Raw genomic sequence first — 57024 nt, 5'->3', positions numbered from 1 at the left:
ACAGAGGGGGGTGAGTACCATGCCGTCACATACACCTGTTCCCCGCAAAATTCGGAGCAATGCCAAGGCAATGCGCCGGGCATTGACGGATGCGGAACTGAAGCTCTGGAATGCGGTTCGTGCGCACCGGCTGATGGGGCTAAGCTTTAAAAGGCAGATGCCCGTTGCCGGTTACATCGTTGATTTTGCTTGTCCTTCACATCGTGTGATTGTTGAGCTTGATGGCGCGCAGCATGCTGAAGATGATCATTTGATCTATGATCTGGGCAGAACCCACCGGCTGGAAGCCGATGGCTGGGTCGTCCTGCGTTTCTGGAATGACGATGTCTTGCGGGATATCGAGGGCGTGTGTCAGCACATTGTCCGTGTTGCGCTGAAGGGGAGTGACAGCCATGAGTCTTGATAACAGGCCCGTCTATAGCGGCGGCTGTCAGTGCGGCGCGGTGCGGTTCCGCGTTGAAGGTGCGCTGACCGATACCTCCATCTGTCATTGCCGCATGTGCCAGAAGGCTTTCGGCAATTTCTATGCGCCGCTGGTTTCCACCAGGACGGCGCACCTGGAGTGGACGCGCGGCGCGCCAAAACGCTTCCGCTCGTCCAATCACGTCCAGCGCGGCTTCTGCGCCGCTTGCGGCACGCCCCTGACCTACGAGGCGCCCGACGGCGTCGCGCTGGCCATCGGCGCCTTCGACCACCCGGAGGAACTGGCGCCGATTGTGCAATGGGGTATCGAGGACAAGCTGCCCTATGTCGATGATCTCAGCCGGTTGCCAGGCCACAGGTCCGATGGCGATCCGGAATCGATCGAATTCCTGAAAACAATGGTTTCCAACCAGCATCCCGATCATGATACGGATGCATGGCCGCTGGGGCCGCTGGGGGAGGCGGGCAAGTGACAAAAGAACGCGTTTATCTCTTCGACACGACGTTGCGCGACGGGCAGCAGACGCCGGGCATCGATTTTTCGGTCGAGGACAAGAAGGTCATTGCCGATATGCTCGATGAGTTCGGCCTCGACTATGTCGAGGGCGGCTATCCCGGCGCCAATCCGACCGACACGGCCTTCCTTGCGGAAAAGCGGACCAAGCGGGCAAAGTTTGCCGCTTTCGGCATGACCAAGCGCGCCGGTGTCTCCGTGTCCAACGATCCGGGGCTGGCGGCGCTGATCCGCTCTTCGGCCGATGTCGTCTGTTTTGTCGGCAAGAGCTGGGACTACCATGTCCGTGTCGCGCTCGGCTGTACCAACGAGGAGAACCTCGAATCCATCGATACCTCCGTCCGGGCGGCGGTCGCGGCGGGCAAGGAAGCCATCGTTGATTGCGAGCATTTTTTCGACGGCTACAAGGCCAACCCGGACTATGCCATGGCCTGCGCCAAAACCGCCTATGAGGCCGGGGCGCGCTGGGTGGTGCTGTGCGATACCAATGGCGGCACGCAGCCGAATGAAGTTGGCGCGATCGTCCGCGCCGTCACCAAAGCCATACCCGGCGACCACCTCGGCATTCATGCCCACAACGACACAGAGCAGGCGGTTGCCAATTCGCTCGCTGCCGTCGATGCGGGCGTGCGTCATATCCAGGGCACGCTCAATGGCATCGGCGAGCGTTGCGGTAATGCCAATCTGATCACGATCATCCCGACGCTGGCGCTCAAGCCCGCCTGGTCGGACCGCTTCGAAACCGGCATCAGCGCCGAAAAGCTCAAGGGCCTGTCGCGCCTGTCGCGCAGTTTCGATGAACTGCTCAACCGCGCGCCCAATGCGCAGGGCGCCTTTGTCGGCGCTTCGGCTTTCGCCACCAAGGCGGGCATTCACGCCTCCGCGCTGATCAAGGAACCCGCGACCTACGAACACATACCGCCGGAGACTGTCGGTAACCGCCGCAAGGTCATGGTGTCCGATCAGGGTGGAAAATCCAACTTTATCAATGAGCTGGAGCGGCGCGGCATTCCCGTTGCAAAAAACGATCCGCGCCTCGATACGCTGATCGCGCTGGTCAAGGAGCACGAGGCTGAAGGTTATGCCTATGAGGGCGCCGATGCCAGTTTCGAGCTGCTAGCCCGCCGCACGCTCGGTACGGTGCCGGAATTCTTCAAGGTCGAATCCTTCCGCTGCATGGTCGAACGCCGCTTCGATGCCAATGGCAATATCAAGACCGTTTCCGAAGCCGTGGTCCGCGTCGAGGTTGATGGCGAGCAGCGCATGTCCGTGGCGGAAGGGCATGGCCCGGTCAATGCGCTCGATCTGGCCTTGCGCAAGGACATGGGGCGCTACCAGCACGAGATCGACGATCTGGTGCTGGCGGATTTCAAGGTGCGTATCCTCAATGGCGGCACGGAAGCCATCACCCGGGTTCTGGTCGAATCGACGGATTCCAGCAATGTGCGCTGGTGGACGGTGGGCGTTTCCGACAATATCATCGATGCGTCGTTTCAGGCGCTGATGGACTCAATCGTCTATAAATTGATGAAAAATCGCGATCTCGCGGGCAAAATCGCTGCCGAGTGAGCCGGTTTTTTCGATTTTTGGATGAAATTGATTCCAAATCATCAAGGGCGTTGATGGGATGATCAGCCGAATTCGATAGACGTTTCCGGCCGGTGGTCGTAGAGCATCGCCGCATGAGTGAACAGATCAATCAAAGCGGCCTTGGGGCTGGAGCAATCGCAGCTGAAGCAGGGCCGGGAATGTCCGACGGCAGGAAAGGCTTTATCTTTGCGCTTTCCGCCTATCTGCTGTGGGGCATCCTGCCGTTCTATCTGAAAGCCGTGGCTTACATGCCGGCGCTGGAAGTGGTGGCGCACCGCATCGTCTGGTCGGTTCCCATTGCCGGTGCCGTGCTGTGGTGGCTGGGCCGTTTCGACGATCTGAGAACCGCGCTGACAACGCCGCGCATGCTGGCCATGGCCACCTTGACGGCGACGCTGATCACCATCAACTGGGGCACCTATGTCTGGGCCATCGGCGCCGGGCACGCCATCGACACGGCGCTCGGCTATTACATCAATCCGCTGGTGAACGTGGTGCTCGGCAGTATTTTCCTGTCGGAAAAGCTGACGCGCCCGCAGATGGTGGCGGTCGGCCTTGCGGCCTGCGCGGTTGTGCTCCTGACCATTTCATCCGGCGGCCTGCCGTGGATTTCGCTGGTTCTCGCCTTCAGCTTCGGTTTCTATGGCTTCTTCCGCAAGACCTTGCCCATCGGCCCGACGCAAGGCTTCATGCTGGAAGTGCTGATCCTGTCCATTCCTTCGCTTGGCTTCATTGCCTGGACCGTGGCACAGGGCACGAGCCATTTCGTCAATGGCGGCAGCCATGATATCGGCCTTCTCCTGTTTGCCGGTCCGGCCACGGCCATTCCGCTTATTCTCTACGCTTTTGGCGCAAAACTCCTGCGCTATACCACCATCGGCCTGATGCAGTATCTCGCGCCGACCATCGTGTTCCTGTGCGCCATCTTCGTGTTCAAGGAGCCATTCTCCAACAGCCAGTTCATTGCCTTCGCGCTGATCTGGGCGGCGCTGGCGATCTACACCTGGTCGATGCTGCATGAATCGCGCAAGGCGAAGGCTCTAACGCCCTGATCCGCCGATCCTGCGGACGACCAGGTAGACCATGGCCGAAATGATCACGGCGAGCAGCGCCACCACCCAGAAGCCATGCGCGCTGTTGGCGAAGGGCAGGCCCGGCGTGTTCATGCCGAACAGCCCGGTGATGACGTTGCTCGGCAACAGCACGGCGGTCATGACGGAGAGCACGTAGAGAAAACGGTTGGACTGATCGGTCATCTTGGCCAGCAGTTCGTCCTGCAGCAGCCTTGCGCGCTGCTGCAGCTGTTCGCCTTCCGCATGCAGCGTTGCCGCGCGGATCGACAGGCCTTCGATCAGATCGTCCAGATCTTCGGGCAGGGCGCGCCGGTCCGCATGGTCGATATGGCGGAACAGGCTGGTCGCAGCCGTGAGATAGCGGTGAAACACCACGATCTGGCGGCGCACAGGCACCAGCCGTTCGCGCTCGCCCTGCCATTTTTCGCTGACGATGTGGTCCTCGATGGAATCGAGCGTTTCCGAAAGCCGGTTGATCTCGGCCTTGAGCAGGTCGAGAAAGCGCCGGAATATCGCGTTGAACAGTGCGATCGGCGCGGCCGGCCTGATCTTGCCGCGATTGATGGACTGGCGTACGTCATCCACCGATTGCAGCGGGTGCCGGCGGCCGCTGATGAACAGGTTCCTGTCGAAGGCAAAGCGGAAATAGCCGAGCTCGCGCGGATCGCCATAGTGCTCGTGCTGCAGATCCGGCAGTTCACCGAACAGCCAGCCGTCTTCGAAGCTGATCTGGCATTGATCGCCGGAGGAGAGAAAGGCTTCGCGCACGCTGTCCGGCAGGCTCTTGTCCGCTTCGAGGCTGCGCCGGGCGCGCGCATCGGCCAGCGCATAACTTTTCCAGGTCCATGCCTTGTCCGATACGGCGGCGGGTTCGGACAGCAAGGCGCCATCGCTGCCGAACCGGTAGGATATGACAAAGTCGTCCTGGGGGAGAAGCTTGGCGTCGGGGGCGGGATCTAAGCTCAGCGTTTGAACCATGAAATCCCCGCTCCTTTGCTTCTACAGCCGTTCGATGATCGCTTCGTCGCCGTCCCGGTCGCCTCTTGCGGCTGCTTTGAGGATCGCCGGAACGATATCTTCCGGGCGTTCTACCACAAGCGGATTGACCAAATGTGACGTATGCACGAAGCCTTCCGCCTTCATGTGATCGATGAGGGCAAGCATCGGATTCCAGAACCCGTTGATGTTGGCGAACACCATCGGCTTGCGGTGGCGCCCGAGCTGCGCCCAGGTCATGATCTCGACGATCTCTTCCACCGTGCCGATGCCGCCGGGCAGGGTGACGAAGGCGTCGGAGCGCTCGAACATCTTGTGCTTGCGCTCGTGCATGTCCTCGGTGACGACCAGTTCCGACAGCTGGCCGAGCGCATGCTCGGTGGCTTCCTTGTTCATCAGGAACTTCGGAATGATGCCGGTGACCTTGCCGCCCGCCGACATGACACCATCGGCAACGGCGCCCATGATGCCCTTCGTGCCGCCGCCGTAGACCAGCTCAAGCCCGTTTTCGGCAATGGATTTGCCCAGCATCCTGCCGCTCTGTTTGTAAATCGGATCGCGGCCCGGAGACGAGCCGCAGTAAACGCAGATGGATTGAATCTTGCTCATTTGAAAAGTGGTGCCTTCTGTGCGGTGAAACGTCAAGCCGCTGCGGATGCGACAAAAGCCTCGAATTGCGAATCTGGTAGAATAATCACAAAGAATGAGGCTGAATCTAAACGGTTTTCTTGTGGCAGAGCACAAAAGGCGCTAGTGGAACGAATTTGACATTCGCATTCCGTTTGACATCATCTGCAACATGCGAATGTCAAATTCAAAGTTCCACTAGAATCATAGACTTGCTAGTGGTCCTTTGATTCTGACATTTGCTTATTTGGCTTGTATCAATGGGGGGCAAATGTCAGAATCGGACCACTAGAGCAAAAGAACAAAAGGGTTGGGGATCGATGGTCAAGAACAAGTTTGCACTATTGGGGTTTGGCGTTGTTGTCGCCGTGGGGCTGGCTGCTGCCTATCTGGGGTTTGTTCCGGGTAAGCCGACTTCCAATACGTCGGCCGTAACGGCGAGCGGAAACGCACCTGCGCCAGCCGCGCAAACGCCCGCCGCAAAACCGGCCGAACAGCCGCAAGCTGCACCTTCGACCGACACGACGGCACCGGCTGCCGCGCCAGCCGCAGGCACGACGACGCCGCAGGTTGAAGCGGCCGAGGGCAAGCCGGGTGCTCCAACCTTCGATGTGCTGCGCGTTGACCCCAAGGGAACGATCGTTCTGGCGGGCAAGGCTGCCAACAATGCCAAGGTGGACCTTCTGGCCCGCGGCGATATTCTTGGAACCACCAAGGCTTCGCCCAATGGCGACTTCGTCATCGTCCTCGATGATCCCCTGAAGCCCGGCGATTACCAGCTGGTCCTGCGCTCGACGGCACCCGATGGCAGCGCCATGACATCGCTGGAAACCGCCATCGTCTCCATCCCCGAAACCAAATCGGGGCAGGTCCTGGCGCTTGTCGAACAATCCGGCCAGCCGAGCCGGCTGATCACCGTGCCGGAAGCTCCGGCAGGTCAGGCTGCTTCCAACCAGCCGGCGGCCGCAGCGGCTCCCACCGGCGACAAGCCGGCCAAGCAGCCCGTCGCCAAGGCCCGCATCGTTGTCGAAGCGGTGGAGATCGAAGGCAGCAAACTGTTCATCGCCGGCATTGCCGATGCCGGCTACACGGTCAAGGTCTATGCCAATGACAATCTCATCGGCTCGACCAAGACGGGCGCCGACGGCCACTTTCTCGTGCAGACAACCCGCGACCTGCCCGTGGGCGACTATATCATCCGTGCGGACATGGTGGAAAAGGACGGCGTGACCGTCATTGCCCGCGCCGCCGTGCCGTTCAAGCGCGAGGCAGGCCAGCGCGTGTCGGCCGTCGCACCATCCGCAACGCCCGCACCGGCCGCAACGCCGCAGGCTTCGACCGAAGCAGCCCCGGCTGCCGGCAGTGAACAGGCGTCGGGCGCCGATACGGCCAAGCCGCTTCGCAATGTCGATGGTTCGGTCATCATCCGGCGCGGCGACAATCTGTGGACGATTTCGCGCCGGACCTATGGTGCGGGTGTGCGCTATACGACGATCTATCTGGCCAACAAGGAGCAGATCCAGAACCCGAACAGGATTTTCCCCGGACAGGTCTTTTCATTGCCGGAAAAGGACAAGCCGGCGCCGCAATAGCGGAGGACGGACGGGTGGCATTCGCGATCAAAGCCGAGATTCGCGATCCGCAGGCGGAAATGTTCGCATTCACCGCGCAGAAGACCATGTATGGCGGCAAGCATATCGCCGCTGGTGACACGGTCTTTCTCTTCGCCAGCGAGAACGAGGGCGGGCAGGGGCTTGTTGCACGCGGTGTCGTCATCTCAGCCGAAGCCGTCGCCAGGAAGAGCGGCGTCATCAGGCAAACGCCGCGTGTCAGCGTTGTGATCCGGCGCAATGCCCGTGCCACGCGTCCGCTCGGCAGGCGGGAACTCAAGCATCTGACCGACTGGAAAGATGGTGAGCCCGGTACGGAACTCAACTTCAAGTTCTACCGCCAGGCAACCGACAAGATCGTCGGAATCTCGGATCGGACGGCGGCGTTTCTCGACGGCTTTTTCTGAAGCTTAAGCGTTGGATATGCTCCAAAACCGCACCCGCATGGCATGGATGACCCGCTTTAACCCTTGCATTGGAAAATTATATCGTTTATCGCCGATGAACGATGAAATGCAGCAACCGATTTCAACAGGCGATGTCAGATGCGGAAACGGCGCGGATTCTCACCGCGCTCGCCCATCCCGCGCGCCTGCGCATTGTCCGGCAGCTGGCCGGGCTGAACGCCTCCTGCTGCAAGGATATTGTCGCAACGCTTGATCTGGCGCAGTCGACCGTATCGCAGCATCTGAAAATACTGGTCGATGCCGGTCTGGTGAATTACCGCCAGTCCGGTCAGAGTTCCCATTACAGCATCAATCCGGACGCCTTTGCCGATGTCGCCGCCCTTGTCGGCGATATGGCCAATCTCTGCTGTCCGCCCGATACCATTGTGCCGGCAGCGCGGGTAGCCGCTGCGGCCATCAAGGAATAGCCGTGGCTGAAAAAACTGTCTCCGCCGAGTCTGGCAAAACGCTGCAGACCATCCGCAATCTTTGGACCTATATGTGGCCGGATGAACGTCCCGACCTGAAGATGCGGGTCGTCTGGGCCTCGTTCTACCTGCTGATTTCCAAGGTCATCCTCATTCTGGTGCCCTATTTCTTCAAATGGGCAACCAATGCCTTGAACGGCAAGTTCGTGCCGTCCGATCTCTTGCCGCTCATTCTCGTCGGCCCGCTGATGCTGGTGGCCGCCTACAATGCCGCGCGCATCATTCAGGCAGGCTTGAACCAGCTGCGCGATGCGCTGTTTGCCAGTGTCGGGCAATATGCCGTGCGCAAGCTTGCCTACCGGACATTCGTGCACATGCACAACCTGTCCCTGCGCTTCCATGTCGAGCGGCGCACCGGCGGTTTGTCGCGCATCATCGAGCGCGGCACCAAGGGCATTGAAACCATCGTCCGCTTCACCATCCTCAACACCGCGCCGACGATCATCGAATTCCTGCTGACCGCCGTGATTTTCGCGTTTGCCTATGGCCTGTCCTATCTCGCCGTGGTCGTGGCGACGGTCTGGCTCTACACCTGGTTCACCATCCGTGCCAGCGACTGGCGGATCAGCATCCGCCGCGACATGAACGATTCCGACACGGACGCCAACACCAAGGCCATCGACTCGCTCCTGAACTTCGAGACGGTCAAATATTTCGGCAATGAACAGATGGAGGCCAGCCGCTTCGATGCGGCCATGGCGCGCTACGAGATTTCGGCGACCCGCATCTGGACGTCGCTCGGCTGGCTGAATTTCGGCCAGTCGGTGATTTTCGGCATCGGCATGGCGGTCATGATGATCATGTCGGGCAGGGAAGTGCTGGCCGGCACGCAGACCCTCGGCGATTTCGTCTTCATCAATGCCATGCTCATGCAGCTTTCCATTCCGCTCAATTTCATCGGCTTCATCTACCGCGAAGTGCGGCAGGGCCTGACCGATATCGAACAGATGTTCGACCTTCTCGATGTCGAGCAGGAGGTGACCGACAAGCCCGATGCCAGGCCGCTGGTGATCGAGCGCGGCGCCGTGCGCTTTGACAATGTGAAGTTCGCCTACGATCCCAAGCGTCCGATCCTCAAGGGGGTGAGCTTCGAGGTTCCCGCCGGCAAGACTGTCGCCATTGTCGGTCCGTCGGGTGCCGGCAAATCCACCCTGTCGCGCCTGCTTTACCGCTTCTACGATATCCAGGGCGGTTCGATCAGCATTGACGGCCAGGATATCCGCGACGTGACGCAGGAAAGCCTGCGCGCGGTGATCGGCATGGTGCCGCAGGATACGGTGCTGTTCAACGATACCATCGCCTACAACGTCCGCTATGGTCGCATCACGGCAACGGAAGAGGAAGTGCGCAACGCGGCCGAGCTTGCCCAGATCGGCAGTTTCATCCAGAGCCTGCCGGAAGGCTACAATGCCATGGTCGGCGAGCGCGGCCTGAAACTCTCCGGCGGCGAAAAGCAGCGCGTTGCCATTGCCCGCACCATTTTGAAGGCGCCGCCGATCCTGATCCTCGACGAGGCCACCTCGGCGCTCGACAGCGCGACCGAACATGAAATCCAGGCGTCGCTCGATCTGGTCAGCCGCGACCGCACCACGCTGGTGATCGCCCACCGCCTGTCGACGATCATCGGCGCCGACGAGATCATCGTGCTCAAGGATGGCGTGATTGCCGAACGCGGCAGGCACGCGGCGCTTCTGGCCGAAAATGGCCTCTATGCCTCCATGTGGAACCGCCAGCGCGAGGCAACCGAGGCCGAAGAACGCCTGCGCAAGGTGCGCGAGGAAGACGATCTCGGCGTGGTTGTCCGGGGCAAACCTGCGCTCGACGTCGCCGTCGAGCCGTGAAAAGTCGCAGCCAGCAAAAGTCCGCCACTGAAGAATTCTGCTGATGACCGGTGCAAGCCGGGTTGAAAGGTTTGCCCCCGCTGCCAATCTCCGATAAGTAACGCGAAATTCCGGCGCGGCGTGTATGCTGCCCGGCGAACACCCGGCGCTGTCAGGAACAAAGCAATGAGCCTTGTCGATTCCATCCGCAACACTCTGGTCCCCATCCATCGGGAAGGTTATCCGTTCATCGCCGGTTTTGCCGGCGTGACCGTGGTTCTCGGTTATTTCTGGGAACCGCTGTTCTGGATCGGCCTCATCCTCACCGCCTGGTGCATCTATTTCTATCGCGATCCGCAGCGCGTCACCCCGACCGACGACCGGCTGGTGATCAGCCCGGCCGATGGCATAGTATCGGCCGTCGGGCCTGCCGTGCCGCCGCGCGAGCTCAACCTCGGCGACCGTGAGATGACCCGCATTTCCGTGTTCATGAACGTGTTTTCCTGCCATATCAACCGTGCACCCGTGCGTGGCCGCATCACCACCATTGTCCACAAGCCGGGCAAGTTCCTCAATGCGGAACTCGACAAGGCAAGCGCCGAGAACGAGCGCAACGGCCTGGTGATCGACAGCCCCAATGGCCGGGTTGCCGTGGTGCAGATTGCCGGTCTGGTGGCACGCCGCATTGTCTGCTGGGTCGATGAAAACAATTCCATTTCCATTGGCGAACGCTTTGGCCTGATCCGTTTCGGCTCGCGCGTTGACGTCTACCTGCCGGAAGGTTTTGCACCGCGCGTTGCCGTCGGCCAGACGGCCGTTGGCGGCGAGAGCGTGCTGGCGGAATTCGGCGGCGAGCCCAGCGCCCCGCTGGTCCGTATCAGCTGAGGCGCGCGGCATGAACGAACCCGAGACCGATCCGCTGTTCGATGAAAAGCCGCAGGTGCAGGAACCCACGGGTTCGCGCATCCCCATGCGCTATCTCGTGCCCAATGTGATCACGGTTCTGGCCATCTGCGCCGGTTTGACCGGTATCCGGCTGGCCTTCGAGAACCGCTTCGAGCTGGCGGTATCGATGGTCCTTCTCGCCGCGTTCCTCGATGGCATTGACGGGCGCATCGCCCGCATGATGAAGGGCTCGACAAAATTCGGCGCGCAGATGGATTCGCTTGCCGATATCGTCAATTTCGGCGTGGCGCCCGCGCTGGTGCTCTATGCCTACATGCTGGATCAGGCCCGTTCTTTCGGCTGGATCGCCGCGCTGCTCTACTGCATTGCCTGCTGCCTGCGGTTGGCCCGCTTCAATGTGATGCTCGATGTCATCGGCAAACCGGCGTGGCAGGGCAATTTTTTCACCGGCGTTCCCGCCCCGGCGGGGGCGATGCTGGTGATGCTGCCGGTCTATCTCGGTTTTCTCGGCCTCGCGCCGACGCGGCCACTGGCCTTTGCCGGCGCCGCCTATACCGTCTGCGTGGCGATCCTGATGATCAGCCGCCTGCCGGTGTTCAGCGGCAAGGCAGCCGGAACAAAACTCCGCTCCGACTGGGTGATGCCGAGCTTCCTGTTCATCGTGGTCTATGTGGCATTCCTGATGAGCTATACGTGGCAGACGCTGACGCTGACGACCGTCGGCTTCTTCCTGAGCCTGCCGTTCAGCGCCCGCGCGTGGAAGCGGCACGAGGCGGCGGATGCCGCCGCCGCTGCCGTTTCAGAGTCTGCACCGTCTGAGGGAGCTGCATAAGCTCTGTGCGGCAGCGCATCTATTGCGCTTTGAGCGTCCGGTCGAACGCCTCTGTGATCATATCGATCAGCTGCGCGTGAATGGCGCTGCGGGAGTTCCCATCTCCATCGTCGCACAGGGGCGGTAATTTCTCGCGCTTGAGCGCTTCCGATGCGCCAGTCTTGCATTCGGCAACCATGCTTTCATGTACTGCCCGTTCTATTCTGTCGTGGCGTGCACCCTTGATGGTTCCGGCAATCTCAGAAGCGTCCAAAGTCGGAAGACTGTCTTCAGGTCGCCCGAGACTGATAATATCAACGGGGATTGAGATGTTGGCGATGCTTTCGCGTGTGAAAACGTCAGAAGGTCCGGGATCGACGGCGACAATCGCATGAACGCGCGCATCTATGTTGTTGCGTCCTGCAAGCTCTAAATTCATCGCGTGAAGATCAACGCCGCTTTGCTTGACCCACCCGCACATATAGGGATTGCGCGAACTCGTATCACAATAGGAGGCCAGCAGTTGAGGGTTCATCCGGCCGCCTGCAACTGCAAAAACAGTGGAGCCTCCCAAGGAAAAGCCGATAGCACCGACTCTATTGGTATCGATGTCGTCTTTCAGGGAAGATACATTCTCAATGGCGTCCAGAGTGGCGGTTAAATCCGCAGGCCTGAGCCACATCTTGAAAGTTTCCGCCGCTGATAAATCTTCACCGGTACTGCCTGGATGATTGGGAGCCGCAACGATGTAACCAGCCTTGGCCAATGGCACCGCGATCCAGCCCAAGGCAGGCGCATATCCGCCAGTACCGTGTGAAAGCAGGATGACCGGATGCTTGCCATTGATAATTGGTGCATTGCGCGAAGCTGTCGTTCCCGCGAAAAACCGGTTGTCGCCAAGAAGAGTCTGTTCACCGCCGCCCTGTGCCGGATACCAAACCGTCACATCGAGATTGGCTCCGCGTTCTTTCGAAGGCGCAAGGATTTGTTGCACGCCGACATTCACGTCGGCGTTGGCCATTGACAGCATTGCCAGTGTCGAAACAGCGGCAGCACAAAATACAGTCGAGAATTTCATGATAATGTTCCTTGTTTCGAGAGGTGGGGATCAGCGGATCGTCACGCGGGCATAGTCGCTTTTGATGCTGATCGCGGGTTTGGCACCGGGTGTGCTGTCACGCTTGCTGTCGACGAGGGATGCCTTGGCATCCACGGCGTAGCTGATGGGAACGTCCTTGCCGAAGGTGAAGGAGGCATCGAGCGCGCGGGAATCGAGCCGGATGATCTCGTTGTTGCTGACGCGGGCAAAGCGCAGGTCGCTGCGCACGGCGTCACCTGAAATGTCGAGGCTCGCCGCGTGCCCATCCAGCGCAAAATCCGCCGCATGGCCCTTGATGCGCACGGCGCCATAGTCACCGGTCAGCCGGGCCTGCAGTGCCGCCTGTTCAATGCTGACATCGCTGTCGGCAGGCAGGCTGGCGCGGATCAGCACCTCGCAGTCGGAAAGGCTGAGCAGCGGCGCATTGACCACGTGGATGCGCAGCGTCCGTTCCCTGACCTCCATGGTGGTGCGGGTGGCGCATTGATCGGCGAACCAGCTCGAATACCAGCCGGAGAACCAGCCGGACCGTGTGGCGGTGATGCGGGCCTGATAGGGCGTGCCATCGCCTGCGGTGAACACGATGCGGCTGGCTTCCCCCGTTATGGCGACGCTGTTGACCGCACCGATATCGAGCGGCGGCTTGATCTGGTCGGCGGCGCTGGGGGTTACGGTTCCGAAGAGAAGCAGAATGGCGGTGATGAGGCTCAGCATGATGGGCTCCTGTGGGTTGGCATGGCAACCAGAGGAGGGCGCTTTCCGCTGAAATTCGACCTTGATCACAATTCAGGTCGTCCGCGATCGTGTTTCAGGACATAGTGGGCCTCGTCCACTCGTGCCGGTCGCAGGTTCCATGCTGTTTGTTCCATTGCCTTTTGTCGTTGCCGTCCTGCTTGTCGTTCTTCTCGTCCAGATGATCCGGCGAAGCGACGGCACTGACAGGAATCCGTTTTTCCTCGCCCTGGTGTCGGTCTATGCGCTGCAATCGGTGGTGATCGGGGTGCGCTGGGGCTACGATGTGCTGGAGGTCCTGCCGGTCCAGGCTGTACTCGCCGTCATCATCGCCACGCTGGCATGGCTGAGCTTCGAAGGCCTGCGCAGTGAGCTGCCGCCGGCGCAGCGTCCATGGCTCTTGCTGCACCTGTTGCCGACGCTTGCGGTGATCGGCCTCATCGCCTTCTGGCCTGCGCCGGTTTCGCTGGCCATCATCCTGGTGTTTGCTGGTTACGGACTGGCACTCTGCCGTCTCGCCTGGAACGGGCCGGATGCGTTGGGTTCATCCCGATTGGACGGTGTCATCAGCGCCTACCGGGCATTGCAGGTGACCGCCTTTGCCATTTCCAGTTCCGCGCTGACCGACATCGTCATCAGCTGGGATTTTGCAGCATCTGGCGGCAGCCATTCCGCCCGCATCGTTGCCATCGGCAATGTCCTCGCCCTGCTCGTCCTCGGGAGCGCGGCCACGGTCGCGGGAACAAGCCGCCCGGAGGAACGGGACGAATCCGTCGCGGAAGAGGGCGCTTCTCCGGTGCTGCCCAGCGCCGAAGACACGGAAATAGCCGCCGCGCTCGATCGGCTGATGCAGGCGCGGGAACTCTACCGGGATGTCGATCTCAATCTCAACCGCCTGGCGCGCAAGATGGGCCTGCCGGCCCGGCAGGTGTCGATAGCCGTCAACCGGGTCAAGGCGATGAGCGTCTCGCACTATGTCAATGATTACAGGGTGAGGGAGGCCTGCCGCCTGCTGGCGGATACGGATCGTGCGGTCACCGGCATCATGTTCGATGCCGGGTTTCAGACCAAGTCCAATTTCAACCGCGAGTTTTTGCGGGTCACCGGCATGAGCCCGAAGGCCTGGCGCGCCAATGCGCTGGCAACGCACAAATCCGGCGCAACAATTATCCGCCTCGCCGGATGATCAGTTGCAGATCCGTCTGTGCGTGGTTCGACAAGCTCACCATGAGGGAAGTGGTCGGTGCAAGGTCAACCACAAACGTCGCAGAATACAGCGCCCTACAGCCTGCTCCATCCCTCATGGTGAGCTTGTCGAACCACGCACCATGATGAATGTACGATCTAGCTCGGGTCGTTGTAGCCCAGCAGCTTGCCGGCGCGCACGTCGTAGAGCTTGCCCGTGGCGTCGATCCTCGGATCGAGGATGAGCGCGATCTTGGCGGCCACCTCCGCCGCAGTCGGCAGTGTGTCCGGGTCTTCGCCCGGTACGGCCTGCGCCCGCATGGCGGTGCGTGTCGCGCCGGGATTGACCGAATTGATGCGCAGTTTTGTCTGGCGCGCTTCCTCGGCCCAGCTGCGGCCCATCACCTCGACAGCGGCCTTGGATGCCGCATAGGGGCCCCAATAGGCGCGGGCGGAGTGGGCAACGCCTGACGACAGCAGCACCGCACGGCCCGCCTCGGAAAGCTTCAGCAGCGGGTCGGTGCTGCGGATCAGCCGCCAGACGCTGGTGACATTGATGTTCATCAGCTTGTCGAAGACTTTTGCCTCGACATGGCCGATCGGTGAAATCGTGCCAAGGATACCGGCATTGGCGACGAGAATGTCGAGCCTGCCCCAGCGCTCATGGATGGAACCGCCGAGCCGGTCGATGGCAGGCATGTCGGTCAGGTCGAGCGGCACCAGCGTCGCCGTGCCGCCCGCAGCCTTGATTTCGTCGTCCAGCTCTTCCAGCCCGCCCACCGTGCGGGCGACGGCAATCACATGCGCACCGCGCGCTGCCAGGTCTTTGGCAAGGAAATAACCGATGCCGCGGGATGCGCCGGTGACAAGCGCAAGCTTGCCGTCCAGCCGGAAACTGCCGTCAGAAATCATGAATGGGAACTCAACCGTTAGCCGTTGTTTGCGAGAAGCGAGAACTGGCGCACATTGCTGATACCGTCCCGGTCAACCAGCCGTGTCGGATAATCGCCAGTGAAGTAGTGGTCGGTGAACAGCGGCGCCTGCGGATCGCGCGGCGCACCGCTGACCGCCTTGTACAGCCCGTCGATGGACAGGAATTCCAGCGAATCCGCGCCGATATATTTGCACATGGAGGCAAGGGTCGCGTGCTGGTTGGCCAGGAGCTTGTCCGCATCCGGCGTGTCGATGCCGTAGAAATCCGGATGATAGATCATCGGGCTGGCGACGCGGATATGCACTTCCCGCGCCCCGGCATCGCGGATCATCTGCACGATCTTGACCGACGTGGTGCCGCGCACGATGGAATCATCGACCAGAACCACGCGCTTGCCTTCGATCACGGCGCGGTTGGCCGAATGCTTCAGCTTGACGCCGAAGGCACGGATCGACTGGGTCGGCTCGATGAAGGTACGGCCGACATAATGGTTGCGGATGATGCCGAGCTCGAATGGAATGCCGCTCGCCTGGGCAAAGCCGATGGCCGCAGGCGTGCCGCCATCGGGTACCGGGACGACGACGTCGGCGTCCAGCGGTGCTTCCTTGGCCAGGTTGATGCCCATGTTCTTGCGGGCGGTATAGACGTTGCGGCCGCCGACAACGGAATCCGGGCGGGCAAAGTAGACATATTCGAACAGGCAGATGCGTTCCGGCTTCGGTGACTGCGGCTTGAAGGCTTCGATGCTGATCGTGCCGTCGCTCTGGATTTCGCAGACCACGACTTCGCCGTTCTCGATGTCACGCACGAACTTCGCGCCGATGATGTCGAGCGCGCAGCTTTCGGAGGCAAAGATCGGCTTGCCGTCGAGATCACCCATGACGAGCGGCCGGATGCCGATCGGATCGCGCGCGGCGATCAGCTTGGTGCGGGTGAGGGCGAGCATGGCATAGCCGCCTTCCATCTGGCGGATCGCATCGACGAAACGGTCGCTCGACGATGTGCTGCGCGAACGGGCGATGAGATGCAGCACCACTTCCGTATCGGAATTGGACTGGCAGATCGCGCCGTCGGCGATCAGCTTGCGGCGCATGGTCAGGCCGTTGGTGAAATTGCCGTTATGGGCAATGGCGATGCCGCCGATTTCCAGTTCGGCAAACAGCGGCTGCACATTGCGCAGGGCCGCATCGCCTGTCGTGGAATAGCGCACATGGCCGATGGCGCGGTCGCCGGGCAGCTGCGCCAGCGTGGCCGGGTTGGTGTAATGGTCGCCGACAAGACCCATGCGGCGCTCCGAGCAGAACTGCTTGCCGTCATAGGAGACGATACCCGCCGCTTCCTGTCCGCGATGCTGCAGGGCATGCAGGCCCAGCGCTGTCAGCGTGGCGGCATCGGGGTGCCCCAAAATGCCAAACACACCGCACTCTTCATGCAGTGTGTCGTCGTCAAGGGACATGAGAGGGGTCTCATCACGAAAAATGTCGGTCATTACCGCAAGCCTTTCGCCGCAGATTCAACTGTAAGATCTGTCATTCCATTATGCCACACTATGTGGGGTATTACCACGCAAACGCCAAGTTAACCGTTTGTCGCACCCGGCAGCCCGTCAGGGCTTCGGTGTCGTGCCTTCCGGCGGGATGTCTTCCTTGGGTTCAGGTGCCGTCGTTGCGTCCGGAGTATGGCTCGAGCCGGGCTTCAAACGCTTCAGAATGGTTGATTCCGGGTCTTCCGGCAAAAGGCTGATCAGCTTTGCGCCGAGTGAGTCGATCATCGGCTTGGATTTGGCCTGCGCCACCCAGGCGGGCTGGTTGTCCGTAACGAGCCAGTTGAAGAACAGCATCGCGACAACCACGAGAAGAACGCCGCGCGCCGCGCCGAAGAGGAAGCCGAGCGTGCGGTCGAGCGCGCCGATACGGCTGTCGATGATGAAATCGGCAATCTTCATGGTGATGACGGAAACGATGATCAGCGTGACGATGAAGACGATACCGGCTGCCGCGATCTGGGCGATGGTCTCATTGCTGATATAGGGCGCGAGGAAGGGGACGACCGGCTTGTAGAAGAGATAGGCGGCGGCGGCCGCCGCTGCCCATGACACGACGGACAGCACTTCGCGCGAAAAGCCGCGCACCATGGCGAGGATCGCCGAAACGAGGGTGATGCCCAAAAGAATTCCGTCAAGCAACGTAATAGGCATTTACATGTATCCCCAATCCAATTCCGACCTGCACACCCTCTCGGGAGGACTGTGCCGCGTCAGTCGTCGCGTTTCGTTTTACCGGGGCCGGACGCTGCAATCCGGGCCACAAGGTCCGGCAGCGACGCGGTCTCGGTCAGATGGGCATTGCGTCCCTTCGGCACGTCGTTGCTTCCCTTGGGAAGAACAGCCTGCTTGAACCCAAGCTTCTCTGCTTCCTTCAGCCGCTGCACCGCATGCGCCACCGGGCGAACGGCGCCAGACAAGCTGACTTCGCCGAAATAGACGCAATCGGCCGGAAGGGCAATACCGGCAATGGAGGAAACCAGTGCAGATGCAACCGCAAGATCGGCTGCAGGCTCGGAAATCCGGTATCCGCCCGCCACATTCAGGTAAACATCGTGCTGGCCGAACCGCACGCCGCAATGGGCTTCAAGCACCGCCAGAATCATCGAAAGGCGGCCGCCGTCCCAGCCGACGACGGCGCGGCGCGGTGTGCCGAGCGTCGAGGGCGCCACCAGCGCCTGAATTTCCACAAGCACCGGCCGGGTGCCTTCCATCCCGGCAAAAACCGCGGCGCCCGGCGATTTGTCATTGCGTTCGCCGAGAAAAAGCTCCGACGGGTTGGCAACTTCGCGCAATCCGCGGTCGGACATTTCAAACACGCCGATCTCGTCGGTCGGGCCGAAACGGTTCTTCACCGTGCGCAGGATGCGGTAGTGGTGGCCGCCTTCGCCTTCGAAATACAGCACCGCATCCACCATGTGCTCGACGACGCGCGGCCCGGCGATCTGGCCGTCCTTGGTGACATGGCCGACCAGGACCACGGCGGCGCCGGTTTGCTTGGCAAAGCGGATCATCGCCTGGGCCCCGGCGCGCACCTGCGTGACCGTGCCCGGCGCCGAATCGGCGGCATCCGTCCACAGGGTCTGGATCGAATCGATGATGATGAGATCGGGCCGCTTGGAATCGGAAATGGTGGCGAGGATATCCTCGACATTGGTTTCGGCGGCCAGAAGCACATCGGTGTCGGCGGCATGCAGGCGCTGCGCCCGCAGGCGGATCTGCGCCACCGCTTCTTCGCCCGAGACGTAGATGACCTTGTGGCCCTGCCGCGCCAGCGCGGCCGCCGCCTGGGTCAGCAGGGTGGATTTGCCGATGCCGGGATCGCCGCCCACCAGAATGGCCGAGCCACGCACGAAACCGCCGCCGGTGACCCGGTCCAGTTCACCGATGCCCGACTGGATGCGCGGCGCGTCCTCGATCTCGCCGGACAGCGAGGTGAGGGCGACGGCGCGGCCCTTGCGGCCGGACAGCTTGCCGGGACCGCTGCCGATACCGCCCGCCGTGCCTTCCTCGACCAGCGTGTTCCACTCGCCGCAGGAATCGCACTTGCCGGCCCAGCGCGTATGCACGGCACCGCAGTTCTGGCAGATGAATTGAATTCTTGCCTTGGCCATCAGGCGCCTTTTCCGGAATAGAGGTAGCGGCGGTGATAGCGGTTGCCCAGGCTGGTCAAAAGTTCGAAGCCGATGGAACCCGCGGCGCGCGCCGCGTCATCCAGGGCGATGTTGCCACCGAACAGCTCGACGTGATCGCCGGGTTTGACGGCGTCCTCGGGAAGATCGGTGATGTCGAACGACGTCAGGTCCATGGTCACCCGGCCGATTACCGGCACCTTGCGTCCGGCGACAAAGCCTTCGCCGCCCTTGGGCACGACGCTGCGCAGGGGCGTGCCGCTGCCCGACAGCGAGCGCAGATAGCCGTCGGCGTAGCCGGTCGAGCAGATGGCAATCCGGGTGTCGCGTTCCAAGAGCGCGGTGGCGCCGTAACCGGACGTCTCGCCCTTGGGGCTGGTGCGGATCTGCACGACGCGCGCTTCCAGCGTCACCACGGGGCGCATGGGATTGGCGACGCCGGCCAGCGCCTCGCCGCCATACATGGCAATGCCCGGACGGCTCAGGTCCCCGCCATTGCTGATCGTGTGAAAAATGCCGGAGGAATTGGACGCGCTTGATTCAATGCCTGCAAAAGCGGTGCGAAGCGTTTGAAATGACTCGATCTGCTGCCGGGTGAGACGATGACCGGGTTCATCGCCGGTCGCCAGATGCGTCATCACCAGCACCGGCATTTCGCGGCCAGCGGCGGCAAAGTCGAGTGCTTCGGCCATGGTCAGCCCCAGCCGGTTCATGCCGGTATCCACGTGCAGGGCATAGGGCAGCGTCAATCCACTCGCGGCATTGGCGCCGCTCCACAGGCCGATTTCGTGCAGCGAGCCGAGGACGGGGATCAGTCCCGATGCTTCGAACACCGGGCGCGCGTCGGCAAACAGGCCGTTCAGAACGAAAACCCGTGCATCCGGCGCGGCAGCCTTGACCCGCAGGCCTTCCTCGACCAGCGCCACGAAGAAGGTCCGGCAGCCGGCGTCGCGCAGGACAGGCACGACATGGCCGATGCCGAGCCCGTAGGCGTCGGCCTTGACGACGGCGCTCGCCTGCGCCGGTTTCGATTTTTCCGCAAGGAACGTCCAGTTGGCCACGAGCGCATCGAGATCGATGGTAAGCCGCCCGCCCGCAAGACGAGGATCGGCGCCTGCGGTGGTGACGTGAGGTTTTGTACTGTTCAATTGATTACTCGAAGCGTTCTGGCAGGTGTGAATCTTCCGCAAGGTCGGTGAACCGGGTGAATTCCGCCTGGAAGGCCAGCTTCACCGTGCCCGTCGGGCCGTGACGCTGCTTGGCGATGATGACTTCCGCCTTGCCCATAGCCTCCTTGAGGTCGGCCTGCCATTTGAAATGCTCCTCGGTGCCTTCCTTCGGCTCCTTGTTCTTGATGTAGTATTCGTCGCGATAGACGAAGATCACCACGTCGGCGTCCTGCTCGATCGACCCGGATTCGCGCAGGTCGGAGAGCTGCGGGCGCTTGTCTTCGCGGCTTTCCACCTGACGGGAGAGCTGTGACAGCGCGATGATCGGCGTGTTGAGTTCCTTGCCGAGCGCTTTCAGGCCCGTGGTGATTTCGGTGATTTCCTGAACGCGGTTTTCCGAAGCCTTTTTGGACGAGCCCTGCATCAGCTGGATATAGTCGATGACCAGAACGTCAAGGCCGCGCTGGCGCTTCAAACGCCGGGCGCGGGCGGCCAGCTGCGCAATGGAAATACCACCGGTCTGGTCGATATAGAGCGGCACCTTCTGCATGTGCTGCGAGCAGGCGACGAGCTTTTCGAATTCGGCCTCGTTGATTTCACCGCGGCGGATTTTCGATGAACTGATCTCCGACTGCTCGGAAATGATACGCGTCGCCAGCTGTTCCGACGACATTTCGAGCGAGAAGAAGCCGACAACGCCGCCATTCTTGGCCTTGATCGTCCCGTCCGCCAATTGCTCGGACTCGTAAGCCGCCGCGATATTGAAGGCGATGTTGGTGGCAAGCGAGGTCTTGCCCATGCCGGGTCGTCCTGCAAGCACGATCAGATCCGATGGCTGCAGGCCGCCCATGCGGTTGTCGAGCGCATGAATGCCGGTGGAAACGCCGGACAGGTGACCATCGCGCATGAAAGCGGCGTTGGCCATGTCGACGGCGGTTTTCACCGCATCGGTGAAGGTCTGGAAGCCGCCATCGTAGCGGCCGGTTTCCGCCAGTTCGAACAGGCGGCGCTCGGCATCCTCGATCTGGCCCTGCGGCGCCACGTCCACCGGCGCGTCATAGGCGATATTGACCATGTCCTCGCCGATGGTGATCAGCGCGCGGCGCGTGGCAAGATCGTAGATGGCGCGGCCATAGTCCTCGGCATTGATGATGGTCACGGCTTCGGCGGCAAGGCGCGCCAGATACTGCATCACCGTCATCTCGCCGACTTTTTCCTCCACGGGCAGGAAGGTCTTCAGCGTCACGGGATTGGCCATCTTGCCCATGCGGATCATGTCCGACGACACGTCGAAAATCTTGCGGTGCAGCGGCTCGTAGAAATGCACCGGCTTGAGGAAGTCGGAGACCCGGTAAAACGCATCATTGTTGATGAGAATGGCCCCGAGCAGCGCCTGTTCGGCCTCGATATTGTTCGGTGCCTCGCGGTAGAGCTTGTCCGCGTTTTCCCGTACCTCGATGAATTTGCGTGCTGCCTCAGCCATGGTATTTTTTCCCGTTCGAATTAACTATGGCCTGCGCCGCGAATCCTAGGCAATGCAGGTAACAACCTTAGACCCCGCTATCCACAGAGGGGAAAAAGATTGGCCACGTCTCTTGCGCGATTCGCATTTGCTGATTCTAGGCTATTCGGCAGCCCGTGGGGAGGCTTAAGCGCGTTCTCCTGCCAATGTCCACCGCGCACTTGCCAGAATGCGCGATCACGATGCGAAAACCGGGCGCGATTCATGCGTTGGCCCGCCGCGATCAGCACAATCGCGACGGGCCAATGGGTTTGCTGCGGCGGGCGTCAGCGTCCGGCAGCCGATTCCCGGTTGTCGACCTGGGTATTGGCGCAGCTGCGCTCGCTTTCCAGCCGCTTCAGGCGCTTTTCTTCCTTCTCGATATAGTTGCGCGTCAGTGGCACCGATTCCTGCCGGTGCGCCAGCTGGATCTGGAACACCATCAGGTTCTGCCAGCGGAAGGCCGATTCCGATGCGGCGAGATAGAATTCCCACATGCGGCAGAAGCGCTCGTCATAGATCGCCTTGGCCTTGTCGCGGTTCGCCATGAACCGCTCACGCCAGATGCGCAGTGTGTCGGCATAGTGCAACCGCAGGATTTCGATGTCGGTGATGACCAGCCCCGCCTTTTCGATCTGCGGAAGCACTTCCGAGAGCGCGGGGATATAGCCGCCCGGAAAGATGTACTTCTGGATGAAGGCATTGGTATAGGACGGCCCGTCCGACCGTCCGATCGAATGCAGGAGGAAAACCCCGTCCTTCTTCAACAGCCGCGCCGTATGCTGGAAATATTCGGCGAAATGCCCGACGCCGACATGCTCGAACATGCCTACGGAGACAATCCGGTCGAAACTGTCGTCGATGGTCCGGTAGTCGCGCAGGTCGAAGCGAGCCTGTGTCGACAGGCCCTCGTCGATGGCCCGCTTGTTGGCGATGCCATGCTGTTCGTGCGAGAGCGTGACACCCAGCACATTGGCATCGAGATGACGGGCGAGGTAAAGCCCGAGACCGCCCCAGCCGCAGCCGATATCGAGGGTCTTGTGGCCCTTTTCGACCAGAAGCTTGGCCGCGATATGCCGTTTCTTCGCCAGCTGCGCCTCTTCGAGGGTCGCGTCTGGATGCTCGAAATAGGCGCAGGAATACTGCATGTCCGGGTCGAGAAACAGGCGGTAGAGCTCTTCCGACAGGTCGTAGTGCCGCTGCACATTGCTGGATGAACGGGTGAGATTGTTCATCTGGTGCAGGCGGCGGGTGGCACGGCGAATGCCCTCCAGCGCCAGCATCCATGGCTCGCGTGCCGCGGTGGCGCCGGTGTTTTCAAAGATGATCTTCAGGACGTCGTAGATATCGCCGTCGAGAACATCGAGTTCGCCGTTCATATAGGCTTCGGCGAAATGCAGGGAGGGATCGAAGGCAATCCGCCGTTCGGCCGCAGCCGTGTTGATGCGGAAGTGGATCGGATCTCCGGTCCCGTCACCAAAGGTGCGCTTCTGGCCGGATGAGTCAGTAATCGAAAGTGTACCAGTGTGGATGAGCCGCGAAAGCGCAGCCCTAAGAATGGCATTCATGAACAATCTCCATCATTGACGATAGAGCTCGGCCATTATGAGGCTCGGGATTGAGCCAAGGTCGGGCGTGGGTAGGATAAACAAATTTACCCGTTTTTTTGATTCTGCAAAGCAAAAAAACACCCGGCATCTCTGCCGGGTGTTTCATGGTAGAGCAAACACCACTCCTGCGAGCGGTTTTTGCTTTGAAATCAGGCGTTTTCTTCGCCTTCTTCGTCTTCGTCGAAGAATTCGTCGGAAAGCGGTGCTTCTTCAATGCCATAGATCGCTTCGGCCGAGGTGAGGTCTTCACCCTTTACCTGACGCTCGGCTTCATCGGCCGTACGGGCAATGTTGATCGTAACGGTTGCTTCAACTTCCGGATGCAGAACCAGAACGATCTTGTGCAGGCCGATCGTCTTGATTGGCGTGTTCAGTTCAACCTGGTTGCGGTTGATCGAGAAACCTTCCGCAGTGATCAGGTCGGCAATGTCGCGGGTCGTTACTGAACCGTAGAGCTGACCGGTTTCACCGGCGGAGCGGACTGCAATGAATGTCTTGCCGTCGAGCTTGTCGGCGATTGCCTGGGCTTCGGTCTTGCGCTCGAGGTTGCGGGCTTCGAGCTGGGCGCGCTGGCCTTCGAACTTCTTCTTGTTGGCTTCGTTGGCACGAAGCGCCTTGCCCTGCGGCAGAAGGAAGTTGCGGGCAAAGCCGTCCTTTACCTTGACTGTTTCACCCATCTGGCCGAGGCGGCTGATGCGTTCGAGAAGAATGACTTCCATGTGAGTTTTCCTTTCAAGTTCAATTGTCGTTATTGGGTGGGGTATCGGTATTCACAGCCTTCGAAACCGGCGCGTTGCGCGATGTGTCAAACAGACCGGCGAGAAGGAAGACGAGAAGCGCAAAAATAAAGAGAAACACGGCGAGATAGGCAAACCACAGGGCAAACGGTCGCCAGGTGGCGCCGCGCGTGCGGGCATGCAGCATGCCGAAGCCGGCCAGGACGAACCCGGCGCCGAGGGCACCGGCAACCGCCGTTGCCGCATAGCCGGGACCGCCCGGCAGGAACGCAGCGGCGCAGGCGACGGCAAACAGGACAAGCGCCGGGCGCGGCATGCGCAAGGCACGCGGCCAGTCGTCCCGCGGACGGCGCAGCTTGCCCGAGGCAGCCGTCAGGCGCAGGGCGATGTAGAGATTGGCGATGATGATGCACAGCCACGCGGCGGGCTGCAGGGCCGGCAGGACGCGCACGACGAACTGCGCCATGCTCTGCGTCAGGTCGGCATTGGCCGCCAGTTCCGGATTGCTCACGGCCAGCTGCTGGGTCAGCGACTGCGCCAGCTGGCGGGCAAAGTCTTCGCTGAAGCCGATCATGACGCCGATGACGATGAAGCCGGCGGCGACAACAAGCGCCAGCCGCAGCAATGTGTCGGCGAGGGGATACCAGACATACACGTCTTTCGGTCCGCCGATCTCGGCGGCCGGACGGGCAAGGCCGGTGAAATAGGCGCCGACGGCGGCGGGCAGGGCGGTGATGAGCACGACGACGACGGCGGCCGTCGGGGCGGCGATGACGGACACCGCAACAGCCACGGTAAGCGCGGCGATGAAGCCGCAGGCCGTGCCCCAGCCCAGCGCCGCGACAAAGATCGGCAGCGGCGAAAACAGCAGCAATATCATGGCAAGGCTGGAATTCACGATAACACCGGTCGTCAGCAGCGCAGCCGCAAGGCCCGCCAGCACACCAATGCCGATATCTGTTCCAGTCAGTTTCATGTCACTCGCTGTCCTGCTTGTTGAAGCAGTTAGAGGTGGTTTTTCAACCGATCCCTCAACTTGGGTTTTCTAGTATGCCTGACCACGCCCATCGCGGAAGGCTTTATTGCCCCGCAGGGCAGAAGGCGGCGGGACGAAATCCTGCCGCCTCCGGGTGTCTTACTTCACAACGTATGGCAGCAGGCCGAGGAAACGGGCGCGCTTGATCGCCTGGGCGAGTTCGCGCTGCTTCTTCTGGCTGACAGCTGTGATACGGGAAGGAACGATCTTGCCACGCTCGGAAATGTAGCGCGACAGCAGCTTGATGTCCTTGTAGTCGATCTTCGGCGCATTGGCACCCGAGAACGGGCAGGTCTTGCGGCGGCGATGGAACGGACGGCGGGTCGGGATCTGATTGATATCAACCATTATTCTGCTCCTTCACCGGCTTCGTTGTCACGCGGGCGGCGTGGACGGCGCGGACGATCGTCATCACGGCCACCGAACTTGTCGTCGCGTTCGCGGCGATCGTCACGGCGTGCAAGCATGGCCGACTGGCCTTCTTCGTGCTCTTCAACGCGGATGGTCATGAAGCGCAGAACGTCTTCATTGATGCGCTGCTGGCGCTCAACTTCGGCAACGGCGGCTGCCGGAGCATCGATGTTGAGAAGCGAGTAATACGCCTTGCGGTTCTTGTTGATGCGATAGGTCAGGGCGCGGAGGCCCCAGCTTTCAATACGCCCGACTTTGCCGCCATTGGCCTCGATGATACCCTTGTACTGTTCTACAAGCGCATCGACCTGCTGCTGCGAAATGTCCTGTCGAGCAAGGAACACATGTTCATAAAGAGCCATTGTCTTTGCCTTTCTTCGTTAATATTGCCCGGAATCAACGGTAAACCTCTGCGAATCTCTCTGCCGGGTGACCGGGGAAGAAAGGACGCTGATGGAGACGATCGAGAGCGGAGACACGGGAGGCTGAAGCTTTTACGCTTCCACGGATCGAAATCCGGCCCTCCGTTCAGCCCCCAGCTGACGCCGAGCAATGAACGGGCGGCTTATACGGGCAAATGGCAAAAGACGCAACCCGCCATGGACGTTTTATATTGCAACGCGACATGCCGGGCGGTTTATGGGGATTTGTAACGCGTGGTGCGTGGTTCGACAAGCTCACCATGAGGGAGGCCGGTGATTGCAGCCCACCCAGTTCCCTCATGGTGAGCTTGTCGAACCATGCACCGCAGTTTTGCCACCCCAAATAAAAATCACACCAACTTATCCAACACGTCCCAACCCACGTTATTCTCAACGTGTCCTTTCCGGCGGGAATGCTTCCGGAAACCTTCGCAAGTCGGGAAAGGATCGGCGCTTCGGCTTCACAGGGAGGAACCTGTGCGGCCGGGGAGGTCTGGTTCAATGGTTGCACATTGGGCAAAACCCTCAAAATCGCCGGGGCGGGTGGTCCCCAGGATCGCAAGCATTGCATACCAGAATACCCCAAGACCCGCGTTCCAGGGACCGCCCGTCTTTCCCACCTTTCAATGGCCAGACGCGAAAGCGGGCGTGGCGCTGAAAACCCGTTATTCCGCCTATTATAATGTGCATGTGCCGCCGGTACGGCGCATGAAAGCTTGACTTCGGGCTTGCCGATAGGCACATCGCGCGGCAGATTGACGACGATCAAGCAGAAATCCGGAGGCACGCCCCATGTCCATAGCATTCACCTTCCCCGGTCAGGGCAGTCAGGCCGTCGGCATGGGCAAGGCATTGGCCGACAATTTTGCCGAAGCCAGGGCGGTGTTCGACGAGGTCGACGATGCGCTTGGTGAAAAGCTCTCCGCCATCATCTGGGACGGCCCGGAAGAAACCCTGACACTGACCGCCAATGCGCAGCCGGCCCTGATGGCGGTGTCCATCGCCGTCATCCGCGTGCTGGAAGCGCGCGGCATATCGATCAGGGACAAGGTCGCCTATGTCGCCGGTCATTCGCTCGGCGAATATTCGGCGCTGTGCGCTGCCGGAACATTCTCGCTCGCCGATACGGCGCGGCTCCTGCGCATCCGCGGCAATGCCATGCAGCAGGCGGTTCCCGCCGGAGCCGGCGCGATGGCCGCCATTATCGGGCTTGAGCACGAGGTTGTCGCCGCTGTCTGCGCCGATGCCGCGCTCGAAGGCCCGGTGCAGATCGCCAATGACAATGGCGGCGGCCAGATCGTCATTTCCGGCTCGAAGGCGCCGGTCGAGGCTGCCGCGGCGCTGGCGACGGAACGGGGCGCCAAGCGCGCCATCATGCTGCCGGTCTCCGCACCTTTCCATTCCGCGCTGATGGCACCGGCCGCCGATGCCATGCGCGAGGCGCTGGCAAATGTGGCCAAGCACGATCCGGTCGTGCCGCTGATCGCCAATGTGCGCGCGGCTCCGGTGACGTCGGCCGATGAGATCGCGGCGTTGCTGGTCGAGCAGGTGACGGGCCAGGTCCGCTGGCGCGAAACGGTCGAATGGTTCGGCGCCAATGGCGTAACGACACTCTACGAGATTGGTGCGGGCAAGGTTTTGACCGGCCTTGCACGCCGCATCAACAAGGACATTTCCGGTGTTGCCGTCGGCACGCCGGATGATATTGACGCGGCCGTTGCCGCGCTGAACGTGTGAACGGAAGGGATTGAGCAATGTTTGACCTGACAGGCCGCAAGGCTCTCATAACCGGCGCCAGCGGCGGTATCGGCGAATCCATTGCCCGGGCGCTGCATGCGCAGGGCGCCATTGTCGGCCTGCATGGCACGCGCGTCGAAAAACTCGAGGCGCTGGCAAACGAGCTTGGCGAACGGGTCAAGATTTTCCCGGCCAACCTGTCGAACCGCGACGAAGTGAAGGCGCTGGGCGAAAAGGCCGAAGCGGATCTCGAAGGCGTCGAAATTCTCGTCAACAATGCCGGCATCACCAAGGACGGCCTGTTCGTGCGCATGAGCGATGCCGATTGGGACAATGTGCTGGAGGTCAACCTGACCGCCGTGTTCCGCCTGACCCGCGAACTGACCCATCCGATGATGCGCCGCCGCTATGGCCGCATCATCAACATCACCTCGGTTGTCGGCGTGACCGGCAATCCGGGCCAGACCAATTATGTCGCCTCGAAGGCCGGGCTGATCGGCTTCTCCAAGGCGCTCGCGGCTGAGATCGCCAGCCGCAACGTCACGGTCAATTGCGTTGCGCCCGGTTTCATCGAATCGGCCATGACTGACAAGCTGAACGACAAGCAGAAGGAAGGCATCATGTCCGCCATCCCGATGCGCCGCATGGGGACAGGCGAAGAGGTGGCGTCCTCCGTGGTCTATCTCGCCAGCAATGAGGCTTCCTATGTCACCGGCCAGACGATCCACGTCAACGGCGGCATGGCGATGATCTGATGAAATGGCACCCGGACATGCAATTGAACCGGATGCAACGGACGCAATCACATTTATGCGATTGAGACCGTGAATAAAGCGTGATAAGTCGCGCACCAAGTCAGGGTGTCAAATCGATTTGATGCCTTTTCCATTCCGCGAGGAAGAAGTGGCTGGGATGAGGGGTTTTAGCTGTTAAACAAGGCTGACCTGCCATCTTATTGCTTGATTAGAGTCATCCGTGCCGCTAACCAAGGCATGGAGAAAAACAAACAGGTTGAGGTTTCCACATGAGTGATACTGCAGAACGCGTCAAGAAAATCGTTATTGAACATCTGGGCGTTGATGCCGAGAAAGTCACCGATGGTGCGAGCTTCATCGACGATCTGGGCGCAGACAGCCTTGATACTGTCGAGCTCGTGATGGCTTTCGAAGAAGAATTCGGCGTTGAAATTCCTGATGATGCTGCCGAGACAATTCTGACAGTCGGCGATGCCGTCAAGTTCATCGATAAAGCACAAGCCTGATTTTCATTCGGCCCGGCAGCGCAGGAATTTTGACAGGCGGCAGATTGCCTTTGTCGGAACCTGCGCAGGGCCCTTGGAAAATATCATGCTGAATATGACATTGAAGGATCGGCCATGAGGCGCGTTGTCATAACCGGCCTTGGGCTGGTTTCTCCTCTTGCATCCGGTGTTGAGCACACATGGTCCCGCCTTCTGGCTGGCCAGAGCGGTGCGCGGCGGGTCACAGAGTTTGAAGTTGAAGATCTGCCTTGCAAGATTGCCTGCCGCATTCCAGTCGGCGATGGCTCCGATGGCACATTCAATCCGGACGATTGGATGGAACCGAAGGAACAGCGCAAGGTTGATCCCTTTATCATTTATGCCATGGCTGCCGCTGACCAGGCGCTTGCCGATGCCAAATGGGCACCGGAAAGCGACGAGGACCAGATCGCCACGGGTGTTCTCATCGGTTCGGGTATCGGCGGTCTCGAGGGCATTGTCGAAGCCGGCTATACGCTGCGCGACAAGGGTCCACGCCGCATTTCGCCGTTCTTCATTCCCGGACGTCTGATCAATCTGGCTTCCGGCCAGGTCTCCATCAAGCACAAGCTGCGCGGCCCGAACCATTCGGTTGTCACCGCCTGCTCGACCGGCGCGCATGCGATCGGCGATGCATCGCGTCTCATCGCCTTCGGTGATGCCGATGTGATGGTTGCCGGTGGAACGGAATCGCCCGTCAGCCGCATCTCGCTGGCCGGCTTTGCCGCCTGCAAGGCCTTGTCCACGGCCCGCAACGATGATCCGACGGCGGCCTCGCGTCCCTACGACGATGACCGCGATGGTTTCGTCATGGGCGAGGGTGCCGGTATCGTCGTGCTGGAAGAACTGGAACATGCGCTGGCCCGCGGGGCGAAGATTTACGCCGAGGTTATCGGCTACGGCCTGTCCGGCGATGCCTACCACATCACCGCTCCGTCCGAGAGCGGCGAGGGTGCGCAGCGCTCCATGGAAATGGCGCTGAAGCGCGCAGGCATTACCCCGGATCAGGTCGACTACATCAATTCGCACGGCACATCGACAATGGCCGATACGATTGAGCTGGCGGCCGTTGAACGTGTTCTGGGCGATGCCGCTCCGAAAGTGTCGATGTCGTCGACAAAGTCTTCCATCGGTCATCTCCTGGGTGCAGCCGGTTCGACCGAAGCCATCTTCTGTGCGCTGGCCATTCGCGACAATGTCGCTCCGGCCACGCTCAATCTGCACAAGCCATCGGTCGAGACAAAGATCGATCTGGTCCCGCACAAGCCGCGGCATCGCACCGTCGATGTGGCTCTTTCCAATTCCTTTGGTTTTGGCGGTACCAACGCTTCGCTGGTTTTGCGGCGTTATCAACAGTGATTGAAGCAATGGCGGAAGCGTTTTCGCGCTTTCGCCATATTCGCAATCAAAATAATACCGGTTCCAACCGGAAAAACATGCTCGAGGTGCCCGTGTGAGCTCAGATCAGCAGTCTGAAGAGACGAACGGTTCAGCCGCCGCCAGCGCGCCGGAGCGCAATCCGATTGTCCCGCAGTCGGCATCCGAGGCCCTGCGCCCCGAACCGGGCACGCCGCCGCCCGCACCCCGGCGCCGCTCGCGCCGTGCGCGCAGCCAGATCGTTGTCTTCGCCAATTTCATGCTGTCGCTCGTGGTGCTTCTGGTGATTGCCGCCGCTGCCGCGGTCTATTTCGGCAAGGTCGCCTTCAACGAACCCGGCCCGACGGAAGTCACCACCAATTATGTCGTCAAGAACGGCAGCGGCATCGTCGAAATCGCCGATGGCCTCGAACGCCGCGGCATCATCACCGATGGCCGCGTGTTCAAATATGGCGTTCAGGCCTATGGCTTTCAGCGTGACATGAAGGCCGGCGAGTACGAGATCAAGGCGCACGCCTCGATGCGTGACATCATGGACCTGCTGCGCAGCGGCAAGTCTGTCCTGCATTCGCTGACCGTTCCCGAAGGCCTGACCGTCGACCAGATTCTGCAACGTGTCAGCGAGGACGACGCGCTGGTGGGAGCATTGCCGGCGGTCGTTCCGGCGGAAGGCACGCTGTTCGCCAACACGCAGCGCTTCTCCCGCGGCATGACGCGCGAGGAAATCATCAAGAAGATGCAGGCCGACCAGAAGAAACTGGTCGAGGATATCTGGGCGCGCCGCGACCAGAGCATCCCGCTCAAGACCATCGAGGAATTCGTCACGCTGGCGTCCATCGTCGAGAAGGAGACCGGCAAGGCCGATGAGCGTCCGCGCGTCGCCGCCGTGTTCATCAACCGCCTGAACAAGCGGATGCGCCTGCAGTCCGATCCGACGATCATCTATGGCCTGTTCGGCGGCAAGGGCAAACCGGCCGACCGCCCGATCCTGAAATCGGATCTCGAGAAGCCGACGCCCTACAACACCTATACGATCAATGGCCTGCCGCCCGGTCCGATTGCCAATCCGGGTCGCGATGCGCTGGAAGCGGTTGCGCATCCCTCGCAGACCAAGGACCTCTACTTCGTGGCTGATGGAACCGGCGGGCATGTCTTCGCCGAAACGCTGGATGACCACAACGACAATGTGAAGCGCTGGCGCACCGTCGAGAAGAATCGTGTCGACGAGGCTGCCAAGGCCGCCACCGGCGACAAGAATGCCAAGCCGTCTGCGGCGGACGACAGCGCGCCGACACAGGAATAGTATCGGAAGGCCTGGTTTCGATCAGGCCTTTGTCCTTTCGGACTTTGGGGGAAAAATGTCATTGCAAAGCATGACGGGTTTTGCCCGTCACCTCCGGAACAGCGCCGGGGCGCAGATTTCATGGGAAATCAAATCGGTGAACGGCAAGGGGCTCGATGTGCGGTTCCGGCTGCCCGCTGGGTTCGAAGCCGTGGAGCAGAAGGCGCGCGCGCTGTTCAGCCAGCATTTCAAGCGTGGCAATTTCCAGGCGGCCCTGACCGTTGACCGCAGCGCCGGCGATGCCAGGGCGCTCATCAACGAACCGCTGCTGAGGGAATTGGCAGGGATCGCCGCCCAGCTGCGTGCGGACTTCGGTCTGGCACCGTCCACCCCGGAAGGCCTGATGGCGCTGCGCGGCGTTCTGGAAGCGCCGCAGGACGTGTTGACGGATGAAGACCAGGCCGAGATCGAAGCGGCCGTGCTGGCGGTCCTCGACGAGACGCTGGTGCAGCTTGCGCGCAACCGCGAGACCGAGGGCAAGGCGCTCGGCGATATACTGAGCACCCAGATCGATACGGTGGAACGGCTGACCGGGGAGGCGCGGCGCGATCCGAGCCGGACGCTCGACGCCGTCCGGTCGAGATTGGCGGCACAGGTTGCACTGCTGCTCGATGCATCTCCGGCTCTCGATGAAGCGCGGCTGCACATGGAGGCGGCGTTTCTCGCCACCAAGGCCGATATCCAGGAAGAGCTGGACCGTCTGGAGATGCATGTGGCCGCCGCCCGCACGCTGCTGCGCGATGGCAACGGTGTCGGGCGCAAGCTGGATTTTCTGACACAGGAATTTAACCGCGAGGCGAATACACTCTGCTCCAAGTCCAATGCGGCCTCCATCACGTCGATTGGACTTGACCTCAAGGCGGTTGTGGATCAATTGCGCGAGCAAATACAGAATCTGGAGTGAACATGCTCAACGCCTCAAACAGCATCAAGCGCCGCGGCCTCATGCTGGTGCTGTCGTCGCCATCGGGTGCCGGCAAGTCGACCATTGCCCGTCTGCTGCTCAACGACAAGGAAAAGCTGGAACTGTCGCTGTCGATCAGCGTCACCACCCGTCCGCGCCGCGCCAGCGAGATCGACGGCGTGCACTATCATTTCATTTCCGTGCGCGAATTCGAGCGCCTGCGCGACAGCGATGAACTGATCGAATGGGCCGAGGTGCATGGCAATTTCTATGGCACGCCGCGTGAGGCGGCGGAAAACGCCCTTGCCGACGGGCAGGACATGCTGTTCGACATCGACTGGCAGGGCGCGCTGCAGTTGCAGGACAAGATGAAGGGCGACGTCGTCAGCATCTTCATCCTGCCGCCGTCCATGGCCGACCTGAAGCTGCGGCTGCACCGCCGCGCCGAAGACACGAAAGAAGTCATCGACATGCGCCTGCACAATGCGCGCAACGAGATCGAACGCTGGCGTTCCTATGATTACGTCATCGTCAACAAGGATCTGGACCGTGCCTATCACGAGGTCCAGTCCATCGTGACGGCCGAACGCCTGCGCCGGGACCGTTGCCCCGGCCTGTTCGATTTCGTCAGTGCTCTGTTGGATGAAAAGCTAGATTGACGGTGCAGGTCATCTGATATCTGCAGGAACATTGTGCGTGGTTCGACAAGCTCACCATGAGGGAGAGTGAGGATTGCAGGGAGCTTTATTCTGCAATGTTTCCGGCTAACCCTGCAGCCCACCCATCTCCCTCATGGTGAGCTTGTCGAACCACGCACAATGGTTATGCAAGATTTACCAACGTTTTCCCCTAACCCACACCTAAACCGCGTTGGCCAGCGCTACAAACTCTTCGATGGACAGTGTTTCGGCGCGGCGTGTGGGATCAATCCCGACTTTGGCCAGCAGCGCTTCACCGCCGAGCGGCTTGATGCTCTGGCGCAGCATCTTGCGGCGCTGGCCGAAGGCCGCCTGCGTGACACGGCCGAGCATGGTCGCATCGCAGGCCAGCGGGCTTGCGCGCGGAACAAGGTGGACCACAGAGGACGTCACCTTCGGCGGCGGGGTAAAGGCCTGCGGCGGCACGTCGAACGTAATTTTGGCTTCCGTGCGCCAGCCCGCCAGCACGCCGAGGCGGCCATAGGCATCAGAGGCCGGCTTTGCCACGATGCGCTCGGCCACTTCGCGCTGGAACATCAGCGTCAGCGAGGCATAGAAGGGCGGCCACGGCTCGCTCAAGAGCCAGCCGATCAACAGCTGCGTGCCGACATTGTAGGGCAGGTTGGCGACGATCTTGACCGTGCCGTTCCCCGCCAGCGCCTTGAAATCCGTCTCCAGCGCATCGCCTGATATGACCTGCAGGCGGTCGGGATAATGATCGGAAATTTCCTGCAGCGCCGCCAGGCAGCGCTCGTCGCGTTCAATGGCGATCACATGGGCGCCCTGCGCCAGCAGGGCGCGGGTCAGGCCGCCGGGGCCAGGCCCGACCTCGATGACAGTCTGTCCCTTGAGATCGCCGGCCTGCCGCGCGATCTTGGCGGTCAGGTTGAGATCGAGCAGGAAATTCTGGCCGAGGGATTTTTTGGCCATCAGCTCGTGCCGGTCGATCACATCGCGCAGAGGGGGGAGGCTGTCGATGCTCATGCGGCGTTGTTTTCCGGGCTGGAGCGATGGGAGGCGAGCTCACCCGCCAGGCGCAATGCGGCGATGAAGCTGTCCGGCTTGGCCTTGCCCGATCCGGCGATATCGAATGCCGTGCCGTGGTCGGGCGAGGTGCGCACGAAGGGCAGGCCGAGCGTTACGTTCACGCTGTCGTCGAAGCCTAGCGTCTTGGCCGGGATGAGCGCCTGGTCGTGATACATGCAGATCGCCGCGTCATAGCTGGCACGCGCCGCCGCGTGGAACATCGTGTCGGCCGGCAACGGCCCGCGTGCATCGATGCCCTCATTGCGCAGGATTTCAACCGCCGGGCGGACGATCTCTTCGTCTTCCAGGCCCATGGCGCCGCCTTCGCCCGCATGCGGATTGAGCCCGGCAATGGCAAGGCGCGGATTGGCGATGCCGAACTGGCTTTTCAGCGCCTGCGCCGTGATGCGTGAAATGGTGACGATCCGGGCGGTATCCAGCACTTCGGGAACACGGGCAAGGGCAATGTGGATGGTCACGGGAACCGCGCGCAGCAGGGGCCCTGCCAGCATCATGACGGGTGTGACCTCGCGGCCGAGCTGTTCACTGGCCAGATGCGCCAGGAATTCCGTATGGCCGGGAAAGCGGAACCCCGCCTCATAGAGCGGCTTCTTGGCGATGGGGCAGGTGACAACGGCACTGGCACGGCCGGAAAGCGTGTATTCGACTGCGCGCTCGATCGCCTCGATCGTTCCGGCGGCATTTTCGGCGAGCGGAATGCCGGGACGGTCGATTTGCCGGTTTTGCAGGGGAACAACCGGCAAAGCCCGCCCGAAAACCCTGTCGGCATCTTCCGGCGTGGTGATTTCGATGGGGCAATCCATGCCGAGCTGTGCCGCACGTGCGGCGATGAGCTTTTCGTCGCCAAGCAGAAAAAACGCAGGCAGACGCACCGACGCGCGCAATGCCCACGCGGCAAGCGCTATGTCAGGTCCGATTCCGGAGGGATCACCGGAGCTTACGGCGAGGATGCTGCTCATGGGAAGGCAATACCATCATCGATTGACGATGGATGCCTTTTTCCGGAGATCATCGAGATATTGCTTGTTGACCGCTTCCGCCGTGGCATCGGGCTTCTGGTTGGCCGCTGCCGCTTCCTGCGAGAAAACAAGGCGGGCGACGCGATCATCGGAAAGCTGGCGCGTTGCGCAGACACCGAGGAATTCGACGCCCTTGTCGGTGTCGAGTGTGGTGGTCGCGTGCCCGGCGGAGGTGGCGGTGACCTGCTTCGACCATTCCGGCGGCAGTTCCTGTTCGACGAAACGGCCGAGATCGCGGACGGTCACGTCCAGTATGCCCTTGGCCATATCGCGCGTTGAGTCACAGCCATTGAACTTGGCGCGCAGCGCATTGGCCTCGTTGCGGCGCTTGGCGATGTTGCCGCGATCGGCGGCCGGAACAACGAAAATGACCTGCTGCAATGTGAATTCGGTTGAGACGGGCTTCTTGCCGCCGTCCTTCAGCATACGCTGCACGGCATCCTGCTCGGACACGCGGCTGCCGCCCTGCGACCGGTTGCGGGTGCTGAGGGCACGGCCCCAGCCCATCTGCAGGCGGATATATTCCTTGAAATGGTCGGCAGTCACACCGGCCTTGTCGAGGACACCGGTGAGCTGGGCAAGGGTCATCTTGTTGTTGGTGGCAAAGCGCTCGAAGGCCTGATTCACTTCGGTGTCGGAAACGACGATGTTCAGCCGCCGCATTTCCTGGCGTTTCAACATGTCGTCGGTGAGTTCCTCCCGCGCCATCTGCGGCAAGTTGCCCTTCTTGTGCTGCAGCTTCAGAAAGGCCGCGCGCCGGGCAATGTCATAATCGGTAATCGGCATTCCGTTGACGATTACCTTGACGTCGCTCGCTTGGGCAGGCAGCGAAACGCCGGCCGCCAGGCCCGAGCCCAAAGCGGTAACAATCGCTGCCGCAAGAATGTGCTTCCTCACCATCATGTTCCACATTATCCGATCATTATGGATCTCTTTTGACCATTTTGACAAAAATGACCGGTAAAATCCATTCCTGTGAGATTCATTTCCGTCTTATTGCCGTTTTACTAAGGCAAAAGCATGACTGGCCGCAAGGGCGGCCAGTTGAAAAGAAATAATCAAATGCCGCCAATATCGACAGGCTTGCCGAATTCCCACAGCGTACGGAAGGAAATCTGGAAACCGTACGTCGTTGTCGTGTCGCCGGCCGTACCAGTGCTGGTGATGGGCCGTTGCTGCGTATAGTACATCTGGTAGGTGAAGCACTCATCGTCATAGGCAATCGCTGCCGTACGCTTCACCAGCGTGTCATGCACGATATCGTAGGTGCCCGAGCCGAGAAGACGCCAGTTCGGTGTCAGTTTGGCCGTGCCGCCAAGGGTGACTTCCTGCCTGTCCTCGGTGAAGCCATAGGTGGGCTGAGCGCCGATGAATGCGTATTTCCCGAAAACCGAACCGTATTTGCCGGCGCCCGTCGCTGCGACTTCGGCACGATGAACCTCGAACGTATCCTTGTCGAAGCGGCCGCCCGTCGTCAGCGTATAGGCGCCGTAGTTGGCGCCGATCATCGCAACATAGTCGGAACGTGCTGTTTCCAGTCCCGACTCCGCGCCCGCATTGACAAAATCCTGCGAGGCAAAGGAATTCATGCCGCCAAGCTGGAACGATTGACCGGCAATACCGTTGAGCGACAGGCCGTTGTTGAACGTGCCGGAATAGCGAATACCCAGATTGGCGCGTGTGCCGCCCTCGACGCGGTCGTAACCCGAGAACTTGTCCCGTTCGAACAGGCTTGATGCATCGAAGACAAAGCTTTGCGCATCTTCGTTCGGCATCTGGCCGGCATAGGGCTCGTTGTTGCGGACAAAGAGCTGTGCCGTCGGTTCAAGCACATGGGTTGAATTGGCTGCCGTGAACAGGATCGGATATTTGGCTTCGAGCCCGGCGGTTGCCATGCCGCGGAAGGCCTGGTCGCGGGTGACGCCAACGGAATTCGAGTCGACATACATGCCATCGCCGCGCAGCGCGAGAATGGGTGTCAGGACAAGGCCGCTATCGGTAATGAATGTACGTTTCCACTCGACTTCGCCGGTGATACGGCCGTCATTGCCCTTGATGCCCGAGAGATAGCCGGAGCGTGTCAGACCTGTCGACGCCGTGCCATCTTCCTTGTCGCGATACAGCGCCTGCACGTTCAAGTTGAAGTTCAACTCGCCGCCGGCAAGAGGCTGGGTGGGGATATAGGCATAGTCGAGACTTGGCAGAACCCAGGGCTGCTTGTTCTCAGACGAAGCCGAGTTTGAATCCGAGTAACCTTCCTGAACGTGAAACTTGTAGAGCCGCACGTCAAAATAGTTCCGGTCATGCAGGCCGGTCAGGTAGATCTGGTCGGTCTTGTTGTACTCCGCATAGCCCTCGAGGCCATAGCGATAGGCAAAGGCCTTGTCCGACTGCACCATCGCATCCCAGCCGAGGGTCCAGCGCGGGTTGATGTGAATAGCACCTTTGGAACCGATCATGCCACGGCCGGTATTGTCGTGGTCTTCCTGATCGTTAGTCGCGTCGAACTCACCGGGCTTCTGCTGGCTGATGCCGGCGACACGGATGCTGTACTCGCCGTTTTCCAGGCGATGGCGCCATTCCGCGTCGGCCAGGAAGCCCTGCTTCGTATAGCCGGTGCCGGTCAGGGTCAGGTCATAATTGGGTGCGAGCGCCCAGAAATAGGGAACGCTGACGCCATAGCCGAGATTCGTCTCGTATCTGTAACTCGGCATCAGGAAGCCGCTTTTGCGCTTCACGGTCGGATCGGCGATTTCAAACGCCGGCAGGAAGGCCAGGGGCATGCCGAACAGCTCGAAGCGTCCGCGTTCGAACCGGATGGTCTTGTTCTTGCCGTTCCAGACGATCTTCTGGGCGCGCACCTGCCAGAGCGGGGCCTTGCCCGGCTTGTCGCGGCAGGGCTCGCAGGCGGTATAAATACCGTTGTTGAACTTGGTGATTTCGCCGCCGATGCGTTCGGCGCTTTCCGCCGCGAAGCGCGTGTTATCCGCAGCCTCGACGCGCAGCGTGTTGACAAAACCTTCCTTGAAGTCATCGGTGACATCGAGATTTTCCGCATAGATGCGGTTGCCGTCCTTTTCGACGATCTCGACCTTGCCGACGGCCTTCAGGCGGCCGGTCTTCTGGTCATAGGTGACCTGACGGGCAACGAGGCGGTTGCCGTCATATTCGATCTTCACGCCGCCGACGGCCGAAATCGTCTTGGCATTGATATCATAGACGAGTTCATCCGATTCCAGCAGCATCTGCGCATTCGGATTCGTCTTGAAATTACCTGCGAGGGCATCATTTGTCTGGGCCAAGGCCGGGAACGAAATCCCGCCTGCAAGGCATAGCACGGCCGTCCCGCACATAAGCCGTGCGAGCCACGTCGGCAACACCGAGCGCGTTACATTCAATCCCACTCTAACCATCCTCCTTGTGAAGCAGAAAGGAGACCCCAAAAAAAGTTGCGATCAGGACCGGAGTCCAAGCGGCAACGAAAGGCGGAACGAATCCCGCATTTCCGAATGCCTTGACCACAACTGTGACGACATAAAGCACGAAGCCCGCGAGGACGCCACCCAGAATCATCGTTCCAGATTGGCCAAAGCGAACAAATTTCAGCGAAACCGTCGCGGCGATTAGGGTCATCGCCATTAAAAGGGCAGGCAAAGCCAGCAAAGACTGGAAATGCATGTCAAAAGCATTGGCTGGATAGCCAAAAGAGCGAGCTGCGGCAATTTTGTTACGCAGCTCAAAAAAAGGAATTGTCTCGGGTCGGGCCAGACTTTCTTCAACGAATTCAGGCCGAAGATGCGTTGCGATGCGGACATCGCCCGGTGAAACAGGTGTCTCGCCCAGCACGAATTTCGTCACGTCCGTCAACTGCCAGTAGCCGTCTTCCAGGTCAGCGGTTTTGGCGTCGAGACGCTCGATAATGTCCTTGTTCTTGTCCAGCCGGATGAAGGAAGCATCGACCAAACGCAACCCGCGGTTGACGATATTCTTGGCACCGATGATGGTCTCGCCTTCATCGGTTTTCTGGCGCAGCCACGGCACGCGATCGTCGGTTGTATCGTTGGTTTTTCCGCTGCGCCAGGCCGCCTGTACGGCCTCGCTTTTCTCAAAGCCATAGGCGGCGAGGGGATTGACGATCAGGACGGCGAGAAGGCCGAACAAAAACGCACCGGTGCAGGCGGGCAGGAGAAACTGCCAGGCCGAGACGCCGACGGAGCGTGCCACGACAAGCTCGTATTTCCGGTTGAGCGAGATCAGCGTGGTCATTGCCGAAAACAGCGCGATGAACGGAAACACCTGCTGCATGATGTAGGGAATGCGCATCACGGACAGGCCGAATGCCTGAATGGAGGAATATTCCGGCAGGGCGGCCAGCTTGCTCGACAGCTCGGTGAAATCGAGGATGAGGGCGAGCGCAAAACTTCCCATGAGGAAATAGCAGGTGATCGTCACGTAGCGGAGAAAGAAGTAACGTCCGAGTGTCCAGCCTATCATTCGTCACGCGCTCCACGTCCGGAGCGGGGATTTAGCAGCTTTGTCTTGGCACCTGCAAGGGCCGCCTGTGGTGACGAAAACCCGTTCTTGAAGAAGTCGGCCAGCTTTGCCGGCATGCCGATCTGACGATTCGTCGCCAATGCATAGATGGCCGACAGGGTAACAAGAACCGGGAAAACAAAGAGGAAGGGAATGACGCTTTCATTCTTTTCCGAAGCCTGTCCGCTGGAATAGCTGATCCAGAAGACGATCAGGCTCAACGTGATCGCGGTGAAGGAGGCGGAAATGCGCGCCTCCCGGTGCGAACGCGAATCCGCGGCGGCGGCCAGCGAAATGAAGGCGAAAACGATGGGATACATCCAGTCGGTCAGCCGTTTGGCCAGCTCCGAGGTGTAGCGCAGCGGTTTCTGCTGATAGACCGTATCGTTCGGGTCCGGGTTCATCAGATAGTTCAGCGGACGATCCTTCGGGAAGATGGTGACGTCCTTGTCGTCCGATGGCAAAAATTCAGCAAGATCAAGAGCATAGGTGTTGAACTTGATGATCGACACATCGCCGGTCTTCACGTCGCGGCGGTCGATTTCGCCGTCCTTCATGACCAAAAGGCTCTGGTTGCCCTTGTCGACGACGAGGCCGTCCTTCGAATAGTAGAGCAGGTCGGTCACCGGATCGCGCGAATCGGACACGAACAGGCCCTTGATGGCGCCGTTGGCATCGCGGCTTTCAATCTGCAGATAGAGATCCTTGTCCAGCCGCTGGAACGAGCCCTGCTGCACGACGAGATTGATCACGTCGGAGCGGGCGTCGGCCAGCATCTGCCGCATGCTCATCTGCGAATACGGGGCGATGAAATTGGCGATGACGAATGAAAGACCGGCGACGACGACGGCAAAGAGCAGGACGGGCCGGATGACCGTGGAGCGCGGCGCGCCCGAGGCGTTGATGACGACGAGTTCCGAATCCTGGTTCATCGTCGACAGCGTCTGCGTCACGGCAATGACCAGCGCGAACGGCATGACGACGGGAAAAGCGGCGGGAAGCAGGTTGGAGCTGAACTTCAGGATGTAGAAGAAGCTCTGGCCGCTGGTGGTCAGGAAGTTGATGCGGCCGAGGACCTGGACGATCCACGTAATGCCGACCGCTGACAGGAGGACTGCCAGAAACATGACGACGATGCGTCGCAAGATGTAATACTCAATCAGGCGCATGTCATGTTTCGCAAAAGAGTTCCGCCACCTTGTTTGTCGACTTGCCGCTCACGGATGAACGACCATTTCATGTATGCCATGCAATCCATGGCATTATTTTGCCGCACTATGGGACGAACCCGTTATATGTTCAATCTAGTCAGGCTTGGCTAAAAATAGGCGAAGAAAGCTGGTTAACAAGGTGTTAGCGCCCGATACCTATCGTTACCCACTTCATTCATCAACTTTGATGAATTAGGAAGTCACAATTTGTTCAATCTGGAGATATCATGTCCAAACGACCATCCATCAGTTTTGCAAAGTTTGCTGCCGTCGAAAACGGAACCGCAATTTTGCTTCTGGCAGCCGAAGGCAAGGCCGCGCAGGAAGCCGAATCTGTCGTCGGGCAGGCGTTGCTGTCGCGTATCATCGATGTCTCGGATTTCAAGGGAAAACTTGCAGCGAGCCTGAGCACGCTTGCACCCAGCGGCACCGAGCTTGACCGCCTGGTCCTGGTCGGCGCCGGCGATCCGGCCAAGCTGAAAGCCGATGACTGGCTGAAACTGGGCGGTTCGGCCTTCTCGAAGATCGGCAAGGCCAAGCATGTTTCCGTGGTTCTGGCGTTGCCGGATGCGGACGTGTCGGGTGAAAATGCCGCGGATTTCGCGCTCGGCATCCTGCTGCGCGCCTATACGTTCGACAAGTACAAGACGAAGAAGGGCAGGAATGACGAGAGCCGGGACGACAAGTCCTCGGCCAAGATCACCCTTCTCGTGGCCGATCCGCAGGCGGCAAAGAAGGCCTTTGCCAATGCCGAAGCCGTGGCGGAAGGCGTTATCCTGGCGCGCGATCTCGTCAATGAACCCGCCAATATTCTCGGACCGGTTGAATTTGCCGAACGCATCGAGGAACTGAAGAAGCTCGATGTGAAGGTCGAGATTCTCGACCCCAAGGATATGAAGAAGCTGGGCATGGGCTCGCTACTCGGTGTCGCCCAAGGGTCGGTGCGTCCGGCACGGCTTGCGATCATGGAATGGCAGGGCGGCAAGGGCAAGGAAGCGCCCATCGCCTTCGTCGGCAAGGGCGTGGTGTTCGATTCCGGCGGTGTCTCGATCAAGCCGGCCGCCGGCATGGACGAGATGAAGGGCGACATGGGCGGCGCGGCCGCCGTCACCGGCCTCCTGCACACGCTGGCAAGCCGCAAGGCCAAGGTCAATGTGGTCGGCATCGTCGGCCTCGTTGAAAACATGGTCGACGGCAATGCCCAGCGTCCCGGCGATATCGTCACCTCCATGTCGGGCCAGACCATCGAGGTGCTCAACACCGACGCGGAAGGCCGGCTGGTGCTGGCGGATGCACTTTACTATTGCAACGAGCGTTTCCAGCCGAAATTCATGGTCAACCTCGCCACGCTGACCGGTGCGATCATGGTTGCGCTCGGCCAGTCGCATGCGGGGCTGTTCTCCAATGACGACACGCTGGCGGCGCAGCTGTTCGATGCGGGGCAGTCGACCGGCGAAAAAGTGTGGCGCATGCCGCTCGGCGCGGAATATGACAAGCTGATCGATACCAAGAACGCCGACATGAAGAACATCGGCACCCGCTTTGGCGGCGCCATCATCGCAGCGCAGTTTTTGAAGCGGTTTGTCGGGGACACGGCCTGGGCGCATCTGGATATCGCCGGTACCGCCATGGGCACGCCGGCCAGCGAGTACAACCAGTCGTGGGCGTCCGGTTTCGGCGTCCGCCTGCTTGACCGGCTGGTCCAGGACAATTTCGAAGGCTGACGAGACTGTGGTGCGTGGTTCGACACGCTCACCATGAGGGAGAGTGGTGCTGTAAGGCTAAACGGAGATATTGCAGTTTGAACAGTCTGGCAGAACTTGGCTCCCTGCAATCCTCCATCTCCCTCATGGTGAGCGTGTCGAACCACGCACCACGAGACACCCACTCTTTGACGAATCGGTCAAGGACTGCTTCAACGAAGTGACACTGGCGCGTTTTTGAGCCAAGAGAGACAATGACCGAAATCCTCTTCTACCACCTGACTGAATCGACACTGGAAAACGCGCTTCCGGGTCTGGTCGAGCGCTCGCTGAGCCGCCAGTGGAAGGTGGTCATCCAGACCGGATCGCAGGAGCGGCGCGACAGTCTCGACAATCATCTGTGGACCTGGTCGGATGCGTCGTTTCTGGCCCATGCCACGGATCAGGAGCCGCACCCGGAGGAGCAGCCGGTCATATTGACCACGGGCGAGGGCAATCCGAACGGGGCCACGGTGCGCTTTCTGGTGGATGGCGCGGTTCCGGCGCATGTCGAAGCCTATGAACGGCTGGTGCTGATGTTCGACGGGCACGACCAGATGCAGCTCGAACAGGCGCGAGAGCAGTGGAAGCAGTTGAAGGCCGGGGGGCACACGCTGACCTATTGGCAGCAGAATGCCGAGGGGCGCTGGGAAAAGAAGGCCTGAGAGATGCGCAAGCTGCTGCTGTTGCTCCTGCTCGCCGGTGTGGCGCTTGGAATTGGCTATCCCTGGTACGCCTATAATTTTTCCGGCAGCGAGCTGGGGTCGTGGCGGGTGTTTGACCGGCCCGGCCCCTACAAGCCCGTGACGGTTTCGCTGAAGGCCAGCGATGGCCCGGTGCGGATCTTTGCCGACATGCAGCCGCTGCGCAGTTTCATTCCGGCCGAAGCGCGCACCGCCCTGACCTCGGTCGTATCGCGGGACGGCCGGGACGTGCTGGTCAAGACGCTTTCCTATGTCAATGCGCAGGCCGCCAACCGGGGATCGCCGCAGGGGCCGCGTTTCTATCGCGACCGGATCGGCGATATCGATCCCGTGGTATCGGGTGATTATACGTTCAGGATCGGACCCGGCGATGCCGATGGCCTCGAAGTGGCGCAGGTGGATATCGTCCTGCGCAAAGGGGCGGTGAGCATCGACAAGCGCTTCGTTCCGGCTGGCCTGACCATGATCGCCGTCAGCATTTTCGGCCTGATCCGCCTGGGACGCCGCAAGGCCAACCCCAACAGCACGCCGCCAGCGCCCAAATGGGGACGGTGATCGTGTCGCCGAGCAATGCCTGCCCGACACTGCTGACGCCGCGCCTGCGTCTGCGTCCGTTCGAAAGCCGCGATGAAGCCGGGCTGCACGCCTGCCTCGCGAACGAAACGCTGACGCAGTATTGGGGCTTCACCGCCTGCACGACCATGGAAGAAACGCGGCGATGCCTGCGCATCCTGGCAAAGACCACATCCCCCTACGATTCGATGGCCTGGGCGGTGGCCGACAGGACCACGGACGAGTGCATCGGCATGGTGAACTATCATCACCGCGAGGTCAGCAATCACCGGCTTGAAATCGGCTACATCCTGCGCCGCGAGTGGCACGGGCAGGGGCTGATGAGCGAGGCGGTCAAGACCCTGATGGATTACTGCGTGGCCCATCTGAAGGCGCATCGCATCACGGCGATCATCCATCCCGACAACACCGCTTCGATCCGGCTGGCCAAACGGCTCGGCTTTCAATGCGAGGGCGGGCCGATGCGCGATTATTGGCGCGTCGGGAAAGGCTATATGAGCCCGATGCTCTACAGCTTCATTGCCAGCTGAGGGCTGCCGCCCGGCCTTTCCGTGATCCGGTAGGCGCAGCGCCGGGCGCCCTTCAATATATGCTCGAAGCGCCTGATCTCGACATCGGGACCGAGCGCCGCCTGAAACACATCGAGCTCCGACCGGCACAGTTTCTGGCATGCCCTGGCGGCCACGCAGATCGGGCAGTGGTTTTCCACCAGAACCAGCACACCTGCCGCATCACGGGTGGTTTCCGCCATGTACCCTTCGGCGGAGCGTATTTCCGCCAGACGCTGCACCCGTTGCTCGAGGGAGCCCGCGTCGGCGAGTTCCGTGCGATAGTGGTCGAGCGTGGCGGCTTCGCGGTGCGCGATCAGCTTGTCGAGCCCCGCATCGCCGAACACGGCTGACACGGACGCCAGGATATCGGCCGTCAGCGCCGCGTGATTGTCGGGAAACTGCCCGTTGCCTTCCTCGGTCAGGTGCCAGAAGCGTTTCGGGCGGCCAACGGTCTCGCGGCTATCTTCAAAGGCGACGAGGCCATCCTCATGCAGCCGCCCAAGCATCTGTCGCACCGCGACGGAGGTAATGCCGAGACGATCCGCCAGGGACGCGGCGGTCTGCGCGCCGGCGACTTTCAGGGAATAGAGCATGCGGTTTGTCGTTCGATCCTGCATATCGGCAATGTAACAAAATTCTTTTTAAAAAGCGATTGCTTATTTTATTAAGCAGAATATAAAAACACAAAACTTATTTAATTGAGGTGACGCCATGCATGACCCCGACGATACAGCCAGCGATGCCCGCTGGTCCGAGCTGCTGACCCCGCAGTTTTCCGCCGCAACCACGACGCTTTGCCTCGGCGTGGCGCTGTTTGCCTTCAACGGGTTTCTCGTTTCCACCTCCCTGCCGACGGCGGTGCGCGAGATCGGCGGGCTGAAGCTGATTTCCTGGGCCTTCACGCTCTATCTTGTCCTGTCCATTGTCGGCGGTGCCAGCGGCGCGCTGCTGAAGGGCAGGCTCGGCCCGCGCCGGGCATTGGTCGGGGCCGCTATCGTCTTTCTCGCGGGCACGCTGATCGCCGCCTTTGCCTCGTCGATGACGGAAGTGCTTGTCGGCCGCGCCCTGCAGGGGCTGGGCGAGGGTGTGATCGCCGCCATCTGCTATGCGCTCATTCCCGACCTGTTCCCGTCGCGCCTGGTGGCAAAAGTGTTTGGCGCCGAAGCCGTCGTCTGGGCCATTGCGGCCTTTGGCGGTCCGTTGGTTGCCGGGCTTTTGACCGAAACCGTATCCTGGCGCGCGGCATTTCTGGTCAATGTTCCCATGGCGTTCATTTTCATTGCGCTGGTCTTCCGCATCGTGCCGCGTTCGGCGGCCGAAGCCGCACCGCTGTCCGTGCCTTTCCTGCGGCTGGGGGCGATTGGCGGCGGCATCATGCTGGTGGCGCTTGCCGGCATCATGCAGACGCTGACGCTGGAAGTCCTGTGTGTCGCCGGCGCTGCGGCCGTTCTCATTGCCGTCGTTGCGGTTGACCGCCGCAGCCGCACGCCGCTGTTCCCGTCCGATGCCTTTGCCCTGACGTCGACGGTCGGCATCGGCCTGTGGATCGTGCTGCTGATGCCCGTCGCCCAGGCGTCCACCTCGGTCTATCTCGTCATGACCCTGCAGAATCTCTGGGGTTATGGCCCGACCATGGCCGGTGCGTTCAGTGCCAGCTTTGCCGTCGCGTGGAGCACCATTGCCATTCTGGTGGCCAATGTGCAGGACCCGCGCCGCCGGTCGCGGATGATCCGGCTCGGACCGGTACTGCTGGTGACGGGACTTGCGGTTCTCGTGCTCGGTTTCTCCGCCGACCTGCCGGGTGTGGTTCTGGTCGGCCAGATGAGCATCGGCGCCGGGTTCGGGGTCAGCTGGGGCTTTTTGAGCCAGAGCGTGATGGAATCGGCGCGCGACGGCGAGCGCGACCGGGCTTCCGCCCTGCTGCCGACCCTGCAATCCGCCGGTTACGCCATCGGGGCTGCGGTGGCCGGTCTGGTGGCCAATGCCACCGGCTATCCCCAGGCAACAAGCCCCGAAGCCTTGCGCGACGCGACGATGATCATCTTTGCGGTCTCGACGATGATCGGCCTTGCCGCCATGATCGCCGGTTTTGCCCTGCCGCTGCGCAGGAAGACGGTGTTCGCGGCCGATCTGCCGTAGCGGCACGAAAAAGCCCGCCCTGACGAGGGGCGGGCGACAGTTCCGGATTATCCGGAAAATCCAGGAGAGGGGAGGATTTCGACCTGCAAATCCCCTCTCTTGCGATTTTTGCCGTTGGTGAGAAGGGGTGATGGTGCGTGGTTCGTGGTTCGACAAGCTCACCATGAGGGAGGTGGTTTGGTTGTAAAGCTAGTCACAGGCGTTGCAGAATATGGCTCCTTGCAGCCCACCCACCTCCCTCATGGTGAGCTTGTCGAACCACGCACAATGGCAGTGCAATCTCTTAGATTCTCAAATTTTGCTATGGTTCTTTGAAAGTTGTGGCAAGCGCTCGTATTCCAACGCAATAAGGGCCTGTTTCTTTACGCGCGACCAACCTTTGATTTGCCGCTCCCGTGCTATGGCATCAAGGATACGGTCATAAGTCTCAGTAAAGACGAGTTGGACCGGGCGGCGTTATTTTGTGTATCCATCGCAAATGCCCGCATTGTGCTCCCAAACGCGCGCTTCAATCTCCTGTTTTGTCAGTCCCGTATAATACGATCCATCCGAGCACAGCAGAATATAGACCGTGACCTCCATGCCAGCCTCTCAACATTTGAGGCAGAATGCTAGAAGACCGGGTCAGGGCAGACAATTCAACAAGAGTTGCATATATAGCTCGTGCGTGGTTCGTGGTTCGACAGCTCACCATGAGGGAGGTGGTTTGGTTGAAAGCTAGTCACAGGCGTTGCAGAATATGGCTCCTTGCAGCCCACCCAGATCCCTCATGGTGAGCTTGTCGAACCACGCACCGCGCACTGAGGGGTGACGTTCCCGTTACAGATCGGCCATCGCCTCTTCATATTCGGTCGACAGCGTCAGCCATTCCTCTTCCGCCCGGGCGAGCGAAGATTTGGCATAGCCGATTTCCTTGCCGATCTGCGTCGCCTTGGCCGGCTCGCGGCTGTAGATGACCGGATCGGCCAGCTGGTCCTGCAGGGTCTCGATCTTCTTCTGGAAGCGCTGCACCATGGCATCGGCTTCCTGGATCTTCTTCTGCAGCGGCTTCAGCGCTTCGCGCTTCTGCGCCGACAGCTTGCGCTGCTCGGCCTTGGTCAGCTTCTGTCCGTCATCGACGTTGATCTTGCTGTTGCCGGAGCGCTCGGCCTTGGCATCGGCCAGAACCAGCGAACGGTAGGCGTCGAGATCGCCGTCATAGGGCGCAACTGCACCGTCACGCACCAGCCAGAGCCGGTCCATGGTGGCTTCGATCAGATGCCTGTCGTGGGCAATCAGGATCACGGCGCCGTCGAAATCGTTGAGCGCATGCATCAGCGCTTCACGGCTGTCGATATCCAGATGGTTGGTCGGCTCGTCGAGGATGAGCAGGTTCGGACCCTGGAAGGTCGCAAGCCCCATCAGGAGACGTGCCTTTTCACCGCCGGAAAGGTCCTTTGCCGCCGTGTTCATCTTCACCGTGGCCAGGCCCATCTGCGAGACGCGGGCGCGCACCTTGGATTCCGGCGCATCGGGCATCAGCTTGCGCACATGCTCGATGGCATTGTCCTCGGGCACCAGATCATCGAGCTGGTGCTGGGCAAAGAAGGAAATCTTCAGGTTCGGCGCCACCGTCATCCGGCCGCTCTGCAGCGCGAGACGTCCGCTGATCAGCTTGGCCAGTGTCGACTTGCCGTTGCCGTTCGAACCCAGCAGCGCAATACGGTCATCCGCATCGATGCGCAGGTTGAGATGCTTGAGCACCGGCTTGCCCGGCGTGTAGCCGACTTCACCACTTTCAACGGCGATGATCGGCGATGCCACGACCTTTTCCGGCTCGGGAAAATGGAACGGCGCCACATGGTCTTCGATCACCGACGAAATCGGCTTCAGCTTCTGCAGCGCCTTCAGGCGGGACTGTGCCTGCTTGGCCTTGGACGCCTTGGCGCGGAAACGCTCGACGAAGGCCTCCATATGTTTGCGGTGCGCTTCCTGCTTGGTGCGCTGCTTCTGCTGCAGCTCCAGCGCTTCGCTGCGCAGCCGTTCGAACTGGTCGTAATTGCCCTGCCACAGCGTCAGCTTGGTCTGGTCGAGATGAATGATCGAATTGACGGCCGAGTTGAGAAGGTCGCGGTCATGGCTGATCAGGATGACCGTGTGCGGATAGCGGCGGACATAATCCTCCAGCCACAGCGTGCCTTCCAGATCGAGATAGTTGGTTGGCTCGTCCAGCAGCAGAAGGTCCGGCTCGGCGAAGAGCACGGCCGCCAGCGCCACGCGCATGCGCCAGCCGCCGGAGAAGGACGAGGCCGGGCGCTTCTGCGCTTCGGAATCGAAGCCGAGGCCGGAGAGGATCGCACCGGCGCGCGCTTCGGCCGAATGCGCGTCGATATCGACCAGACGGATGTGGATTTCGGCGATGCGGTGCGGGTCCGTGGCGGTTTCGGCTTCCGCGAGAAGGGCGGTGCGCTCCTGGTCGGCGGCCAGCACGATCTCAAGCAGGGAGTCTTCCGTTCCCGGCGCTTCCTGCGCCACCTGGCCGATGCGGATGTTCTTGGGCAGGAAGAAATCGCCGGTTTCCGCCGGCATCTCGCCGGTGATCACCTTGAACAGGGTGGATTTGCCCGCGCCATTGCGTCCGACCAGACCCGCCTTCGTGCCCGACGGCAGGTTGAGGTTGGCGTGATCGATCAGCAGGCGTCCGGCCATACGCACGGATATGTCGTTGAGAATAAGCATGGCCGCGCTTTTGCACGGGAAATGCGCTTTTCGCAAGCCGTGCATGCAGCAGATATCGCCCGATTGCGCGGGAAAGTGGGGTTAGGCGATATCTGTGTCCGATTGGGCACGTTCGAACGGAGCGGCGGGCATGCGAAAATACTGTTGCAGCAAATTGACTTTCTGCCGAAATGCGTCAGTCTTGCTGCCATAATATCCAAACAGAGGCGCCTTTCCATGGGAATCATTCTGCACGAACTCGTCGGTACGGATCTGAACAGGCCATTCAGCCCGCATTGCTGGAAAACCGTGATGTCGCTGGCCCATAAGGGCCTGCCGTTCAACCGCAATCGCGTGTCGTTCAAGGGAATTCCGGCGCTCGAAGGCGCGTTCTCACCAAAGGTTCCCATCATCCGCGATGGCGACAAGCGGGTGGCGGATTCCTTCGAGATCGCCCTGTATCTGGAAGACACCTATCCCGACCGGCCGTCGCTGTTCAAGGGCGAGGGTGGCCGGGCCATGGCCCGCTTCGTCGAGGGCTGGTCGCAGATGACGCTGCATCCCTATCTGAATCTCGTCATCCTCATGCCGGTGCACGATATTCTCGATGCGCCGAACCAGGCCTATTTCCGCGAAAGCCGCGAGAAAATCTTCGGCCGTCCGCTGGAGGAGGTGGCTGCCGAACGTGACGCCAGGCACGACGCCTTCACCAAGAGCCTCGAACCCCTGCGCAAGATGCTGCTGTCGCAGCCGTTCATCGGCGGCGAGGGCCCGCTGTTCAGCGATTACATCGTGTTTGGCGCGTTCCAGTGGGTGCGGGTGCTGACGCCGTTCAAGCTGCTGGATGAGAAGGATCCGGTGCATGACTGGTTCGAGCGCTGCCTCGATCTGCATGGCGGCATTGCCCGCGAGATCAGCGCTGCTGAATAGGTCTGCAATTTGGGCATCAGGGTTGTGCGTGGTTCGACAGGCTCACCATGAGGGAGATTGAGGATTGCAGCGAGCCATATTCTGCAACATCTGAGATGAGCTTTGCAATCAAACCACCGCCCTCATGGTGAGCCTGTCGAACCACGCACCATGCCATTGCCTGTTTCTCGGCACAGCCCCTTGGCAAAGGGGCTGCCTGACGCTATAGAGCCGCCATCCAATTCCCCTAACGACAAGGTTTTATTCCATGGCGATTGAACGCACTTTCTCGATGATCAAGCCCGACGCGACGCGCCGCAACCTGACCGGTGCCATCACACAGAAGCTGGAAGAGGCTGGTCTTCGTGTTGTTGCTTCCAAGCGCGTCTGGATGAGCCGCCGCGAAGCCGAAGGCTTCTACGCCGTTCACAAGGAACGTCCTTTCTTCGGCGAACTCGTTGAATTCATGTCCTCCGCACCGACCATCGTCCAGGTTCTGGAAGGCGAAAACGCCATTGCCCGCAACCGCGAAGTCATGGGCGCCACCAACCCGGCCAATGCCGATGAAGGCACCATCCGCAAGACATTCGCCCTGTCGATCGGCGAAAACTCGGTTCACGGTTCCGATGCGCCTGAGACAGCCGCAGAAGAAATCGCCTACTGGTTCTCCGGTACGGAAGTCGTCGGCTGATTGTTTCAGCTGAGACAGCAAGAAGCCGGGATTTTCCCGGCTTTTTTGTTTTAAAGGGCTGTGAATTCAGTCCTGCCGCGCCAGTTGCGCAATGGTTTTGCCGGATGCATCGCGCAAGGTGAGTTTGCCGCCGACGACCGAAAAGGAACGGGTGCGTTCCAGCGCCGCAAAGAACTTGTGTTCCTGATCCATCAGGGCAGGCGGGCAGAGTTTGCGCGTTGCCGCCGCCGGCTTGAATGTGAGCTTGCGGCCTTTGACCACAGCCTTGCTCATGAAGCGGTTGCAGCCGCCGGAACCGCTCACCGCACCATCACGGCCGATCAGCAGGGTTGTCTGGGCGAAGTCGATGACGCCGCCGCCATTGATGTCTTCCGCCAGCCAGCTCACATCGGTGATATCAGGCACGCGGCTTTCGCTGTGTGCCTTGAACGACAGGCCGAACAGCGCGATCACGCCGGCGAAGCCGATGAAGAGCGACAGAATGGCAAGCCGTCTCATTTCTCAATCTCCTGCCAGCGCGTAAGCGCCGCCGCATCGGTCGATTTGGCCTCGACCCAGCCGCTCGCCGCACCGCTGACAAGGTGTTCCTTCTTCCAGAAGGGGGCGGCATTCTTCAGATAATCCATCAGGAAGGCGGCAGCGTCAAAGGCGGCGCGGCGATGGGCGGAGGCAGCCACGACCAGCACGATGTTCTCGCCCGGCCGGATCATGCCATAGCGGTGGATGACCGTGAGCCCCGTCAGCGGCCAGCGGCCGAGCGCTTCGCCGGCAATGCTGGTGATTTCGCGGGCGGCCATTTCGGGGTAATGCTCGATTTCAAGCGCCTGGAGCGTCCCGGCCTCATCCCGGCACAGCCCGCTGAAGGTGACGACGGCGCCAATGTCATGGCGTCCCGATGTCAGGCGGGCAATTTCGGCGGCCGTATCGAAATCGTCGCTCTGGATGGCGACGCGCGGTTTGATCGCGCCGGACATGGCTTCAGCCGCCGGTCATGGGCGGGAACAGGGCAATCTCATGCGCGCCGCCAATCGGCGTCTTGTGGTCGACATGTTCCTGGTTGATGGCCACGCGGATGACGTCCTGATATTCCAGCGCCGCCTCATATTCCTCGCCGCGGGTTTTGAGATGGCTCAGGAGATCGCCGACGGTCACGATGGAGGGCGCGAGATCGATGATCTCCTCGCCCTTGCCGATCCGTTCGCGCACCCAGGCAAAATAAACAAGTTTTACGCTCATGAGCCTAGTCTACCACATGTTTGAGGCCGGCACGGAAATAGTCCCAGCCGGTATAGAGTGTCACGAGGGCCGCCACCCACAACAGGGCGATGCCGAATTGCGTGGTATGCGGCACGATCTTGTCGCCGGCGGGTCCCGCCAAAAGGATGGCCACGGCAAACATCTGGATCGTCGTCTTCCATTTCGCCAGCTGGCTCACCGGCACGCTGACCTTCAGTTCCGCCAGATATTCGCGCAGGCCCGAAACGAGAATTTCACGGCAAAGAATGATGATCGCCGCCCACAGCGTCCAGCCGGCAATGGTTCCGTCTGCCGCCAGCAGCAAAAGGCAGGCCGATACCAGCAGTTTGTCGGCTATCGGATCGAGCATGCGGCCGATTGTCGAGGTCTGTTTCCAGATGCGTGCGAGATAGCCGTCGAAGAAGTCGGTGATGCTGGCAATGGCGAAAATCGCCAGCGCGCCCCAGCGCGCCGCATCGCTGGATTGCAGGCTGCCTTCGAGGAAAAAGCACAGCACGACCAGCGGCACCGCAAGAATGCGCCCATAGGTCAACAGGTTCGGCAAGGAGTAGGCGTTGTTCTTGGGCATATTTCCAACCAATCAAATCAGTGCCGATCAAACGGGCTTGTCCGCCAAACGTCAAGCTCATCATTCCGGAGTCGGGCGCAATTGTGTCCCGATTTCAATAAGTAAACCAAACTAGGTGCGAAAATGATCGCGAATGGTGATGGCCATTGCTTCCGATATCCCGTCCACCTTCATCAGATCCTCGACAGCAGCCTGCGATACAGCTTTAGCCGTGCCAAACTGATGAAGCAGTGCACGTTTGCGTGAAGGGCCGATCCCGGCGATCTCATCCAGCGGATTCTTGACCATTTCCTTCTTGCGCTTGGCGCGGTGCGTGCCGATGGCAAAGCGGTGCGCCTCGTCGCGCAGCCGCTGCAGGAAATAAAGGACGGGATCGCGCGGCGGCAGGGTGAAGGACTGCTTGCCTTCCATGAAAAACCGCTCGCGCCCGGCATCGCGGTCCACGCCCTTGGCAACGCCGATGGCCGTCACCTTGTCGGCAATCCCCATCTCCTGCAGAATGCCGCGCACCGCGCTCATCTGGCCCTGACCGCCGTCGATCAGGATGATGTCAGGCCATGCGGGGAAGGCATCGGACTCCTCGTCGAATTCATCGATCTCCTCATCCGCCGGTGCATCCGGCATGTCCTTGTTTTCCGGTGTGCCGTGTTCCTTGACGAGGCGGCTGAACCGGCGCTCGATCACTTCGCGCATCATGCCGAAATCGTCGCCCGGTGTGATCTCGGTCGAGCGGATATTGAACTTGCGGTACTGGTTTTTGACAAAACCCTCCGGGCCCGCGACGATCATGCCGCCGATGGCGTTTGTGCCCATGATGTGGGAGTTGTCATAGACCTCGATGCGCCGCGGTGTTTTTTCCAGACCGAAGGTTTCGGCGACCCCCTTGAGCAGGCGCGACTGCGACGAGGTTTCGGCCAGCTGACGGCCAAGCGCCTCGCGGGCATTGCTGAGCGCGTGTTCGACAAGATCCTTCTTCTCGCCGCGCTGCGGCACGGTGATCGTCACCTTGCGGTCGGATTTCGCCGTCAGGGCGACGCCGAGCAGCTCCTGATCCTCCACCGTTTCCGACAGCATGATCAGCGAGGGGCAGGGCTTGTCGTCGTAGAACTGCGCCAGAAAGGCCCCGAGCACCTCGGCGCTCGACAGTGACGAATCGGCCTTGGGGTAATAGGCGCGGTTGCCCCAGTTCTGGCCGGTGCGGAAGAAGAACACCTGAATGCAGGTGGTACCGCCGTCCTGGTAGATGGCAAAGACATCGGCCTCTTCAACCGATTGCGGGTTGATGCCGGAATGCGACTGGACGTGGGAGAGAGCAGACAGGCGGTCGCGATAGACCGCCGCGCGCTCGAAATCGAGTTCGGCGGAGGCTTCGCGCATGGCATCGGACAGATGGGTTTTCACCGCCTGGCTCTTGCCGGACAGAAACGCCTTGGTCTCGGTGACCAGCTCGTCATAATCCGCTTCGCTGATTTCACCGGTGCAGGGACCGGAGCAGCGCTTGATCTGGTAGAGCAGGCAGGGGCGCGTGCGATTTTCGTAGAACGAATCGGTGCAGGTGCGCAGCAGGAAGGCGCGTTGCAGCGCGTTGATCGTGCGCCCGACAGCACCCGCCGAGGCAAAGGGGCCGAAATAATCGCCCTTCGAGGAGCGGGCACCGCGATGCTTGAAAATGCCCGGTGCCAGCCGCCGGTCGGTCTGCTTGGGCGCCGTCAGCAGGATATAGGGAAACGACTTGTCGTCCCGCATCAGAACATTAAAGCGCGGGCGCAAGCGCTTGATGAGATTCGCTTCCAGCAGCAGCGCTTCGGTCTCGGTGCGGGTGACGACGAATTCCATTTTCATGGTTTCGCGGATCATGCGGGCGATGCGGTTGTTGTGGCCCTGACCGCGCGCATAGTTGGAAACGCGCTTCTTCAGGTTGCGGGCCTTGCCCACATAGAGCACATCGCCGTCCCCATTGAACATGCGGTAGACGCCGGGCTTGTTGGGCAGCCGCTTGACCAGTTCGCCGATGACGTCGGCACCGCTCGTCCCATCGCTTTCGACGCTGGAATCCCATTCGATAGCATTGATCAGCGCGGCGACGTCACGGATCGGCTCGCTGTTTTCCTCGGCGAGCGGACCGTCATCATCCAGCATCACATCGGTATCCTCCGCGTTCCCTTCAGGGGAAAGCGGCGGGGCCGGATCGATAGCCGGATGATTGCGTGCGTTGGTCATTCTGCCATTCCCGTGACATCCGGCGTCTCCCACGCCAGATGCTGCCCGCCATCCAGGGCAATCATTTGCCCGGTGATGGAGCGCGTCTGCCAGAGATAGCGTATCGTGTTGCCGAATTCTGCCAGATCGGGCCCATGTTTCAACAGCAGGCCGTCAACTTGTTGTTCAAAATCGATTCTCTCCTGACGTTCGCCCTGCATGGTCGGGCCCGGACCGATGGCATTGACCCGGATATGCGGGGCCAGCGCCTGCGCCATGGTCTGGGTCGCGGCCCACAATGCGGCCTTCGACAGGGTGTAGGAGGTGAACTTGGGCGTGAGCCGCCACACGCGCTGGTCGATAATATTGACAATGAGGCCGTTCTCCCCGTCGGGAAGCGCCGATTTCATCGCATCCGCCAGCAGGACCGGGGCCTTCACATGCACGGCGAAATGCCTGTCCCAGACGTGGTCGTCGAAATTGCCGAACCCGTCGTCGTGAAAGATCGACGCATTGTTGACAAGAATTTCCACCGGACCGAGCGCATCCTCGGCGCTGCCGATCAGGCCGCGAACCGCGTCGCCGTCGGTCAGATCCGCCTGGACCACCGCCGCGGTGCCGCCGGCCGCCTCTACTGCACGCAGCAGGGCCTGGCCCTCTTCGAGCGAATGATTGCAATGAATAGCCACAGCAAAACCGTTGGCGGCAAGATTCTCTACAATCGCCTTACCAACGCGCCTTGCGCCGCCTGTGACAAGGGCAACGGTCTTATCTCTGTGCAAATGGCTCTCCCAGTCCTGCGATTCATGCTCGAATATTGGCCTGAATATAGGGAGGATATCGGCAAAGCGCGAGGGTTTGGCGGCATCTGCACTGACAAATGAGAAATTCCAGTTGTTCATCTCATTCATGGCATTTTCGCCAGATGAAGGTGCGTATAGCCACGAAAATCGGCTGAAAAATGCAAGCATAATGCAGAGTTTAAGTATCGGTTAAGTATACTATATTGAAACTGGCGGATTGCGGACTTTTCAATAAAATTTTCTCAAATATTTCGTAAAATCTATTTTGTCGTACTATTTTTACATCGTTGAAATCATTGGCTAATTCAAAATGTTGCATAATGAACACATCGCATTTCTGCCATTTTCTCGACAGTTTCTTTTCACAGTCTGGCGCGAGTGCCGCCACAATGAGAAGCGAATGTTCCTCTCGTTCAGCGGACGCAAATTTTGGTTTATCCCCCCGACCAAGTGCCCGCTCCGTGTAGAAGAGTTTAAAAAAAGGAGATTGCCATGCGCACTCTTAAGACAATGATCCTCGCTTCGGCGGCTGTGCTGACGCTCTCCGCCCCAGTTCTCGCTGCTGACGTCATCACCGAACAGGCTCCTGCGCCTGAAGCTGCGTACCAGGCGCCCCAGGCCGATTGGTCCGGTGCATATCTCGGTGTTTACGGCGGTTATGGCTGGAACAAGAACAAGACCAGTGTTGGCAAGCTCGATGCCGACGGCCTGAAGGGTGGCGCTTACGGCGGCTACAACCTGCAGAACGGCCAGTTCGTATACGGTGCTGAAGGCGACATCGGCTACTCCGGTGCCAAGGAAAACAACTTCGGCTACAAGGCCAAGCAGGGCGTAGAAGGTTCTATCCGTGCCCGTGCCGGTATCGCTCTTGATCCGGTCCTGCTCTACGGTACAGGCGGTGTTGCCATTACCGACAGCAAGCTGTCCGGTCCTCTGGGCAGCGAAAGCAAGACGCACGTCGGCTGGACAGCCGGTGCCGGTGCGGAAGCCAAGATCACCCAGAACATCGTTGGTCGCGTTGAATATCGCTACACCGACTTTGGCAAGAAGGACTATGATCTGGGCGGCATCGACAGCGTATCGAACAAGATCACCACGAACGAAGTTCGCGTTGGTGTTGGCTACAAGTTCTAATCTGGACTTGACCTCCAGAAAAAGCCGGGCAGGAAACTGCCCGGCTTTTTTGTTGTTCCGGATTCACTTCGGCAGAAGCGCCGCAAGCTCGGGAT

General features: G+C 60.5%; 56 protein-coding genes and 1 pseudogene (1 of these 57 running past the window's edge). 26 read left to right on the top strand and 31 right to left on the bottom strand.

From position 1 onward, the window contains the following. The first annotated feature begins 19 nt into the window (after positions 1 to 19). From J1W56_RS00675 to rarD, 4 genes are all read left to right on the top strand, one after another. Complete coding sequence (locus tag J1W56_RS00675; protein WP_223612364.1) at positions 20 to 403, top strand: endonuclease domain-containing protein; 384 nt, start codon at positions 20 to 22, stop codon at positions 401 to 403. After that, positions 393 to 896, top strand: a complete 504-nt coding sequence (locus tag J1W56_RS00670) for a GFA family protein (protein ID WP_223611263.1) — start codon at positions 393 to 395, stop codon at positions 894 to 896. The genes J1W56_RS00675 and J1W56_RS00670 overlap by 11 nt, the downstream gene beginning before the upstream one ends. Continuing rightward, a complete protein-coding gene (cimA, locus tag J1W56_RS00665; RefSeq protein WP_223611262.1) occupies positions 893 to 2506 on the top strand; it encodes a citramalate synthase in 1614 nt (537 codons plus the stop codon). Before J1W56_RS00670 ends, cimA begins: the two co-directional genes overlap by 4 nt. A gap of 113 nt (positions 2507 to 2619) precedes the next feature. After that, entirely contained in the window at positions 2620 to 3579 is a 960-nt protein-coding gene (gene rarD / locus J1W56_RS00660) for an EamA family transporter RarD (protein ID WP_374042755.1), read from the top strand. Here the strand turns inward: rarD and J1W56_RS00655 are convergent. After that, entirely contained in the window at positions 3568 to 4578 is a 1011-nt protein-coding gene (locus J1W56_RS00655; protein ID WP_223611261.1) for a CorA family divalent cation transporter, read from the bottom strand. The two genes, rarD and J1W56_RS00655, sit on opposite strands and share 12 nt — an antisense overlap. Before the next feature lie 21 nt (positions 4579 to 4599). Further along, positions 4600 to 5205, bottom strand: coding sequence for an LOG family protein (locus J1W56_RS00650; protein WP_223611260.1), 606 nt, complete (start codon positions 5203 to 5205; stop codon positions 4600 to 4602). A 338-nt stretch (positions 5206 to 5543) separates the two neighbouring features. Here J1W56_RS00650 and J1W56_RS00645 point away from each other — a divergent pair, with 338 nt between their 5' ends. The 6 genes from J1W56_RS00645 to pssA all read left to right on the top strand — a co-directional run bounded on the left by J1W56_RS00645 (position 5544) and on the right by pssA (position 11325). Continuing rightward, positions 5544 to 6815 (top strand): LysM peptidoglycan-binding domain-containing protein, encoded by a 1272-nt coding sequence (locus J1W56_RS00645; protein ID WP_223611259.1) that lies wholly within the window; start codon positions 5544 to 5546, stop codon positions 6813 to 6815. Between the two features lie 14 nt (positions 6816 to 6829). Then, entirely contained in the window at positions 6830 to 7240 is a 411-nt protein-coding gene (locus tag J1W56_RS00640) for a hypothetical protein (RefSeq protein ID WP_223611258.1), read from the top strand. Positions 7241 to 7371: 131 nt separating this feature from the next. Next, complete coding sequence (locus J1W56_RS00635) at positions 7372 to 7707, top strand: ArsR/SmtB family transcription factor (protein ID WP_223611257.1); 336 nt, start codon at positions 7372 to 7374, stop codon at positions 7705 to 7707. A 2-nt stretch (positions 7708 to 7709) separates the two neighbouring features. Continuing rightward, complete coding sequence (locus tag J1W56_RS00630; RefSeq protein WP_374042754.1) at positions 7710 to 9608, top strand: ABCB family ABC transporter ATP-binding protein/permease; 1899 nt, start codon at positions 7710 to 7712, stop codon at positions 9606 to 9608. Positions 9609 to 9773: 165 nt separating this feature from the next. Then, complete coding sequence (locus tag J1W56_RS00625) at positions 9774 to 10472, top strand: phosphatidylserine decarboxylase (RefSeq protein WP_226904550.1); 699 nt, start codon at positions 9774 to 9776, stop codon at positions 10470 to 10472. A gap of 85 nt (positions 10473 to 10557) precedes the next feature. Continuing rightward, the gene (gene pssA, locus J1W56_RS00620) at positions 10558 to 11325 is read left to right on the top strand and encodes a CDP-diacylglycerol--serine O-phosphatidyltransferase (protein WP_223612361.1); all 768 of its coding nucleotides are present in this window, start codon (positions 10558 to 10560) and stop codon (positions 11323 to 11325) included. Positions 11326 to 11344: 19 nt separating this feature from the next. Here pssA and J1W56_RS00615 read toward each other — a convergent pair whose 3' ends face one another. Both J1W56_RS00615 and J1W56_RS00610 read right to left on the bottom strand, forming a co-directional pair. Further along, positions 11345 to 12382, bottom strand: a complete 1038-nt coding sequence (locus J1W56_RS00615; protein ID WP_223611255.1) for an alpha/beta hydrolase family protein — start codon at positions 12380 to 12382, stop codon at positions 11345 to 11347. Positions 12383 to 12412: 30 nt separating this feature from the next. Continuing rightward, positions 12413 to 13117: a hypothetical protein gene (locus tag J1W56_RS00610; RefSeq protein ID WP_223611254.1), complete on the bottom strand. Its 705-nt coding sequence runs from the start codon at positions 13115 to 13117 to the stop codon at positions 12413 to 12415. Between the two features lie 139 nt (positions 13118 to 13256). Between J1W56_RS00610 and J1W56_RS00605 the strand changes: the two genes are divergently transcribed. Beyond that, a complete protein-coding gene (locus tag J1W56_RS00605) occupies positions 13257 to 14321 on the top strand; it encodes a helix-turn-helix domain-containing protein (protein ID WP_223611253.1) in 1065 nt (354 codons plus the stop codon). Positions 14322 to 14479: 158 nt separating this feature from the next. On the opposite strand, the gene J1W56_RS00600 is transcribed toward J1W56_RS00605, so the two are convergent. The 11 genes from J1W56_RS00600 to rpsF form a co-directional block, all read right to left on the bottom strand. Beyond that, positions 14480 to 15232 carry an SDR family NAD(P)-dependent oxidoreductase gene (locus tag J1W56_RS00600; protein ID WP_223611252.1) on the bottom strand — a complete coding sequence of 251 codons (753 nt, stop codon included), beginning with the start codon at positions 15230 to 15232 and terminating at the stop codon, positions 14480 to 14482. 17 nt (positions 15233 to 15249) lie between these two features. Beyond that, positions 15250 to 16743: an amidophosphoribosyltransferase gene (purF, locus tag J1W56_RS00595; RefSeq protein WP_404927692.1), complete on the bottom strand. Its 1494-nt coding sequence runs from the start codon at positions 16741 to 16743 to the stop codon at positions 15250 to 15252. 117 nt (positions 16744 to 16860) lie between these two features. Further along, complete coding sequence (locus J1W56_RS00590; RefSeq protein ID WP_223611250.1) at positions 16861 to 17451, bottom strand: CvpA family protein; 591 nt, start codon at positions 17449 to 17451, stop codon at positions 16861 to 16863. Between the two features lie 59 nt (positions 17452 to 17510). Continuing rightward, positions 17511 to 18911, bottom strand: a complete 1401-nt coding sequence (gene radA / locus J1W56_RS00585; RefSeq protein WP_105735813.1) for a DNA repair protein RadA — start codon at positions 18909 to 18911, stop codon at positions 17511 to 17513. Continuing rightward, positions 18911 to 20077, bottom strand: coding sequence for an alanine racemase (alr, locus tag J1W56_RS00580; RefSeq protein WP_223611249.1), 1167 nt, complete (start codon positions 20075 to 20077; stop codon positions 18911 to 18913). Before alr ends, radA begins: the two co-directional genes overlap by 1 nt. Before the next feature lie 4 nt (positions 20078 to 20081). Further along, a complete protein-coding gene (locus tag J1W56_RS00575) occupies positions 20082 to 21581 on the bottom strand; it encodes a replicative DNA helicase (RefSeq protein ID WP_223611248.1) in 1500 nt (499 codons plus the stop codon). A gap of 305 nt (positions 21582 to 21886) precedes the next feature. Next, positions 21887 to 23167 carry an SAM-dependent methyltransferase gene (locus J1W56_RS00570; protein ID WP_223611247.1) on the bottom strand — a complete coding sequence of 427 codons (1281 nt, stop codon included), beginning with the start codon at positions 23165 to 23167 and terminating at the stop codon, positions 21887 to 21889. A gap of 191 nt (positions 23168 to 23358) precedes the next feature. Next, positions 23359 to 23928 (bottom strand): 50S ribosomal protein L9, encoded by a 570-nt coding sequence (gene rplI / locus J1W56_RS00565; RefSeq protein WP_223611246.1) that lies wholly within the window; start codon positions 23926 to 23928, stop codon positions 23359 to 23361. Positions 23929 to 23947: 19 nt separating this feature from the next. Continuing rightward, positions 23948 to 24922 (bottom strand): DUF2232 domain-containing protein, encoded by a 975-nt coding sequence (locus J1W56_RS00560; protein ID WP_223611245.1) that lies wholly within the window; start codon positions 24920 to 24922, stop codon positions 23948 to 23950. 159 nt (positions 24923 to 25081) lie between these two features. Continuing rightward, entirely contained in the window at positions 25082 to 25330 is a 249-nt protein-coding gene (gene rpsR, locus J1W56_RS00555) for a 30S ribosomal protein S18 (protein ID WP_027229803.1), read from the bottom strand. After that, a complete protein-coding gene (gene rpsF, locus J1W56_RS00550) occupies positions 25330 to 25755 on the bottom strand; it encodes a 30S ribosomal protein S6 (protein ID WP_105735802.1) in 426 nt (141 codons plus the stop codon). The genes rpsR and rpsF overlap by 1 nt, the downstream gene beginning before the upstream one ends. 852 nt (positions 25756 to 26607) lie before the next feature. Here rpsF and fabD point away from each other — a divergent pair. The 7 genes from fabD to gmk all read left to right on the top strand — a co-directional run bounded on the left by fabD (position 26608) and on the right by gmk (position 33113). Beyond that, the gene (gene fabD / locus J1W56_RS00545; protein ID WP_223611244.1) at positions 26608 to 27552 is read left to right on the top strand and encodes an ACP S-malonyltransferase; all 945 of its coding nucleotides are present in this window, start codon (positions 26608 to 26610) and stop codon (positions 27550 to 27552) included. 17 nt (positions 27553 to 27569) lie between these two features. Continuing rightward, entirely contained in the window at positions 27570 to 28307 is a 738-nt protein-coding gene (fabG, locus tag J1W56_RS00540) for a 3-oxoacyl-[acyl-carrier-protein] reductase (RefSeq protein ID WP_182547320.1), read from the top strand. Positions 28308 to 28576: 269 nt separating this feature from the next. Continuing rightward, entirely contained in the window at positions 28577 to 28813 is a 237-nt protein-coding gene (locus J1W56_RS00535; protein ID WP_008128530.1) for an acyl carrier protein, read from the top strand. Positions 28814 to 28927: 114 nt separating this feature from the next. Continuing rightward, positions 28928 to 30190: a beta-ketoacyl-ACP synthase II gene (fabF, locus tag J1W56_RS00530; protein ID WP_223611243.1), complete on the top strand. Its 1263-nt coding sequence runs from the start codon at positions 28928 to 28930 to the stop codon at positions 30188 to 30190. A gap of 94 nt (positions 30191 to 30284) precedes the next feature. Beyond that, positions 30285 to 31511, top strand: a complete 1227-nt coding sequence (gene mltG, locus J1W56_RS00525; protein ID WP_223611242.1) for an endolytic transglycosylase MltG — start codon at positions 30285 to 30287, stop codon at positions 31509 to 31511. Positions 31512 to 31566: 55 nt separating this feature from the next. Beyond that, positions 31567 to 32454 carry a YicC/YloC family endoribonuclease gene (locus tag J1W56_RS00520; protein WP_223611241.1) on the top strand — a complete coding sequence of 296 codons (888 nt, stop codon included), beginning with the start codon at positions 31567 to 31569 and terminating at the stop codon, positions 32452 to 32454. 41 nt (positions 32455 to 32495) lie between these two features. Continuing rightward, positions 32496 to 33113, top strand: a complete 618-nt coding sequence (gene gmk, locus J1W56_RS00515) for a guanylate kinase (protein WP_223612360.1) — start codon at positions 32496 to 32498, stop codon at positions 33111 to 33113. Positions 33114 to 33314: 201 nt separating this feature from the next. Here gmk and rsmA read toward each other — a convergent pair whose 3' ends face one another. From rsmA to J1W56_RS00485, 6 genes are all read right to left on the bottom strand, one after another. Further along, positions 33315 to 34136: a 16S rRNA (adenine(1518)-N(6)/adenine(1519)-N(6))-dimethyltransferase RsmA gene (gene rsmA / locus J1W56_RS00510; protein ID WP_223611240.1), complete on the bottom strand. Its 822-nt coding sequence runs from the start codon at positions 34134 to 34136 to the stop codon at positions 33315 to 33317. Then, complete coding sequence (gene pdxA / locus J1W56_RS00505; protein ID WP_223611239.1) at positions 34133 to 35158, bottom strand: 4-hydroxythreonine-4-phosphate dehydrogenase PdxA; 1026 nt, start codon at positions 35156 to 35158, stop codon at positions 34133 to 34135. The genes rsmA and pdxA overlap by 4 nt, the downstream gene beginning before the upstream one ends. A 15-nt stretch (positions 35159 to 35173) precedes the next feature. Then, on the bottom strand, positions 35174 to 36121 hold the full coding sequence (locus J1W56_RS00500) for a SurA N-terminal domain-containing protein (protein WP_223611238.1): 948 nt from the start codon (positions 36119 to 36121) through the stop codon (positions 35174 to 35176). A gap of 155 nt (positions 36122 to 36276) precedes the next feature. Beyond that, the gene (locus J1W56_RS00495) at positions 36277 to 38622 is read right to left on the bottom strand and encodes an LPS-assembly protein LptD (protein ID WP_223611237.1); all 2346 of its coding nucleotides are present in this window, start codon (positions 38620 to 38622) and stop codon (positions 36277 to 36279) included. 1 nt (position 38623) lies between these two features. Further along, positions 38624 to 39712, bottom strand: coding sequence for an LPS export ABC transporter permease LptG (gene lptG / locus J1W56_RS00490; protein ID WP_223611236.1), 1089 nt, complete (start codon positions 39710 to 39712; stop codon positions 38624 to 38626). After that, positions 39709 to 40920 (bottom strand): LptF/LptG family permease, encoded by a 1212-nt coding sequence (locus tag J1W56_RS00485; protein ID WP_223611235.1) that lies wholly within the window; start codon positions 40918 to 40920, stop codon positions 39709 to 39711. Before J1W56_RS00485 ends, lptG begins: the two co-directional genes overlap by 4 nt. A gap of 269 nt (positions 40921 to 41189) precedes the next feature. Here J1W56_RS00485 and J1W56_RS00480 point away from each other — a divergent pair, with 269 nt between their 5' ends. The 4 genes from J1W56_RS00480 to J1W56_RS00465 all read left to right on the top strand — a co-directional run bounded on the left by J1W56_RS00480 (position 41190) and on the right by J1W56_RS00465 (position 44511). Further along, positions 41190 to 42686: a leucyl aminopeptidase gene (locus J1W56_RS00480; RefSeq protein WP_223611234.1), complete on the top strand. Its 1497-nt coding sequence runs from the start codon at positions 41190 to 41192 to the stop codon at positions 42684 to 42686. 233 nt (positions 42687 to 42919) lie between these two features. Beyond that, a complete protein-coding gene (locus J1W56_RS00475; RefSeq protein ID WP_105735768.1) occupies positions 42920 to 43369 on the top strand; it encodes a DNA polymerase III subunit chi in 450 nt (149 codons plus the stop codon). 3 nt (positions 43370 to 43372) lie between these two features. Beyond that, the gene (locus J1W56_RS00470) at positions 43373 to 43963 is read left to right on the top strand and encodes a hypothetical protein (RefSeq protein ID WP_223611233.1); all 591 of its coding nucleotides are present in this window, start codon (positions 43373 to 43375) and stop codon (positions 43961 to 43963) included. A gap of 2 nt (positions 43964 to 43965) precedes the next feature. Continuing rightward, entirely contained in the window at positions 43966 to 44511 is a 546-nt protein-coding gene (locus tag J1W56_RS00465; RefSeq protein ID WP_223611232.1) for a GNAT family N-acetyltransferase, read from the top strand. Here J1W56_RS00465 and J1W56_RS00460 read toward each other — a convergent pair. Beyond that, positions 44490 to 45125 carry a helix-turn-helix transcriptional regulator gene (locus tag J1W56_RS00460; protein WP_223611231.1) on the bottom strand — a complete coding sequence of 212 codons (636 nt, stop codon included), beginning with the start codon at positions 45123 to 45125 and terminating at the stop codon, positions 44490 to 44492. The genes J1W56_RS00465 and J1W56_RS00460 overlap by 22 nt on opposite strands. 118 nt (positions 45126 to 45243) lie before the next feature. Here J1W56_RS00460 and J1W56_RS00455 point away from each other — a divergent pair, with 118 nt between their 5' ends. Continuing rightward, complete coding sequence (locus J1W56_RS00455) at positions 45244 to 46671, top strand: MFS transporter (protein WP_223611230.1); 1428 nt, start codon at positions 45244 to 45246, stop codon at positions 46669 to 46671. A gap of 291 nt (positions 46672 to 46962) precedes the next feature. Here the strand turns inward: J1W56_RS00455 and J1W56_RS00450 are convergent. Both J1W56_RS00450 and J1W56_RS00445 read right to left on the bottom strand, forming a co-directional pair. Continuing rightward, positions 46963 to 47253, bottom strand: a pseudogene (locus J1W56_RS00450) (GIY-YIG nuclease family protein). A 237-nt stretch (positions 47254 to 47490) separates the two neighbouring features. After that, entirely contained in the window at positions 47491 to 49389 is a 1899-nt protein-coding gene (locus J1W56_RS00445) for an ABC-F family ATP-binding cassette domain-containing protein (protein WP_223611229.1), read from the bottom strand. Positions 49390 to 49605: 216 nt separating this feature from the next. On the opposite strand from J1W56_RS00445, the gene J1W56_RS00440 reads away from it, so the two are divergent. Beyond that, positions 49606 to 50298, top strand: coding sequence for a glutathione S-transferase family protein (locus J1W56_RS00440; RefSeq protein WP_223611228.1), 693 nt, complete (start codon positions 49606 to 49608; stop codon positions 50296 to 50298). A 247-nt stretch (positions 50299 to 50545) separates the two neighbouring features. Continuing rightward, on the top strand, positions 50546 to 50968 hold the full coding sequence (gene ndk / locus J1W56_RS00435) for a nucleoside-diphosphate kinase (RefSeq protein ID WP_077114036.1): 423 nt from the start codon (positions 50546 to 50548) through the stop codon (positions 50966 to 50968). 66 nt (positions 50969 to 51034) lie between these two features. On the opposite strand, the gene J1W56_RS00430 is transcribed toward ndk, so the two are convergent. From J1W56_RS00430 to J1W56_RS00405, 6 genes are all read right to left on the bottom strand, one after another. Continuing rightward, positions 51035 to 51466, bottom strand: a complete 432-nt coding sequence (locus J1W56_RS00430; RefSeq protein ID WP_223611227.1) for an META domain-containing protein — start codon at positions 51464 to 51466, stop codon at positions 51035 to 51037. Continuing rightward, positions 51463 to 51942 carry a molybdenum cofactor biosynthesis protein MoaE gene (locus J1W56_RS00425; protein WP_223611226.1) on the bottom strand — a complete coding sequence of 160 codons (480 nt, stop codon included), beginning with the start codon at positions 51940 to 51942 and terminating at the stop codon, positions 51463 to 51465. Before J1W56_RS00425 ends, J1W56_RS00430 begins: the two co-directional genes overlap by 4 nt. Before the next feature lie 4 nt (positions 51943 to 51946). Beyond that, positions 51947 to 52204 carry a molybdopterin converting factor subunit 1 gene (gene moaD / locus J1W56_RS00420; RefSeq protein WP_130269087.1) on the bottom strand — a complete coding sequence of 86 codons (258 nt, stop codon included), beginning with the start codon at positions 52202 to 52204 and terminating at the stop codon, positions 51947 to 51949. Between the two features lie 4 nt (positions 52205 to 52208). Further along, complete coding sequence (pgsA, locus tag J1W56_RS00415) at positions 52209 to 52793, bottom strand: CDP-diacylglycerol--glycerol-3-phosphate 3-phosphatidyltransferase (protein WP_223611225.1); 585 nt, start codon at positions 52791 to 52793, stop codon at positions 52209 to 52211. A 111-nt stretch (positions 52794 to 52904) separates the two neighbouring features. After that, positions 52905 to 54932: an excinuclease ABC subunit UvrC gene (uvrC, locus tag J1W56_RS00410; protein ID WP_223612359.1), complete on the bottom strand. Its 2028-nt coding sequence runs from the start codon at positions 54930 to 54932 to the stop codon at positions 52905 to 52907. A gap of 77 nt (positions 54933 to 55009) precedes the next feature. Further along, positions 55010 to 55774, bottom strand: coding sequence for an SDR family oxidoreductase (locus J1W56_RS00405; protein WP_223611224.1), 765 nt, complete (start codon positions 55772 to 55774; stop codon positions 55010 to 55012). Positions 55775 to 56287: 513 nt separating this feature from the next. Between J1W56_RS00405 and J1W56_RS00400 the strand changes: the two genes are divergently transcribed. Further along, positions 56288 to 56929, top strand: a complete 642-nt coding sequence (locus J1W56_RS00400; protein WP_223611223.1) for an outer membrane protein — start codon at positions 56288 to 56290, stop codon at positions 56927 to 56929. A 63-nt stretch (positions 56930 to 56992) separates the two neighbouring features. Here the strand turns inward: J1W56_RS00400 and J1W56_RS00395 are convergent, their stop codons facing one another. Then, positions 56993 to 57024: the end of a glutathione S-transferase gene (locus tag J1W56_RS00395; RefSeq protein WP_223611222.1), read on the bottom strand. 565 nt of this gene lie beyond the right edge of the window; the window shows 32 of its 597 coding nt (coding positions 566-597); the start codon falls outside the window, past its right edge — the gene reads right to left on this strand; its stop codon occupies positions 56993 to 56995.

It is taken from the genome of Phyllobacterium calauticae (assembly GCF_019991125.1).
Lineage (GTDB): Bacteria > Pseudomonadota > Alphaproteobacteria > Rhizobiales > Rhizobiaceae > Phyllobacterium > Phyllobacterium calauticae.
Note: the sequence above shows the minus strand (reverse complement) of the source record. Positions and strands in the feature narration are given on the sequence as shown.

Coding starts and splice junctions, on each gene's coding strand:
- J1W56_RS00675 (WP_223612364.1), top strand. CDS start 20: ATGCCGTCACATACACCTGTTCCCCGCAAAATTCGGAGCAATGCCAAG.
- J1W56_RS00670 (WP_223611263.1), top strand. CDS start 393: ATGAGTCTTGATAACAGGCCCGTCTATAGCGGCGGCTGTCAGTGCGGC.
- rarD (WP_374042755.1), top strand. CDS start 2,620: ATGAGTGAACAGATCAATCAAAGCGGCCTTGGGGCTGGAGCAATCGCA.
- J1W56_RS00655 (WP_223611261.1), bottom strand. CDS start 4,578: ATGGTTCAAACGCTGAGCTTAGATCCCGCCCCCGACGCCAAGCTTCTC.
- J1W56_RS00650 (WP_223611260.1), bottom strand. CDS start 5,205: ATGAGCAAGATTCAATCCATCTGCGTTTACTGCGGCTCGTCTCCGGGC.
- J1W56_RS00645 (WP_223611259.1), top strand. CDS start 5,544: ATGGTCAAGAACAAGTTTGCACTATTGGGGTTTGGCGTTGTTGTCGCC.
- J1W56_RS00635 (WP_223611257.1), top strand. CDS start 7,372: ATGTCAGATGCGGAAACGGCGCGGATTCTCACCGCGCTCGCCCATCCC.
- J1W56_RS00625 (WP_226904550.1), top strand. CDS start 9,774: ATGAGCCTTGTCGATTCCATCCGCAACACTCTGGTCCCCATCCATCGG.
- pssA (WP_223612361.1), top strand. CDS start 10,558: ATGCGCTATCTCGTGCCCAATGTGATCACGGTTCTGGCCATCTGCGCC.
- J1W56_RS00615 (WP_223611255.1), bottom strand. CDS start 12,382: ATGAAATTCTCGACTGTATTTTGTGCTGCCGCTGTTTCGACACTGGCA.
- J1W56_RS00610 (WP_223611254.1), bottom strand. CDS start 13,117: ATGCTGAGCCTCATCACCGCCATTCTGCTTCTCTTCGGAACCGTAACC.
- J1W56_RS00605 (WP_223611253.1), top strand. CDS start 13,257: ATGCTGTTTGTTCCATTGCCTTTTGTCGTTGCCGTCCTGCTTGTCGTT.
- J1W56_RS00600 (WP_223611252.1), bottom strand. CDS start 15,232: ATGATTTCTGACGGCAGTTTCCGGCTGGACGGCAAGCTTGCGCTTGTC.
- purF (WP_404927692.1), bottom strand. CDS start 16,743: ATGACCGACATTTTTCGTGATGAGACCCCTCTCATGTCCCTTGACGAC.
- J1W56_RS00590 (WP_223611250.1), bottom strand. CDS start 17,451: ATGCCTATTACGTTGCTTGACGGAATTCTTTTGGGCATCACCCTCGTT.
- radA (WP_105735813.1), bottom strand. CDS start 18,911: ATGGCCAAGGCAAGAATTCAATTCATCTGCCAGAACTGCGGTGCCGTG.
- J1W56_RS00575 (WP_223611248.1), bottom strand. CDS start 21,581: ATGGCTGAGGCAGCACGCAAATTCATCGAGGTACGGGAAAACGCGGAC.
- J1W56_RS00570 (WP_223611247.1), bottom strand. CDS start 23,167: ATGAATGCCATTCTTAGGGCTGCGCTTTCGCGGCTCATCCACACTGGT.
- rplI (WP_223611246.1), bottom strand. CDS start 23,928: ATGGAAGTCATTCTTCTCGAACGCATCAGCCGCCTCGGCCAGATGGGT.
- J1W56_RS00560 (WP_223611245.1), bottom strand. CDS start 24,922: ATGAAACTGACTGGAACAGATATCGGCATTGGTGTGCTGGCGGGCCTT.
- rpsR (WP_027229803.1), bottom strand. CDS start 25,330: ATGGTTGATATCAATCAGATCCCGACCCGCCGTCCGTTCCATCGCCGC.
- rpsF (WP_105735802.1), bottom strand. CDS start 25,755: ATGGCTCTTTATGAACATGTGTTCCTTGCTCGACAGGACATTTCGCAG.
- fabD (WP_223611244.1), top strand. CDS start 26,608: ATGTCCATAGCATTCACCTTCCCCGGTCAGGGCAGTCAGGCCGTCGGC.
- fabG (WP_182547320.1), top strand. CDS start 27,570: ATGTTTGACCTGACAGGCCGCAAGGCTCTCATAACCGGCGCCAGCGGC.
- J1W56_RS00535 (WP_008128530.1), top strand. CDS start 28,577: ATGAGTGATACTGCAGAACGCGTCAAGAAAATCGTTATTGAACATCTG.
- fabF (WP_223611243.1), top strand. CDS start 28,928: ATGAGGCGCGTTGTCATAACCGGCCTTGGGCTGGTTTCTCCTCTTGCA.
- J1W56_RS00520 (WP_223611241.1), top strand. CDS start 31,567: ATGTCATTGCAAAGCATGACGGGTTTTGCCCGTCACCTCCGGAACAGC.
- gmk (WP_223612360.1), top strand. CDS start 32,496: ATGCTGGTGCTGTCGTCGCCATCGGGTGCCGGCAAGTCGACCATTGCC.
- rsmA (WP_223611240.1), bottom strand. CDS start 34,136: ATGAGCATCGACAGCCTCCCCCCTCTGCGCGATGTGATCGACCGGCAC.
- pdxA (WP_223611239.1), bottom strand. CDS start 35,158: ATGAGCAGCATCCTCGCCGTAAGCTCCGGTGATCCCTCCGGAATCGGA.
- J1W56_RS00500 (WP_223611238.1), bottom strand. CDS start 36,121: ATGATGGTGAGGAAGCACATTCTTGCGGCAGCGATTGTTACCGCTTTG.
- lptG (WP_223611236.1), bottom strand. CDS start 39,712: ATGATAGGCTGGACACTCGGACGTTACTTCTTTCTCCGCTACGTGACG.
- J1W56_RS00485 (WP_223611235.1), bottom strand. CDS start 40,920: ATGCGCCTGATTGAGTATTACATCTTGCGACGCATCGTCGTCATGTTT.
- J1W56_RS00480 (WP_223611234.1), top strand. CDS start 41,190: ATGTCCAAACGACCATCCATCAGTTTTGCAAAGTTTGCTGCCGTCGAA.
- J1W56_RS00475 (WP_105735768.1), top strand. CDS start 42,920: ATGACCGAAATCCTCTTCTACCACCTGACTGAATCGACACTGGAAAAC.
- J1W56_RS00470 (WP_223611233.1), top strand. CDS start 43,373: ATGCGCAAGCTGCTGCTGTTGCTCCTGCTCGCCGGTGTGGCGCTTGGA.
- J1W56_RS00460 (WP_223611231.1), bottom strand. CDS start 45,125: ATGCTCTATTCCCTGAAAGTCGCCGGCGCGCAGACCGCCGCGTCCCTG.
- J1W56_RS00455 (WP_223611230.1), top strand. CDS start 45,244: ATGCATGACCCCGACGATACAGCCAGCGATGCCCGCTGGTCCGAGCTG.
- J1W56_RS00445 (WP_223611229.1), bottom strand. CDS start 49,389: ATGCTTATTCTCAACGACATATCCGTGCGTATGGCCGGACGCCTGCTG.
- J1W56_RS00440 (WP_223611228.1), top strand. CDS start 49,606: ATGGGAATCATTCTGCACGAACTCGTCGGTACGGATCTGAACAGGCCA.
- ndk (WP_077114036.1), top strand. CDS start 50,546: ATGGCGATTGAACGCACTTTCTCGATGATCAAGCCCGACGCGACGCGC.
- J1W56_RS00430 (WP_223611227.1), bottom strand. CDS start 51,466: ATGAGACGGCTTGCCATTCTGTCGCTCTTCATCGGCTTCGCCGGCGTG.
- J1W56_RS00425 (WP_223611226.1), bottom strand. CDS start 51,942: ATGTCCGGCGCGATCAAACCGCGCGTCGCCATCCAGAGCGACGATTTC.
- moaD (WP_130269087.1), bottom strand. CDS start 52,204: ATGAGCGTAAAACTTGTTTATTTTGCCTGGGTGCGCGAACGGATCGGC.
- pgsA (WP_223611225.1), bottom strand. CDS start 52,793: ATGCCCAAGAACAACGCCTACTCCTTGCCGAACCTGTTGACCTATGGG.
- uvrC (WP_223612359.1), bottom strand. CDS start 54,932: ATGCTGGATGATGACGGTCCGCTCGCCGAGGAAAACAGCGAGCCGATC.
- J1W56_RS00400 (WP_223611223.1), top strand. CDS start 56,288: ATGCGCACTCTTAAGACAATGATCCTCGCTTCGGCGGCTGTGCTGACG.